The organism is Metapseudomonas otitidis (assembly GCF_900111835.1).
Lineage (GTDB): Bacteria > Pseudomonadota > Gammaproteobacteria > Pseudomonadales > Pseudomonadaceae > Metapseudomonas > Metapseudomonas otitidis.
In genome coordinates, this window is the sequence record NZ_FOJP01000010.1 from 166951 (window position 1) to 223899 (window position 56949).

Consider the following 56949-nt stretch of genomic DNA (forward strand, 5'->3'; position numbering starts at 1 on the left):
CGAGGACTTCGACGCCATGAGCAATATCGGCAAGGCCTTGCGCGAAAAGCTCAAGGCCTCTGCCGAGATCCGTGGCCCGGAAGTGGTCAGCCAGGACATTTCCAGCGATGGCACCCGCAAGTGGGTGGTCCGGGTGGCGTCGGGCAGCTGCGTCGAGACCGTCTACATCCCCCAGGGAGGGCGCGGCACGCTGTGCGTCTCGTCCCAGGCTGGTTGCGCACTGGACTGCAGCTTCTGCTCCACGGGCAAGCAAGGCTTCAACAGTGACCTCACCGCCGCGGAGATCATCGGCCAGGTCTGGATCGCCAACAAATCCTTCGGCACCGTGCCGGCCAAGATCGACCGCGCCATCACCAACGTGGTGATGATGGGCATGGGCGAGCCGCTGCTGAACTTCGACAACGTCGTCGCCGCCATGACCATCATGATGGACGACCTCGGCTACGGTATTTCCAAGCGCAAGGTGACCCTGTCCACCTCGGGCGTGGCGCCGATGATCGACAAGCTCGCTGAAGTCACCGACGTGTCCCTGGCGCTGTCCCTGCACGCACCCAATGACGAACTGCGTAACGAGCTGGTACCGATCAACAAGAAGTACCCCCTCGCGGTGGTGCTGGATGCCTGCAATCGCTACATCTCCCGCCTTGGCGAGAAGCGCTTCCTGACCATCGAGTACACGCTGCTCAAGGATGTGAACGATCAGCCTGTCCATGCTGAGCAGATGATCGCACTCCTCAAGGATTTTCCTTGCAAGATCAACCTCATTCCGTTTAATCCCTTCCCCTTCTCCGGGTACGAGCGGCCGAGCAACAACGCCATTCGCCGTTTCCAGGACCTGTTGCACAAGGCCGGCCACAACGTCACCGTTCGCACCACCCGTGGCGACGACATCGACGCCGCGTGTGGGCAACTGGTCGGGCAGGTCATGGACCGTACCCGCCGCAGTGAGCGTTACATCGCCCTGCGTCAGCTCGATACCGATGCGGACGCCGGCCTGAACGCCGCCAATCGAAACTGAAGGGAGGAACCCCATGACCCTGCGCATCGCGCTGACTGCTTTACTCGCAAGCCTATGCATGGGATGTGTTTCGAGCGGGAGCGTAGATCCCCTCTCAACGTCAAAAGGGCGAGATGAGGCGCGTGATGCCTATATTCGTCTTGGCCTCGGGTATTTGCAGGAAGGGCAGTCCGAGCAAGCCAAGGTTCCGTTGAAGCAGGCGCTGGATCTGGACTCCTCCAACCCCGACGCCCATGCGGCGTTAGCGCTTGTCTTTCAAAATGAGTTAGAACCTGCGCTGGCTGACGAGCATTATCGAAGGGCGCTTTCTGCGCGTGCTGATGCTCGCATCAGAAACAACTATGGAAGCTTCTTGTTCGAGCAAAAGCGCTACAAGGAAGCTTACGAGCAGTTCCAGGCTGCAGCCGAAGATAATCTTTACCCAGAGCGTTCCCGCGTATTCGAGAATATGGGGCTGGTAGCTCTCCAACTGAAGCAGCCTGCACTGGCCAAGCAGCATTTTGAGAAGTCCCTTCGTCTTAACAGCCAGCAACCCAGAGCGCTTCTCGAGATGTCGCAGTTGCTGTACGACGAGAAGCAATACGTCCCCGCCCGCGACTATTACCTGAGCTTTTCGTCCATGGCGCCCCAGACAGCCCGCAGCCTCCTGCTCGGCGTGCGCATCGCCACGGTCTTCGACGACCGTGACCAGGCCGCCAGCCTGGGCCTGCAGCTCAAACGCCTCTATCCCGGTACGCCCGAGTACCAGCAATACCTGTCGGAGCAAAGATGAAATCGTCGCAACCCGAACCTGTTGCAGCGACCCGGGGCAATCCGGGCGAAGTGCTGCGCCAGGCGCGAGAGAACCAGGGCCTGGACCTGGCCGACATCGCCCGCCAGCTGAACCTGACCGAATACGCGTTGCGCCAACTGGAGGCCGGCTCTTTCGAGCAGCTTCCCGGGCACACCTTCGCGCGCGGTTACATCCGCGCCTACGCCAAGCTCATCGGGCTCGACCAGGCTGAACTGGTTGCGGAGTTCGATCGTTACACCGGCACCGATGCCACCGGCAGCAACGTGCACAGCCTCGGTCGTATCGAGGAACCGGTTCGCCTGTCCCAGAGCGTGCTGCGTTTCGTCAGCTTCGCGATCCTCGTCGCCCTCGGCGTCATCGGTTTCCTCTGGTGGCAGGACCAGGCCGAGCGTCGCGCCAGCGACAACAGCGAGCTGAGCCTTGAGCACGTAGAAGTCGAGAGTGCCGACGGTACCACCCAGATCCACCCGCTGGACGAGCCGGAAGACCAGGCCGTTGTCGAAGCCGAGCAGGAAGCCCAGGCCGCCGGTAGCGAGACCGCCGCTGTTCCCCCGGTTTCGTCGCAACAGCCCGCTACGCCGTCCCAGGTGCCGGCTGCTACCGCAACCAACCCTACCGTCAATTCCCCTGCCGCTCAGCCCGCGCAACCGAGCACCGCAGCACCGGCCACTGCGCCGGCCCAGCCCGCTGTCCCGGCCCAGGCACCCGCACCTGCTGCGTCGCCCAGTGCCCCGGTCGTGGCTGCTGCCGGTGAAGGCGTGGTGCGAGTGCAGTTCACCGCCAACTGCTGGTTCCAGCTCACCGACGCTGGCGGCGCCGTGCTGCAGAGCGGGATCAAGCGCTCCGGCGAGAGCTTCGAGGTCGCCGGCAAGGCCCCCCTCGAACTGCGACTGGGCTATGCCCGAGGCGCCCAGGTCAGCTACAACGGCCAGCCCGTGGATATCGCGCCGTTCATCCATGGCGAGACCGCTCGCCTGAAACTGGGTCAATAAACGATGCATTGCGAATCCCCGATCAAACGCCGTCCCTCCCGCAAGATCTGGGTCGGCTCCGTGCCGGTGGGGGGCGATGCCCCCATCGCCGTGCAGAGCATGACCAACACCGACACCTGCGACGTCGCCGCCACCGTCGGCCAGATCCGTCGCCTGGAGGAAGCCGGTGCCGATATCGTCCGTGTATCCGTGCCGGACATGGAGGCAGCCGAAGCCTTCGGCCTGATCAAGCAGCAGGTCCGTGTCCCGCTGGTGGCCGATATCCACTTCGACTACAAGATCGCCCTGCGCGTGGCGGAGCTGGGCGTCGACTGCCTGCGGATCAACCCCGGCAACATCGGCCGCGAGGACCGCGTCAAGGCCGTGGTCGACGCCGCCCGTGACCGCAATATCCCGATCCGCATCGGCGTCAACGCCGGTTCCCTGGAGAAGGACCTGCAGAAGAAATACGGCGAGCCCACCCCGGAAGCCCTGCTCGAGTCGGCCATGCGCCATGTGGACTACCTCGACAAGCTGGACTTCCAGAACTTCAAGGTCAGCGTGAAGGCATCCGACGTGTTCATGGCCGTCGCCGCCTATCGCCTGCTGGCCAAGCAGATCGAGCAGCCCCTTCACCTCGGCATCACCGAGGCCGGTGGCCTGCGCTCGGGTACTGTCAAGTCGGCGGTCGGACTGGGCATGCTGCTCGCCGAAGGCATCGGCGACACCATCCGCATTTCCCTGGCCGCCGACCCGGTGGAGGAGATCAAGGTCGGTTTCGATATCCTCAAGTCCCTGCGCCTGCGCTCCCGTGGCATCAACTTCATCGCCTGCCCGAGTTGCTCGCGGCAGAACTTCGATGTGGTCAAGACCATGAACGAGCTGGAAGGGCGCCTGGAGGACCTGCTGGTCCCGCTGGACGTCGCCGTCATCGGTTGCGTGGTCAACGGCCCCGGCGAAGCCAAGGAGGCCCATGTCGGCCTCACCGGCGGTACGCCGAACAACCTGGTCTACATCGACGGCAAGCCGGCGCAGAAACTGCAGAACGAGAACCTGGTGGATGAGCTGGAGAGGCTGATCCGTCGCAAGGCGGCCGAGAAGGCCGAGGCTGACGCGGCCGTCATCGCCCGCAGCTGAATTAAGGACACCCCGTGAGCAAGACCCTCCAAGCCATCCGTGGCATGAACGACATCCTGCCGGAGCAGACCCCTGCCTGGCGCTACCTGGAAAACACCTTCGCCACGCTGCTCGACGGCTATGGCTACAAGGAAATCCGCCTGCCCATCCTCGAGTTCACCGAGCTGTTCGCCCGGGGCATCGGCGAGGGCACCGACGTGGTCGACAAGGAGATGTACACCTTCCTCGACCGCAACGAAGAGTCGCTGACCCTGCGCCCCGAAGGCACAGCCGGTTGCGTGCGTGCCGTCCTCGAGCACGGCCTCACTGGTGGCGGCCAGGTGCAGAAGCTGTGGTACGCCGGCCCGATGTTCCGCTACGAGAAGCCGCAGAAAGGCCGCTACCGCCAGTTCCACCAGATCGGCGTGGAAGTGTTCAACCTCCCGGGGCCGGACATCGACGCCGAGCTGATCGTCCTCACCTGGCGCCTGTGGCAGAAGCTCGGCATCGCCGACGCCGTGACCCTGCAGCTGAACAGCCTGGGTTCCAGCGAGGCCCGTGCGCGCTACCGTGACGCCCTGGTGGCCTACCTGCAGGAGCGTTTCGACCGCCTGGACGAAGACAGCCAGCGTCGCCTCACCACCAACCCGCTGCGCATCCTCGACAGCAAGAATGCCGATACCCAGGCACTGCTGGTGGATGCGCCGACCCTGCACGACTACCTGGACGAAGAGTCCGTCGCGCACTTCGAGGGCCTCAAGGCGCGCCTGGATGCCGTCGGTATCCGCTACGAGATCAACCAGAAGCTGGTGCGCGGCCTCGACTACTACAGCCGTACCGTCTTCGAATGGGTGACCGACAAGCTCGGTGCCCAGGGCACCGTCTGTGCCGGTGGCCGCTACGACGGGCTGGTCAGCCAGTTCGGTGGCAAGCCGACCCCGGGCGTGGGCTTCGCCATGGGCGTCGAGCGCCTGGTGCTGCTGCTGGAGACCCTGCAGCAGATCCCCGACACCCTTAACGCCCCGGCCGACGTCTACATCTGCGCCTTCGGTGAGCCGGCCGAGCTGGCTGCCCTGGCCCTGGCCGAACGCCTGCGTGATGGCCTGCCGGGCCTGCGCCTGCTGGTCAATGCCGCCGCCGGCAGCTTCAAGAGCCAGTTCAAGAAAGCCGACAAGAGCGGCGCACGGTATGCGCTGATCCTGGGTGAGGACGAACTGGCCAAGCGCGTGGTAGGTTTCAAACCCCTGCGCGAAGACCAGGAACAACAGAACATTGCCTGGGATGCTCTGACCGAGCACCTGGCCGCCTGCCTGCAACAGGCTTGAGCTTTGGAACATAGGAGTTGATTGGGGTGAGCACGCGTAGCGAAGACGAAGAACTGGCGGCGATCAAGGATTGGTGGCAGCGCAACGGCAAGCCCCTCGTCACTGGCGGCGCACTGGCGCTGGCCGTGGTGTTCGGCTGGCAGGCCTGGCAGAAGTACCAGACCAACCAGTCCCAGGGCGCCTCCATCGTCTACCAGCAACTGCTGGAGACGGCCCTGAACCCCAGCGGCAAGCCCGACGCCGGCAAGGTCGCGGAGCTGGCGAACAAGCTGAAGAGCGATTTCGGCGGCACTCACTATGCCCAGTACGGCAGCCTGTTCGTCGCCAAGGTGGCGGTGGAGTCCGGCAAGCTGGACGACGCGGCCGCCGAGCTCAAGGCCATCGTCGACAAGCCGGCCGACCCGACCCTGGGCGAGCTGGCACGCCAGCGCCTGGCCCGTGTCCTGGCGGCCCAGGGCAAGGTCGATGACGCCCTGAAGCTGTTGGAAGGCGACGCCACCAAGGCGTTCCTCGCCAGCCGTGAAGAACTCAAGGGTGATCTGCTGGTCCAGCTGGGCCGTGCCGATGATGCCCATGCCGCTTACGAGAAGGCCAAGGCCGCGCTGTCGGATGACGCCGCAGTCGGTGGCCTGCAGATGAAGCTCGACGACCTCGCCAAAGGGGACGCATGACGATGCGCTGGAAATTCGCCGCACTGCTGGCCCTGGCCGTCCTGGCCGCCGGTTGCAGCAGCAACAGCAAGAAGGAACTGCCGCCGGCCGAGCTGCCGAAGATCACCGAAGAGGTCCAGCTCAAGGAAGTCTGGAGCCGCTCCATCGGCGAAGGCCAGGGCGAGACCTACAACATGCTGGTGCCCGCCGTCGACGGCGAGGTCATCTATGCCGGTGACGTCGAAGGCCTGGTGGTCGCCATGGACCGCATGACCGGCGACAAGCTGTGGACCAAGGAACTCGACCTGCCGGTGTCCGGCGCGGTCGGTGCCGGCTATGGCCTGGTGCTGGTGGGAACCCTGAAGGGCGAGGTCATCGCCCTCGACTCCAGCAATGGTGAAGAGCGCTGGCGTGCCCGCGTCAACGGCGAGGTGCTGGCTCCGCCGGCCACCAACGGTGACGTGGTGGTCGTGCAGACCCAGAACGACACCCTGTTCGGCTTCGACGCCTCTACTGGCAACCAGCGCTGGATCTACGAGAACACCCCGGCGGTGCTGACCCTGCGTGGCACCGGTGCACCGGTCGTGACTAACCGTCTGGCGGTGGCCGGCCTGTCGTCCGGCAAGGTGATCGCCCTCGACGTGCAGCGCGGCCTGCCGGTTTGGGAGCAGCGTGTTGCCGTGCCCCAGGGCCGTTCCGAGCTGGATCGCGTGGTGGACATCGACGGTGGCCTGCTGCTGTCCGGTGGCACCCTGTACGTCTCCACCTACCAGGGCCGCGTCGCCGGCCTGGACCTGGAAAGCGGTCGCGTGCTGTGGCAGCGCGAAGCGTCCAGCTACGTGGGCGTCGCCCAGGGCTTCGGCAGCGTCTACGTCAGCCAGGCCAGCGGCACCATCGAAGGCATCGACGAGCGTTCGACCTCGGCCCTGTGGAGCAACGACTCCCTGGCCCGTCGCCAGCTCTCGGCACCCGAGGTGTTCTCCAGCTACGTGGCGGTCGGTGACTTCGAAGGCTACCTGCACCTGCTGAGCCAGGTGGACGGCCACTTCGTCGGTCGCGAGAAGATCGACGGCGACGGCCTGCGCGCCCGTCCGCTGGTGGTGGGCGACATGCTCTACGCCTTCGGCAACGGTGGGAAGCTGGTTGCCCTGACCATCCGCTAAGCTGGTGTTCAATGTCCGGCCGCTGCCGTTCGACGGCAGCGGCCGTTGTGTTTTCTGAAAAATGCAGTGGAGAGCCTCATGGTTCCCGTAATCGCCCTGGTGGGCCGCCCGAACGTCGGCAAGTCCACCCTGTTCAACCGCCTGACCAAGACCCGCAACGCCATCGTCGCGGAGTACGCCGGTCTGACCCGTGATCGCCAGTACGGCGAGGCGAAGTGGCAGGGACGCACCTACATCGTCATCGACACCGGTGGTATCTCGGGTGACGAGCAAGGCATCGACGCGAAGATGGCCGAGCAGTCCCTCCAGGCGATCGAGGAAGCCGATGCCGTGCTGTTCATGGTGGATTCCCGTGCCGGCATGAGCGCTGCCGACCAGTCCATCGCCGAGCACCTGCGCCGCCGCAACAAGCGCACCTTCCTGGTGGCCAACAAGGTCGACACCGTCGACCCGGACCTGGCCCGTGCCGAGTTCAGCCCCCTGGGCCTGGGGGACGCACTGCCCATCGCCGCCGCCCACGGCCGGGGCATCAGCCAGATGCTGCAGGCCGCCCTCGGCGAGTTCCCCCGTGACGACGATGCCGACGAGCAGGAAGCCGCCGAGACCGAAGAGGTCGCCGAAGGCGAGGAGGCCACGCGCATCCCCGGCCCGAGCGAGAAGGACGGCATCAAGATCGCCATCATCGGCCGCCCCAACGTCGGCAAGTCCACCCTGGTGAACCGCATGCTCGGCGAGGAGCGGGTCATCGTCTACGACCAGGCCGGCACCACCCGCGACAGCATCTACATCCCCTTCGAGCGCAACGAAGAGAAGTACACCCTGATCGACACCGCCGGCGTGCGCCGTCGCGGCAAGATCTTCGAGGCGGTGGAAAAGTTCTCGGTGGTGAAGACCCTCCAGGCGATCCAGGACGCCAACGTGGTGATTTTCGTCATGGACGCCCGCGAAGGCGTGGTCGAGCACGACCTCAACCTACTGGGCTTCGTGCTGGAGACGGGTCGTGCCCTGGTCATCGCCCTGAACAAATGGGACGGCATGGAGGCGGGCGAGCGCGACTACGTGAAGACCGAGCTGGAGCGCCGGCTGTTCTTCGTCGACTTCGCCGACATCCACTTCATCTCCGCCCTGCACGGCACGGGCGTGGGCCACCTGTACAAATCCGTCCAGGCTGCCTTCCACTCCGCCATCACCCGCTGGCCCACCAGCCGCCTGACCCAGATCCTCGAGGACGCGGTGCAGGAGCACCAGCCACCGCTGGTCAACGGTCGCCGCATCAAGCTGCGCTACGCCCACCTGGGCGGCGCCAACCCGCCGCTGATCGTGATCCACGGCAACCAGGTGGAGTCGGTGCCCAAGTCCTACACCCGTTACCTGGAGAACACCTACCGCCGGGTCCTGCGCCTGGTCGGTACGCCGATCCGCATTGAGTACAAGGGTGGCGAAAACCCCTTCGAGGGCAAGAAGAACAAGCTCACCGAGCGCCAGGTGAACAAGAAGCGTCGCCTCATGTCGCACCACAAGAAGGCCGAGAAGAAGCGCCGCGACAAGAAGCGCTGATCCTGCTGCCGGTTGGAAGAGGGCGCCTGGGGGCGCCCTTTTTCATGGCGTGCGGCGGCTGTGGTCGGCGGCCCGCACAGCGCTTAAGCTATGGCGCATTTCCCAGTCGCCAACAGCCGGATTGCAATGATCACCAGCAAGCTGCCCAACGTCGGCACCACCATCTTCACCCGCATGTCGCAACTGGCCGCCGAAGTCGGCGCCATCAACCTGTCCCAGGGCTTTCCTGACTTTGCCGCACCCGCCGCGCTGTGCGATGCCGTCGGCCAGCACATCGCCCAGGGGCACAACCAGTACGCGCCCATGACCGGGTTGCCGGCGCTGCGCGAGCAGGTCGCCACCAAAGTGGCGACCTTCTACGGCCGCACGGTCAGCGCCGACAGCGAAGTGACCATCACCCCCGGCGCCACCGAGGCCATTTTCTGCGCCATCCAGGCGGTGGTCCGCGCCGGTGACGAAGTCATCGTCCTCGACCCCTGCTACGACAGCTACGAGCCTTCGGTGGAACTGGCAGGCGGGCGCTGCGTGCACGTACCACTGGCCCTGCCGGGTTTCGCCATCGATTGGCAGCGGATGCAGGATGCGCTCAGCCCGCGCACCCGCATGATCATCCTCAACAGCCCGCACAACCCCAGCGGCGCGCTGATCTCCCGTGCCGAGCTGGACCAGTTGGCGGCGCTGATCCGCGGTCGCGACATCTACCTGGTGTCCGACGAGGTCTACGAACACCTGGTGTTCGATGGCGTCCAGCACGTCAGCGTGCTGGCCCATGACGAGCTCTATGCCCGCGCCTTCGTGGTCAGCTCCTTCGGCAAGACCTACCACGTCACCGGCTGGAAGACCGGCTACGTGGTGGCGCCCCCGGCGCTCTCCGCCGAGCTGCGCAAGGTCCACCAGTACGTCAACTTCTGCGGCGTCACCCCGCTGCAGTGGGCGCTGGCCGACTTCATGGCCACTCACCCCGAGCACCTGGCCGAGCTGCCCGGCTTCTACCAGGCCAAGCGCGACCTCTTCTGCGACCTGCTGGCCGACTCGCGCTTCTGCTTCACCCGCGCCGCCGGCACTTATTTCCAGCTGGTCGACTACAGCGGCATCCGCCCTGACCTGGACGATGTCGCCATGTCCGAGTGGCTCACCCGTGAGCACGGCGTGGCCGCCATTCCCGTCTCGGTGTTCTACCAGCACGCCCCAGCCGACCTGCGGCTGGTGCGCTTCTGCTTCGCCAAACGTGAGGAGACGCTGCGCCAGGCAGCGGAAGAACTATGCGCGATCTGAGCCTTCTGCCCGACCTGAAGCTGGCTCTGGTTCAGACCACCCTGGCCTGGCACGACCGCGACGCCAACTTGGACCGGTTCGAAATCCTGCTGGATTCCGCGCAGGGCGCTGACCTGGTGATCCTGCCGGAGATGTTCACCACCGGCTTCTCCATGGACTCCGAAGCTCTCGCCGAACCCGAACAGGGCCCCACCCATGCCTGGCTCAAGGTCCAGGCTGCCCGGCTGGGTGCCGTGATCACCGGTAGCGTCATCATCCGTGCCGCCGACGGCAGTCACCGCAACCGCTTGCTCTGGGCCCGCCCGGACGGTGAGGTGCTGCATTACGACAAGCGCCACCTGTTCCGCATGGCCGGCGAGCACAAGCACTACAGCCCGGGGGAGACCCAGGCGTTGTTCGAACTCAAGGGTTGGCGGGTACGCCCGCTGATCTGCTACGACCTGCGCTTCCCGGTCTGGAGCCGTGACCCGCACGACACCGACCTGCTGCTGTACACCGCCAACTGGCCTGCTGCCCGCCGTCATCACTGGAACCGTCTGATCCCCGCCCGTGCCATCGAGAACCTCTGCTACGTCGCCGCCGTCAACCGTGTAGGCAGCGACGGAAAAGGCCACCCCTACAGCGGCGATAGTCAGGTGCTCGATTTCCAGGGGGAGCCCTTGCTGAATGCCGATGACGGCGATGGCGTTTTCCGCACGACCCTGTCGGCCACCGCACTGGCCACCTACCGCGAGCGTTTCCCGGCCTACCTCGACGCCGACGGCTTCCAGCTTGCGCCCTGAGCGCCAGGCGACGACGGAAGAGGATCAAGCATGAGCGAACAGAAGCCGCTCCCTGCCTCCGGGCCCCGGTTGGTGCTGGGAGACCGGGTGTTCAACACACCGGTGGAGGTCACCCTCGCGGTGGTCGGGGGCAAGTGGAAAGCGCTGCTGGTCTACCACCTGATGGGGCAGACCCGGCGCTTTTCCGAACTCAAGCGCCTGGTACCGGACATCACTGAGAAGATGCTCGCCCAGCAACTGCGGGAGCTGGAGCGCGACGGCGTGGTCACCCGCACCGTATACGCCGAGGTGCCGCCGCGGGTGGAGTACAGCCTCACCGAGCACGGCCTCAGCCTGCGCCCGGTGCTCGATGCAATGTGTGCCTGGGGCAAGTGCCACTGGCAGCAACAGGGCTGAATCGTCTGATGGCAATGTCCTGGTCATTTCCGAAAGCCACCACCGTAGCCCTTACCATGGCCAGCGTAGGGATGCGTGGATGACAGGCCAGAGGGTGTGCCTGGCGTGGTGTTGCCGCTCCCTGCCCAACATGAACGCAAGGAGCGAACTCAATGCACAAGACACTCATGGCGCTGGGCACCTGCCTGGCGATGGGCCCGGTGATGGCAGCCACCTACTGCGACAGCCGGGGCAACAGCATCAGCGAGTGGATGGCCGGGGTCAGCGTCAATGGCGTGGACCAGGCCTCCGGCAATGACGGTGGCTACCTGGATGCCACCGGCAAGCCACCCTTCCAGCTCACTGGCAAAGGCGACCGCCTGGAACTGCGTCACGGCTTCCGGAGCTACCAGTACACGGAGAACTGGGGCGCCTGGATCGACTTCAACCAGAACGGCACCTTCGAGGCCAGCGAAACGGTGTTGACCGCCCGGGGCAACACGGTTGTATCCGCCCCCATCACCATCCCCTCCGGCGTCACCGGCACCACGCGCATGCGCGTGCAGGTGCGCTGGAGTGCTGCGGCCCAGCCCTGCGGCAACATCGGCTACGGCGAGACCGAGGACTACACCGTCAAGCTGCCGGATGCCCCGGCACCGTCCACCTTCCCCTATACCCTCACCCTGGAGCCCGGTTTCTGGGTGTCCCGCAGTGGTGACCTGGGAGACAACCTGACCCTGGTGGTGGAAGTGGACGGCAAGCGCGTCTTCGGGTGGAGCGCCGCCAGCAGGCTGCGTGACCGGTATTGGCGCAATGCCGCCGGCAGCCGCTACCGCATCTGGCTGGAGGCCGGCAACGGTAATGGCTACAAGACCGTGTCCAACACCGTCAGCTACCAGCCCGGTGTAACCGATCGCGTGGTGCTGACCCGTGATGCCAGCCAGGGCAGTATCAGCCCCTCGGCCGCGTTCCAGGGCAACTGGGTGATTGCCCGCCAGGGGGCCGAGGTGGTGCGCCAGCCGGCCCAGGCGGGCGTGCCGCTGCAGTTCGCCTTCACTTATGGCGAGCGCTATCAGGTCTGGGCCGAGTCCAGCGTGAATGGCAAGGACGAGGCGATCTCCGTCCCGCTGGCCTTCCGCGAGGGGTTCCCGTCGCCCTACATCGACCTGGAGGTGGAGGCGGACTTCCTGCTCCGCCATAACGGTCCGAGTGGCAAGCCACTGAGCTGGGTCATCCGCGAGAACGGCGTCGAAGCCCTGCGCCAGCCCACCGGCGGTGCGTCCGAACTGCGTTATCCCTTCCAGAAGGGAAGCCAGTACAAGGTCTGGATCGAACAGGCCGTGGGGGGCGAATCGGTGCAGGTCTCCGATGCCGAGTATTTCTCACCGGGGCTCACCGATCTCTTCCAGTTGACCATTGGCGCGAACAACAAGGTGACCCGCAGCGGCAGCCCCAGCGATCCCCTGACCTGGGTGATCGAAGAGGACGGCAAAATTGTCCTGGAGCGCGATGCAGCCCACGAGCTGACCCTCGCTTACTCGCCCTACTACCCCACCAGGATCTGGCTGACCCGCTTCGAGAACGGTTACTTCCAGCGCGTATCCAACGTGGTGCGCCTAGGCGGTGCCAGGGCGCTGGCCGAAGGCTACCTGCCGCTCTACCAGTTGCCGGGAGACGGTAGCCAGAACCTGACCCGTCGGTGATCGAAGAGGATGGCCAGATCGTGCTGGAGCGCGGTGCAGAGAGCGAGGAGAGCTATCACTACTTCGCCTACACCCCGGGCAAGCGCTACCGCACCTGGCTGAAGGCGTTCATCGATGGCCGCTACCAGCGGGTGTCGCCGGTGGTCAGCTACTGAGTTCGCTGTTCTGAAACGAAGAACCCCGCCTACTGGCGGGGTTCTTTTTCAGCGCGGTTGCACTCAGGCCGCTTCGGCCTCGGCCTGGCTCAGGGCGCGGTTGAGGGCGCTGAACAGGGCGCGGAAGCTGGCGGTGGTCAGGTTCTCGTCGATGCCGATGCCGTGCAGGGCGCGGCCGCCGTTCACCCGCAGCTCGATGTAGGCAGCGGCCTTGGCGTTGCTGCCGGCCCCGATGGCGTGCTCGGAGTAGTCCATCACTTCCACCTTCACCGGCAGGCTGGCCACCAGCGCTTCCAGCGGGCCCTTGCCCATGCCGCGCAGGTGCTGGGTCTCGCCCTTGACCTGGACCTCGATGTCCACCGCGCTGGTGCCGTTCTCTTCCTGCAGGCGATGGCCTTTCAGGGTGTAGGGCGTGGTGGCCTGCAGGTACTCGGCGTCGAGCAGCTTGTGGATCTGCTCGGCGGTCATTTCCAGGCCGAGGCGGTCGGTTTCCTTCTGCACCACCTGGCTGAACTCGATCTGCATGCGGCGCGGCAGGCTGATGCCGTATTCCTGCTCCAGCAGGAAGGTGATGCCGCCCTTGCCCGACTGGCTGTTGACGCGGATGACTGCCTCGTAGCTGCGGCCGATGTCGGCCGGGTCGATCGGCAGGTAGGGCACCTCCCAGAGCGCGCCGTCCTGCTGCTGGGCGAAGCCCTTGCGGATGGCGTCCTGGTGGGAGCCGGAGAAGGCGGTGTGCACCAGGTCACCCACGTACGGGTGACGCGGGTGGACCGGCAACTGGTTGCACTCTTCCACCACCTTGCGCACGGCGTCGATGTCGGAGAAGTCCAGCTTCGGATGCAGGCCCTGGGTGTACATGTTCAGCGCCAGGGTCACCAGGTCGACGTTGCCGGTGCGTTCGCCGTTGCCGAACAGGCAGCCTTCAACGCGGTCGGCGCCGGCCAGCAGGCCCAGCTCGGTGGCGGCCACGCCGGTGCCGCGGTCGTTGTGGGTGTGCAGGCTGATGATCACGCTGTCGCGCTTGTTGATGTGGCGGCCGAACCACTCGATCTGGTCGGCGTAGACGTTCGGCGTGGCGCACTCAACGGTGGCGGGCAGGTTGAGGATGATCTTGTTGGTCGGGGTCGGTTCCCAGACGTCGATCACCGCGTTGCACACCGCCAGGGAGAAGTCCTGCTCGGTGGAGCTGAAGATTTCCGGTGAGTACTGGAAGGTCCACTGGGTTTCGGGTTGTTCGGCGGCGAGTTGCTTGATCAGGCGCGCGGCGTTGGTGGCGATGTCGATCACGCCCTGGCGGTCCTGGTTGAAGACGATGCGGCGGAAGGACGGCGCGGTGGCGTTGTAGACGTGAACGATGGCCTTCTTCGCGCCCTTGAGGGACTCGAAGGTGCGGGTGATCAGGTCTTCGCGGGCCTGGGTCAGCACCTGGATGGTCACGTCATCGGGGATGTGGCCGCCTTCGATCAGCTCGCGGACGAAGTTGAAGTCGGTGTCGGAGGCGGAGGGGAAGGCCACCTCGATCTCCTTGAGACCGACCTGCACCAGGGTCTTGAAGAAGCGCATCTTCTTCTGCGCATCCATCGGCTCGATCAGCGACTGGTTGCCGTCGCGCAGGTCGGAGCTGCACCAGATCGGCACTTCGGTGATGGTCTTCGACGGCCAGGTGCGGTCCGGGAGGTTGATGGCGGGGAACGGACGGTACTTGCTGGACGGGTCTTTGAGCATGCTCATGGCGAAATCCTTGTGTTGGGCCTGGTCGTGGCGGGGCCCTGGGCGAATGAAAAAGCCGGGATGAGGCGACGCTGTTCAGCTACGCAGTCGCGGGCTGACCAGGCGGAGGCAGACATGCTGCCGGAGGAGGATGAGGGTGTGAGCGTTTTGCATGCGGACAACCCTATTGATTCGGGTTGTGGATGGCAAGTCTTGCGGAAAAATTGGTGGAAAGCAGCTTAAGGAGGATTTCTAAAAGGTTTTTCTGCTTTCTGGGTGGGCGTTGCTTGAGGGGAATTGCGCGTCAGCGTAGCAGGGTCAGGACCGACTGCGGTATCTGGTTGGCCTGCACCAGCACGCTCTGGGCGGCCTGGCGCAGGATCTGCTGGGAGGCGAGGGTGGCGGTTTCGCTGGCGTAGTCGGCGTCGAGGATGCGCGAGCGGCTGGCGCTGACGTTCTCGCCGATGTTCTGCAGGTTGGAGATGGTGGCGTCCAGGCGGTTCTGGATGGCGCCCATGTAGGCACGCTGGCTGTCGACGTAGGCCAGCGCATCGTCGATGTCCATCACCGCCAGGCCGGGTGTCTTGGTCAGGTCGATGTTGTTCAGCGCCATGGCACCGACGTTGAACGAATCCAGCCCTACGTCGATGGTTTCAAAGGCCTTGGCGCCCACCTGCAGGGAAACCTGGGTCCCGCCGCCGGTGGCGTTGGGGTCGAACAGCTTGGGTGGGATGAGCTTGAAGCCGATGGAGCCCGGCACGCCGATGCCCCGGTTGGGTAGTACGTTTTCGGCGGTCAGCACGTCGCCGCTGTCGGCATCGAAGCCGCCGATGGCACCGGTGTCGGCGTTGGTCAGGTTCATGGCGGCGATGAAGGCCGCGCCATCGGTGTTGAATTTCGTGGTGAAGTCCGCCGTGCTGGCGAAGGCCCCGTGGCTGGCATTGGCGAGGGCGTCGTCCAGGGTGGAGTTGGCGTGGCCGGCGAGGTATTGCATCACGTCGCGAATGCCCAGTCCGCCGGCTGCCTTGATCTCGGCGTGCATGTAGCGCACGGCCGCGTAGGAGGCCGAATAGCCGGCGCTGCTGGCGATGCTGCCGAAGGCGCCCATCACCCCGCCGATGCCGCTGGCGGCAATGTCGGCAGCCAGGCGCTCGTCGGCGCCCTGGGCGGCCTCTGCCGTGCCCTCCTTGAACCAGCCGGGCAGGGCGTTGAAATTCATCGTCCGTCCCATCACCGCGTGCACCATCTCGTGGGCCAGCACGCGGTCGGTGTACTGGCCGGGGTTGGTGCCGCCGTTGGGCAGGGTAGAGCCATCGAAATAGGCCAGGTTCACGTTCAGCACCTGGTCGTAGTACTTGCCGCCAGCCCCCGGGGTGCCGGAGACGGAGGCCAGTGCGTTGCTCGACGGATCGTTGGTCAGGGTGATGGTCAGCGGAGCACCGTCCGCCTTCAGCCCGTAGGCATCCAGCACGCGCTTTTCGCCTTCGCCGATCCAGAACCCCTGCAGCGAGTTGAGCACGGCGCGTTCATCGAGCTTGCCCAGGCGTGAGCTGTTGTCCTGGTTGAACACCTGGCGACCACCGAAGGTGGTGGTTTCGTTGACCCGGTTGATCTCCTGGAGGAGCTGCTGTGCCTCCTGGTTGAGCGCGGCGCGCTCGGTGGCGGTGTTGGAGCCGTTCATGGCCTGCAGCCCGAGCGTGCGGATGCGCTGCAGCGCACCGGTCACGCTTTGCAGCGCGCCTTCGCCCACCTGCAGCATGGACAGGCCGTCATTGGCGTTCCGCACGGCAATACCGAGGCCGCGCACCTGAGACGTGAGGGCATTGGAGATTTGCAGGCCGGCCGCATCGTCCTTGGCGCTGTTGATGCGCTGGCCGGTGGAGAGGCGCTGCATGGCCCTGTCGAGCGTCCTGTTGGTGTCGCCCAGTTGCCGCTGCGTGAACGATGAGGCGGTGTTGGTATTGACCGTCAGCATCAGTCGATCGCTCGGACCCTGAGGCCGGGAAATTCCGGCTCGTCAGGGGCATCGGCGGTCGTGCTGGCTTCTTGATGGCCGTTCGTCTCAGGCCGACGAATGGCGGGGGCGCGGGCGTTGCAGTTCGCGTAGGTCCGCACCGCTGGGGTGCTGGAAGACTCGCAGGCCGAACTCCGGGAGGATCGCCAGGAGGTGGTCGAAGATGTCCGACTGGATGGCCTCGTAGCGGGCCCAGGCCGTGGTGCTGGTGAAGCAGTACAGCTCCAGCGGCAGGCCGTCGGCGGTCGGCGCCATCTGCCGCACCAGCAGGGTCATGTCCTGGCGGATCTCCGGGTGGTGGCGCAGGTACTGCTCCACGTAGGCGCGGAAGGTGCCGATGTTGGTCAGCTGACGGCTGTTGACCGGCAGGCGGGCCGACTCGTCCAGCTGGGCATTCCAGCTCAGCAGCTCGCTTTCCTTGGCCTTGAGGTAGCTGTCCAGCAGGCGGAAGCGGCGCAGGCCGGCCTGCTCGTCGGCGCTGAGGAAGTGCACGCTGTTCTGGTCCAGGTAGAGGCTGCGCTTGATCCGCCGTCCGCCCGACTCCTGCATGCCCCGCCAGTTCTTGAACGAGTCGGTGATGAAGCGCTTGGTGGGGATGGTGGTGATGGTCTTGTCCCAGTTCTGCACCTTCACCGTGTGCAGGGCGATGTCGATCACGTCGCCGTCGGCGTTCAGCTGGGGCATCTCCACCCAGTCGCCGACACGGATGATGTCGTTGGAGGTGATCTGCACGCTGGCCACCAGGGACAGCAGCGTGTCCTGGAAGATCAGCATCAGCACCGCGGCCATGGCACCGAGGCCGGACAGCAGGATCAGCGGCGAGCGGTCGATCAGGCTGGCCACCATGAGAATCGCGGCGATGGCGAACACGGCGATCTTCAGCACCTGCAGGTAGCCCTTGATGGGCCGCAGGTGCGCGTCTGGGCGGCGGTTGTAGAGGCTGTTGACGATGTCCAGCAGGGCGCTGATCGCCAGGGCCAGGGTGAGGATGATGAACGCCGCGCAGACATTGGTGACCACCGTCACCAGCGCAGCGGGCAGGCCGGGCACCACCTTCACCCCGGCGGTCAGCACCAGCGCGGGGACGACGTTGGCCAGGCGCTTGATCAGCCCCTGGTCCTGGATCTGCCCGCCGACGAGGCGCAGCAGGCCCTTGAGGAGGATGCGCCGGACGATCCAGTTGGACAGCCAGGCCAGCAGGAGGAGGACGGAGGAGGCGACGAGCGTGTGCAGTTCTGGGTGCTGTCGCAGCCACTCCAGGGAATGGTTGAACGTGTCTTGCATGGGCTGCTCCCTTCAGGGTTCCGATGGGTGGGGGTCTGCCCCAAAACCGCCGGACCTTAGCAAAACGCAGCCCGGCGGCCCAAGCCCGGGGGTGTAAGCGCAGGTGTCGCTGCGCCCTGGGCCGTCACGTTCAGGGGGTGTAGGCACCGATGAAGATGGCCGGGTCGACCCGCACGTCATTCAGGCTGACGTTCCAGTGCATGTGCGGCCCGGTGGCCCGGCCGGTGGCGCCGACGCGCCCCACCACGCCGCCGCGTGGCAGTGCCTGGCCGAGCTTAACGTCCACCTTGGACAGGTGGCAGAACATGCTGATCAGCCCCTGGCCGTGATCGACGAAAACCGTCTTGCCGTTGAAGAAGTAGTCGCCGATGAGGATGACCTTGCCGGCCGCCGGTGCCTTGATCGGGGTGCCGGCTCCCACTGCGAAGTCCAGGCCGGAGTGCGGGTTGCGCTCCTCGCCGTTGAAGAAGCGGCGCAGGCCGAAGGGGCTGGAGAGCGGGCCGTTCACCGGCTTGTCGAACAGCAGGTTGCTCGGCGTGCCGGGGCTGAAGCTGCGGTAGGCGCGGGTCTGTTCCGCCAGTTCGCGGTCGATGCGCTTCAGGTCCTCGGGCAGCGGGTTCACCTGGCGGGTGTTCTTCAGGGTGATGCGCTGTTCCTTGTAGTGGCGGGTGCCGACCGTGAAGGCCAGGCGGCGACCGTCGCTCACCTCGATGCGCTGTTCGCCAGCGGCGGTGCCCAGTGGGATGCCGACGATGGCGATCCAGTCGCGCCCCTCTTCCTTGACCACCAGCACCGGCTTGCCCTGGTAGCGTGCCGTGGGCGCCTGGGCACCCTGGCCGAGCTGGACCACGGCGACACCGCCGGGCACCGGCTTGTCCAGCAGGCGGGTGATGAAGCCCTCGGCCTGGACGGGGAGGGCAACGAGGAGAAGCAGGGCGAGCAACAGGCGCATCGATCAGTCCAGCAGTGAGAGGGTGACGGGGGCCAGGTGGTTGTCCTCGACCCGTACCTCCAGCTCGCCTTCGCCGAGGCGTGCCTTGAGGCGTTGGCCGGGCTGGGTCTGGCTGGCGCTGCGGATGGCCTGGCCGCGCTCGTCGAGGAGGATGCTGTAGCCGCGGCCGAGGGTGGCCAGGGGGCTGAAGGCGTGCAGCGTCTGCACCTGGCTCTGCAGTTCCAGGCGACGGGTACCGAGGGTTTCGCGCATGGCCCGGGGCAGTCGCGCGGTCAGGGCGTCGAGGCGCTGGCGCAGCAGGCCGAGGGCGCGCCCCGGGTGCTGGGCCGCCAGGCGCGTCTCCAGGCGGGCCAGACGCTCGCGGCGCTGGCTCACTTGGCGGTCGAGGGCGCGTTGCAGGCGCATCTCCAGGTCATCCAGGCGCTGGGCCTGCTGGCGCAGCCGTTCGCCCGGGTGGCGCAGGCGTCGGGTCAGCCCGTCCAGGCGCAGGTGCTGGTGGGCGATCAGCTGGCGCATGCGCAGCAGCAGGCGGCGCTCCAGGCCCTCCAGGCGCTGGCGCAGGCCGCTGGAGTCCGGTGCCAGCAGCTCGGCGGCCGCAGAGGGCGTCGGCGCGCGAACGTCGGCGACGAAGTCGCTGATGGACACATCCGTCTCGTGGCCCACGGCGCTGACGATGGGGGTCTTGCAGGCGGCGACGGCGCGGGCCACGGCCTCTTCGTTGAAGCACCAGAGGTCTTCGAGGGAGCCGCCGCCCCGGGCCAGGATGAGCGCGTCGAAGCCCTGGGCATCGGCCAGGGCCAGGGCGCGGACGATCTGCGCGGTGGCTTCACGGCCCTGCACGGCGGTGGGCACCAGGGTCAGGCTGACCTGGAGCGCACGGCGGCGGAACACGCTGATGATGTCGCGGATCACCGCGCCGGTGGGGGAGGTGACGATGCCCACGCGCTGGGGGTGTGCCGGCAGCGGGCGCTTGCGCTCGGTGGCGAACAGGCCCTCGCCGGCGAGCTTCTCCTTGAGCGCTTCGAAGGCCAGGCGCAGGGCGCCGTCACCGGCTGGCTCAACGGCGTCGGCGATCATCTGGTAGTCGCCACGGCCTTCGAAAAGCGAGACCTTGCCCCGCACCTTCACCGCCAGCCCGTCACGCAGGGCCTGGCGCACCTTGAGGGCGTTCTGCCGGAACAGCGCACAGCGCACCTGGGCCTGGCTGTCCTTGAGGGTGAAATAGAGGTGGCCGGATGCGGGCCGGGCGAGGTTGGAGATCTCGCCTTCCACCCAGACCTGGGGGAACACGTCCTCCAGCAGGTGGCGGGCACGCTGGTTCAGTTGGCTGACGGTCAGCACCTCGCGATCGAGGCCCAGCCGTTGGAAGGGGTCCTTGTACATGGCGCGGGATGATACGGGCGCACGGGGATGGCGCCAATGCGCACGCGTCAGTCTTCGACGCGCACCACGCGCACGGGGAAACCCAGGCGGTCGGCGAAGCCGTCGAGGAAGGCGCGGGTGAAGCCGGCCTCTACCCAGTGGTTGAAGATGAAGGCCAGGTTGGAGAAGCCGCAGGGCTGCAGGTAGAGGAAGCCGTTGATGTCGTCCTCGAAGCCGCATTTGGGGCAGGTGAAGTTGTCGGTCTCGCCCGGCCACCAGGCTTCCAGGCTGTCGAACAGCGGCTCGCCGATCTCCCGGCGGCATTCCGGGCAGCCAGCCTCGCTGAGGAAACCGCGCACCGGGGTATAGATGCAGCGCTTGTCGACGATCTCCAGGCCGCAGCCCGGCTGGCCGATAGGCAGGCGCTCGGGATGTTCCACCACGCGGCGGGCACCGGCAGCGGGGGCGTGCAGCGCGCGGTTGCCGCCCCGGCCGAAGGCGCTCGGGACCGCCTCGACCACGCCGCTCTGCACCAGCCAGCGCAGCAGGCGCCCGGCGAGGACCTGGTGGCCGGGCACGCTGGAGACCTGGGGAACGATGATCAGCTGACGGGTTTCCATGGCCGGCTCCGGTGGACGAGGGCGCGCAGCTTACCCGCCCCGCCGGCCTCGTCAATCGGCGGTGGTCGGGTCGCTGGCAAGGTGCTGGCAGAGGTGCTCCACCAGGCCCCGGTCCAGGGCGCGGGTCTCGCTGCGCCATGCCAGGGCGACCTCGCTGTCGGCCTGGGGATCGGCCAGCGGCAGGAAGCGCACGTCGGCAGGGGCGATGCGGCTCATGGAGGCCGCCACCAGGGCCACGCCAAGGCCGGCTTCGATCAGGTGCAGCTGGCTGGTCTTGCGCGACACCACCCGCGCGGCACGGGGAAAGAAGCCTTCCCGCAGGCACAGTTCGGCGGCGCGGTAGCTCAGCCCGCCCCGTTGCAGGTGGGGGATGGAGACGAAGGCTTCTTCACGCAGATCAGTCAGGGGCACCGGCCCGTCGCGTCGCGCCAGCGGGTGGTCGACGGCGACCGCCAGCAGCAGGGGCTCGCGGTACAGCGGGCGGAGACTCAACCCGGGGTGCTGGCGCAGGACCGGCAGGCGCAGCAGGCAGGCGTCCAGGCGCCCTTCGCGCAGGTCCGCCAGTTGCTGTTCGGAGGATTGCTGGATGAGTTCGAGGCTGACGCCGGGGTGCGCTTCCAGGTAGCTGCACAGTGCCGCCTGCAGCGGGGCGACCAGCGGCACGGAGCTGGAGTGGCCCAGGCGCAGGCTGCCGTGCTGCCCCTGGCCGACCTGGCGGGCCAGGTCGCTGGCGGCTTCCAGGTCCAGCAGCAGGCGCCGGGCCCGGGGCAGGAAGGCCTGGCCGGCTTCGGTCAGCGTCACCTGGCGCGGGCCGCGCAGCAGCAGTTCGGTGCCCAGGTCGTCCTCCAGCTCACGCAGTTGGCGGCTCAGGGCGGATTGGGCGATGAACAGGCGCTCCGCCGCACGGCTGAGGCTGCCGGCGTCGACGATTTCCACGAAGTAGCGCAGTTGGCGAAGGGAGACCATCGATCCATGCCTTTTCGAGATAGAGAGAAGGCTTGGATTGTATTGGTGAGATGGCAGGCGTGCTCGTTAGAGTCCACCTGTTTTTCGTAAGGAGCCGTTCATGCACCTGTTTGAGCTGTTGGGGGCGCTGCCGTTCACGCCGCTGGAGTGGCTGCTGCTGGAAGGTGTCATCGCGCTGGCCTATGTGGTCTTCGGCATCGCCGGGTTCGGTACGGCGCTGGTGGCCGCGCCCTTGCTGGTGGGTTGGCTGCCGTTGTCCCAGGTGATCCCGTTGCTGGTGCTGCTGGATTTCACCGCCTCGTTCGGCAACTGGCTGCCGGCGCGTCGGTCGGTGTCGGGTAGCGAGTTGCGCCGGCTGCTGCCCTTGATGGCGTTGGGTTGCGGGGTAGGGGTCTATGGCCTGGCGACCTTGCGCTCGGAGCTGTTGATGCTGCTGCTGGGGGTGTTCGTCTGCCTCTATGCCGTGTATTCGCTGTTCCTCCAGCCGGTGCGCCGTGCGCCGATGGCGGTGGGCTGGGTGGTGCCGTTCGGGCTGTTCGGCGGTTTGTTCGGGGCCTTGTTCGGCAGTGGCGGCTTCCTCTATTCCCTCTACCTGAGCGGGCGGCTGGAGGCGAAGGAGCAGATCCGCGCCACCCAGAGCGCGCTGATCGGGTGCAGCACCTTCGTCCGCCTGGGGTTGTTCCTGCTGGCGGGCTTCTATGCCGATGCCTCGTTGCTGCTGATCGCCCTGTGCCTGCTGCCGGGGATGGCCGCCGGGTTGTGGGTGGGGCGGCGGGTGACGTTGCGCCTGTCGCGGGAGGCGTTCGTCCGGCTGGTGACCTGGCTGGTGCTGTGCAGTGGGGTGGCGCTGGTGGCGCGTTATCTGACGCAGGCATGAGACCTGTCGTCGGTATGTGATGGCCAATTGAGCGCCCGTGCGCAGCTGGGATATAATGCCGCGCTTCCAATTTTCCCGCCTGGGAGCCCCCGCCATGCTGCGCATCAGCCAAGAAGCCCTTACCTTCGACGACGTACTCCTGATCCCGGGGTATTCCGAGGTCCTGCCGAAGGACGTCAGTCTCAAGACCCGACTGACCCGTGGCATCGAACTGAACATTCCCCTGGTATCCGCCGCGATGGATACCGTGACCGAAGCCCGGCTGGCCATCGCCATGGCTCAGGAAGGCGGCATCGGCATCGTTCACAAGAACATGACCATCGAGCAGCAGGCTTCCGAGGTCCGCAAGGTCAAGCGTCACGAGACCGCCATCGTCCGTGACCCGGTCACCGTCACCCCTTCCACCAAGATCCTCGAACTGCTGCAGATCGCCCGCGAGTGCGGCTTCTCCGGCTTCCCGGTGGTGGAAGAGGGCGAGCTGGTCGGCATCGTCACCGGTCGCGACCTGCGCGTGAAGCCGAACGTCGGCGACACCGTGGCAGCGATCATGACCCCCAAGGACAAACTGGTCACCGTCCACGAGGGCACCCCGCTGGACGACATCAAGGCCAAGCTCTACGAGAACCGCATCGAGAAGATGCTGGTGGTGGACGAGAACTTCTACCTGCGTGGTCTGGTCACCTTCCGTGACATCGAGAAGGCCAAGACCTACCCGCTGGCCTCCAAGGACGAGCAGGGCCGCCTGCGCGTCGGCGCAGCGGTCGGCACCGGCGCCGACACCGGCGAGCGCGTCGCAGCCCTGGTTGCCGCAGGCGTCGACGTGGTGGTGGTGGACACTGCCCACGGCCACTCCAAGGGCGTGATCGACCGCGTTCGCTGGGTCAAGGAAACCTACCCGCAAGTCCAGGTGATCGGCGGCAACATCGCCACCGGCGAAGCCGCCAAGGCCCTGGCTGAGGCCGGCGCCGATGCGGTCAAGGTCGGCATCGGCCCGGGCTCCATCTGCACCACCCGTATCGTCGCCGGCGTCGGCGTACCGCAGATCTCCGCCATCGCCAACGTTGCCGCCGCTCTGGCCGGCACCGGCGTTCCGCTGATCGCCGACGGCGGCATCCGCTTCTCCGGCGACCTGTCCAAGGCCATCGTGGCCGGCGCGTCCTGCGTGATGATGGGCTCCATGTTCGCCGGTACCGAAGAGGCGCCGGGCGAGGTCGAGCTGTTCCAGGGCCGTTCCTACAAGGCCTACCGCGGCATGGGCTCGCTGGGTGCCATGGCGCAGTCCCAGGGCTCGTCCGACCGCTACTTCCAGGATTCCGCCGCCGGTGCCGAGAAGCTGGTACCGGAAGGCATCGAAGGCCGCGTGCCGTACAAGGGCAGCCTGACCGCCATCGTCCACCAGCTGATGGGCGGCCTGCGCGCCTCCATGGGCTACACCGGCTGCGCCACCGTCGAAGAGATGCGCACCAAGCCGCAGTTCGTGCGCATCACCGGTGCCGGCATGGCCGAGTCCCACGTGCATGACGTGCAGATCACCAAGGAAGCGCCGAACTACCGGGTCGGCTAACTGACACTTCACTGGAGCTGGAGGCTGGGGGCTGGACGGACAAGTTTTCGTCCAGCCTTCAGCCTTCAGCGTTTCAGCCACTTTCCCAGGGGAAGCACATGGCTCATCAAGACATCCACGCTCACCGCATCCTGATCCTCGACTTCGGTTCCCAGTACACCCAGCTGATCGCCCGCCGCGTTCGCGAGATCGGCGTGTACTGCGAGATCCACCCGTTCGACATGGAAAACGATGCCATCCGCGCCTTCGCACCCAAGGGCATCATCCTTGCCGGCGGCCCGGAGTCGGTGCATGAGGCCAACAGCCCGCGCGCCCCGCAGGCGGTGTTCGACCTCAACGTCCCGCTGTTCGGCATCTGCTACGGCATGCAGACCATGGCCGAGCAGCTCGGCGGCAAGGTCCAGGGTTCCGACCTGCGCGAATTCGGCTACGCCCGTGTCGACGTGGTCGGCAAGGCGCGCCTGCTGGACGGCATCGAAGATCACGTCGACGCTGACGGCCTGCTGGGCCTGGACGTGTGGATGAGCCACGGCGACAAGGTCACCGCCATGCCCGAGGGCTTCCACATCCTCGCCAGCACCCCGAGCTGCCCCATCGCCGCCATGGCCGATGACGCCCGCGCCTACTACGGCGTGCAGTTCCACCCGGAAGTGACCCACACCAAGCAGGGCGGTCGCATCCTCTCCCGCTTCGTGCTGGACATCTGCGGCTGCGCCGCGCTGTGGACCCCGTCGAACATCGTCGAAGACGCCATCGCCACCGTGCGCGCCCAGGTGGGCAGCAACAAGGTGCTGCTGGGCCTGTCCGGCGGCGTCGACTCCTCCGTGGTCGCGGCCCTGCTGCACAAGGCCATCGGCGACCAACTGACCTGCGTCTTCGTCGACAACGGCCTGCTGCGTCTGCACGAAGGTGACCAGGTGATGGCCATGTTCGCCGAGAACATGGGCGTGAAGGTCATCCGCGCCAACGCCGAGGACAAGTTCCTGGGCCGCCTGGCCGGCGTTGCCGACCCGGAAGAGAAGCGCAAGATCATCGGCCGCACCTTCATCGAGGTCTTCGATGAGGAAGCCACCAAGCTGCAGGACGTGAAGTTCCTCGCCCAGGGCACCATCTACCCGGACGTGATCGAGTCGGCTGGCGCCAAGACCGGCAAGGCCCACGTGATCAAGTCCCACCACAACGTCGGCGGCCTGCCGGAAGACATGCAGTTCGAACTGGTCGAGCCGCTGCGCGAACTGTTCAAGGACGAGGTGCGCAAGATCGGCCTCGAACTGGGCCTGCCCTACGACATGGTCTACCGCCACCCGTTCCCGGGCCCGGGCCTGGGCGTGCGCATCCTCGGCGAGGTGAAGAAGGAGTACGCCGACCTGCTGCGTCGCGCGGACCACATCTTCATCGAGGAGCTGCGTGCCTTCGACTGGTACCACAAGACCAGCCAGGCCTTCGTGGTGTTCCAGCCGGTGAAATCCGTGGGCGTGGTCGGTGACGGCCGTCGCTACGCTTGGGTCGTCGCCCTGCGCGCCGTGGAAACCATCGACTTCATGACCGCGCGCTGGGCGCACCTGCCCTACGAGCTGCTGGAGAAGGTTTCCAACCGCATCATCAACGAGATCGAAGGCATCTCCCGCGTCACCTACGACGTGTCGAGCAAGCCGCCGGCGACCATCGAGTGGGAGTGATCCAGCTCCCCTGATCGCTGGATGAACGAAGGCGCGGACCGCTCAGGCGATCCGCGCCTTTTTCGTGTGGTGGCCCTGCGACCGTCCCTCGCCTGATGCCTTGTGTCGCAGACATTTCTTGAGAATGAGCAGCAGTTGATCCGTATAATCATTACAGATCATTGCTGAGTTCAGAGGAGTGGTTACATGTCGGTACGTCTCGCAACTGCGTTGGCCCGCGCCTGTGGCGCCGGCCTGCTGTCCTTCGGCCTGCTGCTGCCGCTGGCGGCCCGCGCCGATGACGCAGTGACCCTGACCCTCTACAACGGGCAGCACGAAGCCACCGGCAAGGCCGTGGCCGACGCCTTCACTAAGGCCACTGGCATCCAGGTACGCATCCGCAAGGGCGGTGGTGGCCAGTTGGCCAACCAGATCGCCGAGGAAGGCGAGCGCTCGCCCGCCGACATCATCTACACCGAGGAAGCGCCGCCGCTGATCAAGCTGGCCAACCAGGGCCTGCTGGCCAAGGTGGACGACGCGCTGCTCAAGCAGGTCGAGCCGCAGTACGCCGACCCTGCCGGCCACTGGATCGGCGTCACCTCCCGGGTCCGCGTGCTGGCCTACAACCCCAAGGAGCTGGGCGACCAGCCCCTGCCGCAGAGCGTGCTCGATGTCGCCGATCCGGAGTGGAGCGGCAAGATCGCCTTCGTGCCCAGCAGTGGTGAGTTCCTCGGCCAGGTGGCCGCGATCATCAAGCTGCAGGGCCGCGAGAAGGCCGAGGAGTGGCTGACCGGCCTGAAGGCCTTCGGCTCCACCTACACCAACAACGTCATCGCCATGAAGGCGGTGGAGAACGGCGAAGTCGCCGCCGCCCTGATCAACAGCTACTACTGGATGGCGCTGAAGAAGGAGAAGGGCGAGCTGAACAGCAAGCTGCACTACTTCGCCGATGGCGATGCCGGCGGCCTGGCCAGCGTGTCCGGCGTGGCTGTGGTGAAGGCCAGCAAGCACCCGAAGGAGGCCCAGCAGTTCGTGGCCTTCATGCTCAGCGAAGAAGGCCAGAAGGCCATCCTCAGCCAGTCGGCCGAATACCCGGTGAACCCGAAGGTGCCGGCTGATCCGCTGCTCAAGCCCTACGACCAGCTGCGCCCGCCGAAACTCAGCGCCTCCGACATCGGCCTGGCCGAGGACGCCCTGGAACTCGAACGCGAGGTCGGGCTGAACTGATGCACGCCGAAGCCGTCGACCCGGCGCTGCCGGACACACCCTCGCTGGTGCCCAGCCGCCGGCGACGCACGCCGCCGATCTGGCTGCAGGTGCCGGTCATGGCGCTGCTGCTGGTGGCGGCCCTGCCGCTGTTCTACGTGGCGGTGCGCAGCTGGGAGTCCGGCTGGCACACCGCCTGGCAGCTGCTGTGGCGGCCCTTCGTGTTCCACCTGCTGGGCAACACCCTGAAGCTGATGGTGGCAGTCACCGCCGGCTGCGCGCTGCTCGGCCTGGCGCTGGCCTGGTGCGTGGAGCGCAGCGACCTGCGCGGTCGCCGGCAGTGGAACGTGCTGCTCTGCCTGCCGTTCGCCATCCCGGCCTTCGTCGCCGGCTTCAGCTGGATTTCCCTCAGCCCGCTGTTCGAGGGGCTGTGGGGCACGGTGCTGGTGATGGTGCTGTCCAAGTACCCGCTGGTGTACCTGCCGGTGATGGCCACCCTGCGCAACCTCGACCCGGCCCTGGAAGAGTCCGCGCGCATGCTCGGCTACACCCGGCGCCAGGTGTTCTGGCGGGTGACCCTGCCGCTGCTGCGCCCGGTGCTGATGGGCACCAGCCTGCTGGTGGCGCTGCACATGCTGGTGGAGTTCGGCGCGCCGTCGATCATGCGCTACCAGACCTTCACCACCGCCATCTATCAACAGTTCGAACTGGAGTTCAGCAACGCCAACGCGGCGATGCTCTCCGCCCTGCTGCTGGCCCTGTGCATGCTGCTGATGGGCCTGGAGCTGCGCCTGCGTGGCCGTGGCCATGCACGCACCGGACAGGGCGTGGCGCGGCGCATCGCGCCGGTGCGCCTGGGGCACTGGGACTGGCTGGTGCAGGGGGTACTGGTGGCCCTGGTGGTAGTGGGTTCGCTGGTGCCGCTGGTGACCCTGGGCTTCTGGATTCATGAAGGCAGCTCCGCCGCCTTCCCGCTCGGCGACATCCTCCGCACCCTCGGCTCGTCCCTCTATCTTTCCTTCGGCGGGGCGCTGATCAGCTGCCTGCTGGCCCTGCCGGTGTGCCTGGTGGTGGTGCGCTACCACGGGCGCCTGGCGCGCCTGGCGGATCGCCTGCCGTACCTGCTGCATGCGCTGCCGGGGCTGGTCATCGCGTTGTCCCTGGTGTTCTTCGCACTGGGCTATGCGCCGTCGTTGTACCAGACCACCCTGCTGTTGCTGGTGGCCTACGCCCTGCTGTTCATGCCCATGGCCCAGTCGCCGTTGCGGGTGGCCCTGGAGAAGGCCTCGCCACAACTGGAGGAAGCCGCCCGGACCCTGGGTCAGACGCCGTTCCTGGCCTTCCTGCGGGTGACCTTGCCGATCATCTTCCCGGCCATCGGTGCTGGCTTCGTGCTGGTGTTCCTCGATTGCATGAAGGAGCTGACCGCCACCCTGATCCTCGGCCCCACCGGGCTGGACACCCTGGCGACCGCCGTGTGGTCGCACACGGCCAACCTGGAATACGCCGCGGCGGCGCCCTATGCGGCGCTGATCGTGCTGGTGTCCGGCCTGCCGGTGTACCTGCTCACCACGCGCGCCTACCTCGGGCGCCGTGGCTGATCCCGCTGTGGCATCGCGCCACGGCGGGCGGCCGCCCCGCAAGGGGAGGGCTGTGCGAAAATGCGCGACCTGCGAGCGGCCCCCGGGCCGCGATGATGAGGCCGCCAACAGAGTGGCCGCGTAACGCCTGATGGGCCCGATGCCTTACTGACAGGAGCCTGCACCCGTGTCATTCACCCGCAGACAGATTCTCGGTGGCCTCGTCGGCCTCGGCGTGGTCGGTCTTGGTGCCGGTGGCGCCGCCCGCTACTGGCTGGGCCGTTCCCTCGATGCCAAGACCCACGATTACGAACTGATCGCCGCCCCCTTCGACCTCGAACTGGTCCCCGGCCACACCACACCCGCCTGGGGCTATGGCGGCCAGGCGCCGGGCGTGGAACTGCGCTCGCGCCAGGGCGACTGGCTGCGGGTGCGCTTCATCAACAAGCTGGACGAGCCCACCACTGTCCACTGGCATGGCATCCGCCTGCCGCTGGAGATGGACGGCGTGCCCTATGTGTCGCAGCTGCCGGTGCTGCCGGGCGAGTACTTCGACTACCGCTTCCGCACCGACGATGCCGGCAGCTTCTGGTACCACCCCCACGAGTCCAGTGCGGTGCAGCTCGGGCGCGGGCTGGTCGGGCCGCTGATCGTCGAGGAGCGCGAGCCGTCCGGCTTCCGTCATGAGCAGGTGCTCTCGCTGAAGACCTGGCACGTGGATCAGGAAGGCGCTTTCACCGCCTTCAGCGTGCCCCGCGAGGCCGCGCGCGAAGGCACCCGGGGCCGGCTCACCACCATCAACGGCAAGCCCACGCCGACCCTCGACCTGCCGGCCGGGCAGGTGGTCCGCCTGCGCCTGCTGAACCTGGACAGCACCATCACCTACCGGCTCAACCTGCCGGGCGCCGAGGTGCGCATCTACGCCCTGGACGGCCACCCCATCGAGCCGCGCCCGCTGGGCAAGGAATACTGGCTGGGCCCGGGCATGCGCATCGAGCTGGGCATCAAGGTGCCGGAGGCGGGCCAGGAGCTGTCCATGCGCAACGGGCCGCTGCGCCTGGCCACACTGCGCAGCGTGCCGAGCAACGAGCCGGCCGGTGACTGGCCAGCTGCACTGCCGCCGAACCCGATTCCCGAGCCCGACCTGGCCAAGGCCGAGACGCTGAGCTTCCGCTTCGAGTGGGCGGCCACCCTGGTCAGCGCTGCCGGCAAGCCCAGCAACTACTGGCAGATCAACGGCAAGGCCTGGGACATCAACGACAAGACCTGCGCCGACCGGCCCATCGCGACCCTGAAGAAGGGCGGCCACTACATCTTCGAGCTGCGCAACATGGCCCAGTACCTGCACCCCATCCACCTGCACGGCATGTCCTTCAAGGTGCTGGATTCGGACCGCAAGTCGATCATCCCGTACTTCACCGACACCTACCTGCTGGGCAAGAACGAGACCGCGCGCATCGCGCTGGTGGCGGATAACCCCGGTGTGTGGATGTTCCACTGCCACGTGATCGACCACATGGAAACCGGCCTGATGGCCGCCATCGAGGTGGCCTGACCGTGCGCCAGCCGATGTTCATCGACCGCAGCCAGGACGAGCGCTTCATGCAGGAGGCGCTGGCCCTGGCCGCCGAGGGTGCGGCCCTGGGCGAGGTGCCCGTGGGCGCGGTGGTGGTGCACGACGGGCAGGTGGTGGGGCGCGGCTTCAACTGCCCCATTTCCCGCCACGACCCCAGCGCCCATGCCGAGATGGTGGCGATCCGCAACGCGGCTCAGGCGCTGGAGAACTACCGGCTGGTGGGGGCCATCCTCTACGTCACCCTGGAGCCCTGCAGCATGTGCGCCGGGCTCATCGTCCACTCGCGCATCGCCCGGGTGGTCTACGGTGCCACCGAGCCGAAGGCTGGGGTGGCGATCAGCCGTGGCCAGTTCTTCGAGCAGGCCTTCCTCAATCACCGGGTGCTGGTGGAGGGCGGGGTGCTGGGGGAGGCCTGCAGCGAACTGCTGTCCGGTTTCTTCCAGGCCCGTCGCGCCGCCCGTCGGGAGACCTGACAGCCTGCGACCAAGGTCGCAGGCTGTCAGTCTTGTCCTACAGAAATGCTGTGTTAAGGTGCGCGGCCGCCAGAAGTGGCGTCCTAGAGCGGTTCTTTGGTGAATCGAGCTGGGAGGTTGCATTGCCAGGAGGCGCCCGCAGTACCGTTGTCCCGCAGTGCCCGTTTTCGACGATGACGCAAGGCCGTGGCAGTTCGGTGTGGCCCTCCTGATCCGTTGAATGTTGTCGAGGGTGCTGTGATGAGTGAAACGCAAGTGCGGTCCCACCTCGGGGCGGCGGAAGAGGGCGCAGTCGATGCGTCCGGGCTGGAGGTCAAGCGACTGACCTTCCTCGAAGCGGTGGCCATGATCGTGGGCACCAACATCGGCGCCGGCGTGCTGTCCATGGCCTACGCCAGCCGCAAGGCCGGCTTCATGCCGCTGTTGCTGTGGCTGGCGGTGGCCGGCGTGTTCACCACCATCTCCATGCTCTACGTCTCCGAGACGGCCCTGCGCACCCGCACCCACTCCCAGTTGAGCGGCCTGGCCCAGCGCTACGTGGGCTCGTTCGGCTCCTGGGCGATCTTCCTGTCGGTGGCGGTCAACAGCATCGGTGCACTGATCGCCTACATGAGCGGCAGCGGCAAGATCCTCGCGGCCTTCCTCGGCATCAGCCCGGCGGTGGGCAGCCTGGTGTTCTTCATTCCGGCCGCGCTGGTGCTCTACCTAGGCCTGGGTGCCATCGGCAAGGGCGAGAAGTTCATCAGCATCGGCATGGTCAGCATGATCGTGCTGCTGGTGGTGGCGACCCTGCTCAACGAGCACACCGACGTGGCGCGCTTGCTGGAAGGTGACTGGATCTACATGGTGCCGGTGTTCAACATCGCCGTGTTCTGCTTCTCCGCGCAGTACATCGTCCCGGAGATGGCCCGTGGCTTCAGCCACGCGCCGGAGCAACTGCCCAAGGCGGTGATCACCGGTATGGTGCTGACCTTCTGCCTGCTGGCCATCGTGCCGATGTCGGTGATCGCCCTGACCGGCCTGGACGGCCAGACCGAAGTGGCCACCCTGGCCTGGGGCGAGGCGCTGGGCCAGTGGGCGTTCTACACCGCCAACACCTTCGCCCTGTGCGCCATGCTCACCTCCTACTGGGGCCTGGGCGGCAGCTTCCTGACCAACATCTTCGACAAGTTCCATGCCCTCGGCTCCGAGTCCCAGCCCAAGACCCGCCTGGTGGTGCTGGGCATCGTCTGCGTGCCGCCCTTCGTGCTCGCGTACAGCGGCATGGTCGGCTTCGTGAACGCCCTGTACTTCGCCGGCGCCTTCAGTGGCGTGATCCTCTCCATCATGCCGATCCTCATGCTGCGCTCGGCCCGCCGCCAGGGTGACCTGCAGCCGGCCTGGTCCTGTGGCTGGATCGCCCACCCGGCCATCCAGGTGGTGATCGTGATGATCTACCTGGCCAGCGCGGCCTATGCGATCTGCAGCGCGCTGAACCTGCTGCCTTCGGGTTGGTAAGACCCCCAGGTACGAGAAAGCCCGGCATCTGCCGGGCTTTTTTGTGGGGGCGGTTCGAGCTTCAGAGCTTCTCGTTGGCACCGTCCGCCGGCGGCGTCTTGTCGATGCCCGGCACGTGGAGGCTGCCCTCGGCCACTTCGGTGCCTTCCATCTGCGGCTGGGTCACCCAGGTGAGGATGTCGTAGTAGCGGCGGATGTTCTGCACGAACTGCACCGTCTCGCCGCCCCGTGCATAGCCGTAGCGGGTCTTGCGGTACCACTGCTTCTGCGAGAGACGCGGCAGCATCTGCTTCACGTCGAGCCACTTGTTGGGGTTCAGGCCTTCGGCTTCCGCCAGCTTGCGGGCGTCGCCCAGGTGGGCGATGCCGATGTTGTAGGCGGCCAGGGCGAACCAGGTGCGATCCGGCTCCTTGAGGTCGTCCGAGAGGCCTTCCTTGATCATGGCGAAGTACTTGCTGCCGCCGCCGATGCTCTGGCGGGCGTCCAGCCGGTTGGACACGCCCATGGCCTTGGCGGTGTCCTGGGTCAGCATCATCAGGCCGCGCACGCCGGTCTTGGAGGTGGCGGTGGGTTGCCAGAGCGACTCCTGGTAGCCGATGGCGGCCAGCAGGCGCCAGTCCACCTGGTTGCTCTGGGAGGCCTGGCGGAAGTGCTGTTCGTACTTGGGCAAGCGTTGCTGCAGGTGCTTGGCGAAGGTGTAGGCGCCGACGTAGCCGAGGACGTCGACATGGCCGTAGTAGCGATCCTTCAGGCGCTGCAGGGTGCCGTTCTGCTTGGCCTTGTCGAGGAAGCCGTTGACCTGGTCGAGCAGGCTGTTGTCCTCGCCGGGCGCGACGGCCCAGGCCAGGTTGCTGGCGTCGCCCAGGTCGAAGGCGACGCGCACGTTGGGGAAGTAGACCTGGTTCATGGCCAGCTCGTTGGAATCCACCAGGGTCAGGTCGATCTGGCCTTCATCCACCATGCGCAGCAGGTCGACGATCTCGACTTCGTCGGATTCCTCGTAGTTCAGCTCCGGGTACTGGGCCTTGAGGGCGGCGAGCTGTTCGGCATGGCTGCTGCCCTTGAGCACGAGGATGCGCTGGCCCACCAGGTCTTCCGGGCGGGTAGGGCGGCGTTCGCCGTTGCGGTAGATGACCTGGGGGGTGACCTCCAGGTACGGGTGGGAAAAGCGCACCTGGCGCTGGCGGGCATCGCTGGCCACCAGGCCGGCGGCGGCCAGCACCGGACCCTTGGCCTGGCCGAGGCGGCCGAAGAGGTCGTCGATGTTGTCGGCGGTCTCGATTTCCAGGCGCACGCCCAGGTCATCGGCGAAGCGCTTGACCAGTTCGTACTCGAAACCGGTTTCGCCGTTGCGGTCCTGGAAGTAGGTGGCGGGGCTGTTGCGGGTGACCACGCGTAGGACGCCCTCCTCCTGGATGCGCTCGAGGGTATTGGGCTGTTTGCAGCCGCCGAGCAGCAGGAGGATTCCGGTCGCCATCAGCCACAGGGCACGGCGCGTGCGGAACACGGGTGGGGTGAACATCGGCGCAGTATACGCAAACGCCGTTTCTTGCCATATCTCGACAGCGAGATTCTTCTCTGCTAACCGAAACGGCTTGAGGCGCCGTGGGACGGGGAATACAGCGTCCTCAGAGCCTGCTGTCGTCCCGCCTTGTCGAAGGTGCCGAAAAGAGGTCCTTTAGGCTAGAATGCACGGCCTCCAAGTACACCCCTTCCCAGAGGCTGTCCCGACGATGTTGATCCTGCGCGGTGCCCCCGCCCTTTCCGCCTTCCGTCACGGCAAACTGCTCGAGCAACTGACCCAGAAGGTACCCGCCGTCTCCGGTCTGTACGCCGAGTTCGCCCACTTTGCCGAAGTCACCGGCGTGCTCGACGCCGCTGAGGAGAAGGTGCTGGCACGGCTGCTCCAGTACGGGCCGAGCGTACCGGTGCAGGAGCCCGCAGGGCGCCTGTTCCTGGTGGTCCCGCGTTTCGGCACCATCTCGCCCTGGTCCAGCAAGGCCACCGACATCGCCCGCAACTGCGGCCTGGCGAAGATCCAGCGCATCGAGCGCGGCATCGCCTATTACGTTGCCGGCCAGTTGTCGGACGCCGATGCACAACTGATCGCCAGCGTCCTGCACGACCGCATGACCCAACTGGTGCTGGGCGAGCTGGAAGCCGCGTCCGCCCTGTTCAGCCATGCCGAGCCCAAGCCGCTCACCGTGGTGGACGTCCTGGGTGGCGGTCGCGCCGCCCTGGAGAAGGCCAACGTCGAGCTGGGCCTGGCCCTGGCCGATGACGAGATCGATTACCTGGTGAAGAGCTTCAACGAAATGGGGCGCAACCCCCATGACGTCGAGCTGATGATGTTCGCCCAGGCCAACTCCGAGCACTGCCGCCACAAGATCTTCAACGCCAGCTGGGACATCGACGGCCAGGCGCAGGAGAAGAGCCTGTTCGGCATGATCAAGAACACCTACGAGATGAACCGCGAAGGCGTGCTGTCCGCCTACAAGGACAACGCGTCGGTCATCGAGGGCTTCACCGCCGGTCGCTTCTTCCCCGACCCGGCCACCCGCCAGTACGGCGCGACCGAAGAGCCCGTGCATATCCTGATGAAGGTGGAGACCCACAACCACCCGACCGCCATCGCCCCGTTCCCCGGTGCCTCCACCGGCTCCGGTGGCGAGATCCGTGACGAAGGCGCTACCGGTCGCGGTGCCAAGCCGAAGGCCGGCCTGACCGGCTTCACCGTCTCCAACCTGCAGATCCCCGGCTTCGAACAGCCCTGGGAGAAGCCCTACGGCAAGCCCGAGCGCATCGTCACCGCGCTGGACATCATGATCGAGGGCCCGCTGGGCGGTGCCGCGTTCAACAACGAGTTCGGCCGCCCTGCGCTGAACGGCTACTTCCGCACCTTCGAGCAGGCGGTCCAGTCGCCCCGTGGCGAAGAAGTGCGTGGCTACCACAAGCCGATCATGCTGGCTGGCGGCATGGGCAACATCCGTGCGGACCACGTGCAGAAGGCCGAGATCTCCATCGGCGCCAAGCTGATCGTCCTCGGTGGCCCGGCCATGCTCATCGGCCTGGGTGGTGGCGCTGCGTCCTCCATGGCCACGGGCGCCAGCTCCGCCGACCTGGACTTCGCCTCCGTGCAGCGTGACAACCCCGAGATGGAGCGTCGCTGCCAGGAAGTGATCGACCGCTGCTGGCAACTGGGCGCCGAGAACCCCATCAAGTTCATCCACGACGTGGGTGCCGGCGGCATCTCCAACGCCCTGCCGGAGCTGATCAACGACGGCGGCCGCGGTGGTCGCTTTGAACTGCGCGCTGTGCCCAACGACGAGCCGGGCATGAGCCCGCTGGAGATCTGGTGCAACGAGTCCCAGGAGCGCTATGTGCTCTCGGTCGATGCCGCTGACTTCGAGCGCTTCAAGGCCATCTGCGAACGCGAGCGCTGCCCCTTCGCGGTGGTCGGCGAGGCCACCGAGGAGCCGCACCTCACCGTGGCCGACAGCCACTTCGGCAACAAGCCGGTGGACATGCCGCTCAACGTGCTGCTGGGCAAGCCGCCGCGCATGCACCGCAGCGTCACCCGTGAAGCCGAGCAGGGCGATGACTTCGACGCCAACACCGTTGCGCTGGAAGACGCCGTGTCCCGCGTGCTGCGCCACCCGGCCGTGGCCAGCAAGAGCTTCCTGATCACCATCGGCGACCGCACCATCACCGGCCTGGTGGCCCGCGACCAGATGGTCGGCCCCTGGCAGGTGCCGGTGGCCGACTGCGCCGTGACCGCCACCAGCTTCGACGTCTACACCGGCGAAGCCATGGCCATGGGCGAGCGCACCCCGCTGGCCCTGCTGGATGCCCCGGCGTCCGGCCGCATGGCCGTCGGCGAGGCCATCACCAACCTGGCGGCGGCACGCATCGAGAAGCTTTCCGACATCAAGCTGTCCGCCAACTGGATGGCCGCTGCCGGCCACCCCGGCGAAGACGCGCGCCTGTACGACACGGTCAAGGCCGTGGGCATGGAGCTGTGCCCTGCGCTGGGCATCACCATCCCGGTGGGCAAGGACTCCATGTCCATGAAGACCCGCTGGCAGGACGAGGGTGTGGACAAGTCCGTCACCTCGCCGCTGTCCCTGGTCATCTCCGGCTTCGCCCCGGTGCAGGACGTGCGCCGCACCCTGACCCCGCAGCTGCGCCTGGACAAGGGCGACACCGACCTGATCCTCATCGACCTGGGCCGTGGCCAGAACCGCATGGGCGGCTCGATCCTCGCCCAGACCTACACCAAGCTCGGCCAGGCCGCGCCGGACGTGGATGATGCCGAGGACCTGAAGGCCTTCTTCGCGGTGATCCAGGGCCTGAACCAGGACGGCCTGCTGCTGGCCTACCACGACCGTTCCGACGGTGGCCTGATGACCACCGTGCTGGAAATGGCCTTCGCCGGCCACTGTGGCCTGGACCTGCAACTGGACGCCCTGGCCGATGCCGCCGCCGAGCTGCCGGCCGTGCTGTTCAACGAGGAGCTGGGTGCCGTCATCCAGGTCCAGCAGGGCGCCACCGCCGAGGTGCTGGCCCAGTTCAGCGCCGCCGGCCTGGGCGATTGCGTGGCGGTGATCGGCCGTCCGCTCAACAGTGCCAGCGTCGCCATCGCCTTCAATGGCGAGGCGGTCTTCACCGGCGAGCGCCGCATGCTGCAGCGCCAGTGGGCCGAGACCAGCTACCAGATCCAGCGCCTGCGTGACAACGCCGTGTGTGCCGACCAGGAGTTCGACGTCCTCCTCGACGAAGAGAACCCCGGCCTGAGCGCCAAGCTGTCCTTCGACGTCAACCAGGACATCGCTGCGCCCTACATCAAGAAGGGTGTGCGTCCCCAGGTGGCGATCCTGCGCGAGCAGGGCGTCAACGGCCAGGTGGAGATGGCGGCGGCGTTCGACCGTGCCGGCTTCTCGGCCATCGACGTGCACATGAGCGATATCCTCGCCGGTCGCATCAGCCTGGAAGACTTCAAGGGCCTGGTGGCCTGCGGTGGCTTCTCCTACGGCGACGTGCTCGGTGCCGGCGAGGGCTGGGCCAAGTCCATCCTCTTCAACGCCCGTGCCCGCGATGGCTTCCAGGCCTTCTTCGAGCGCAAGGACAGCTTCGCCCTGGGCGTGTGCAACGGTTGCCAGATGATGTCCAACCTGCACGAGCTGATCCCCGGCACCGAGTTCTGGCCGCACTTCGTGCGCAACCGCTCGGAGCAGTTCGAGGCGCGCGTCGCCATGGTGCAGGTGCAGGAGTCGGCCTCGATCTTCCTGCGTGGCATGGCCGGTTCGCGCATGCCCATCGCCATCGCCCACGGTGAGGGCCATGCCGAGTTCGAGAGCGAGGAAGCCCTGCTGGAAGCGGACCTGTCCGGTTGCGTGTCCCTGCGCTTCGTCGACAACCACGGCAAGGTCACCGAGAGCTACCCGGCCAACCCCAACGGCTCGCCCCGTGGCATCACCGGCCTCACCAGCCGCGACGGCCGCGTGACCATCATGATGCCGCACCCGGAGCGCGTGTTCCGCGCCGTGCAGAACTCCTGGCGCCCCGACGAGTGGCAGGAAGACGCCGGCTGGATGCGCATGTTCCGCAACGCGCGTGTCTGGGTCGACTGACGACCCTGCCGGTCCTCCTCTCCCGGCCCCGGGGGAGGAGGGCAGGCTGCCCGAAGTGCGCCAGGTCGAGCCTGGCGTGCGCCTCCTGCTCTGCCGCTGTGGGCATTCGCCCCGGCTTCCCGACTGTCCCCTCGATTGTCGACAAGGGCTCGCCTTCCAGGTCGAGCGCCCGCGTATCCTCCTGCTCTGTCGTTGTGGTCGATCCCGTCGCCTGCCCTGGTGCGATGGCAGCCATGCGCCCGAAGCCGTCGGTTTCAAGGCGCGTTGGCGGCGCTTCTGGGCCGGACGGTGAACCGTCGTTTTTTCCGGACCCGGCTGAACGCGACACCTTCCCGTTAGTCGAATGGCGGGTCGATTCCACGGATTCATAAAATCTTGGCGGACGGCCTCGATTAAGTGGCATCATCGTGCCATCACTGTCCAGCCTGTAATTTCCTGACGGAGTTATTGATGTACAAGCTGTGCTTCTATGTGCCGGAGTCCCATGTCGAACCCGTCAAGCAGGCGGTCTTCGCAGCGGGTGGAGGGCGCATCGGCGCCTATGACAGCTGCTCCTGGCAGGCCCTGGGTCAGGGGCAGTTCAGGCCCCTCGATGGCGCCGATCCGTTCATCGGCCAGGTGGGGCAGGTCGAGCACCTGCCCGAGTGGAAGGTGGAGATGGTGGTAGCCGACGAGCTGATCCACGATGCGGTGCGGGCCCTGAAGAAGGCCCATCCCTACGAGACCCCGGCCTTCGAGGTGTGGCGGTTGTCGGACCTGGTGTTCTGAACTGATCGGCCAGGCATGAAAAAGGCGCCTTCAAGGCGCCTTTTCTATTGGGGCTGGGCTCAGGGGCGGATCTCGATCAGCGTCCCGTCCTTCACCAGGCTCCAGATCTCGCGCATGTCGGCGTTCTTCATGGCGATGCAGCCTTCGGTCCAGTCGAGGGTGTGGAAGTACCACTCGGGGTACTCCTCGTCCAACGGGGTGCCGTGGATCATGATCATGCCGCCCGGGGGCACGCCCTTCTCGCGGGCCAGTTTGGCGTCGCGGGCATTGGGGTAGGAGATGTGCATGGCCAGGTTGAACTTGTCGCTGGTCTTGCGCCAGTCGATCCAGTAGAAGCCCTCGGGGGTGCGCTGGTCGCCCTCGCGCAGCTTCGGCCCGTTGGGCTGCTTGCCCAGGGAGATGCGGTAGCTCTTGAGGATGTCGCCGCGATTCATGAGCAGCAGCTTGCGCTCGGACTTCACCACCAGCACCTTGTCGATGGGCTTGCCGCCCAGGGCGGGTGCAGCGCTGGCGTGGGAAAGGGTGGTGAACAGGAAAACAAAGGCTAGGAGCATCCAGCGCATCTACAGCATCCCCGGGAACACGTGTTGGCAGCGATCAGGCTTTCTTGTCATGGGCCACCAGAGGGGCCAGCGGTTCGTTGCGCACCGGGTAGACCTGCTGCACCCGGTCGGCGAAGAAGCATTCTAAGGTACGGCCCACAGTGGGAAAAGCCAGCTCGGACCAAGGGATCTCGTGCTCGTGGAACAGCCGCACCTCGAGGCTTTCCTCGCCAGCGGCGAAGTCCAGGTCGGTGAGGTCGGCGAGGAACAGGGTGTAGACCTGGCTGATGTGGGGCAGGTCGAACAGCGTATACAGGCGCAGGTTGTGGACCCGGGCGCAGGCCTCTTCGGCGGTTTCCCGGGCGGCGGCCTGTTCCATGGTCTCGCCGTTCTCCATGAAGCCGGCCGGCAGCGTCCAGTAGCCACGGCGGGGCTCGATGGCCCGGCGGCACAGCAGCACCTGCTGGCCCCAGACCGGCAGGCAGCCGGAGACGATGCGCGGGTTCTGGTAGTGCACCGTGTCGCAGGCATCGCAGACGTGACGCAGGCGGTTGTCGCCCTGGGGGATGCGTTGCACCACGGGGGTGCCGCACTGGCTGCAGAACTTCATCGGGGGCCCTCGGTTGGAGGTCGTCATCTTGGCGCGCCGGCCAGGGGCTCGGCAAGCGGGGCGGGTGGCTGGATCGAAGGGCGGAACGGGGCTTGGGGGCCCCTGGCGGTTCGTGCCATGATGCCCGGCACAACAAGAGACCGAGACCTTCCATGCTGGATGAGCTTCTCCGCCGGGTGCGGAGCCATTCCCCCACCGACCTGCCCATCGAGCGCAGCTTTCCCGAAGCGGCGGTGCTGGTGCCGGTGACCCGCAGCGACGACCCCGAACTGATCCTGACCCTGCGCGCCAGTGGCTTGTCCACCCATGGCGGCGAGGTGGCCTTTCCCGGTGGACGACGTGACCCCGAGGACCACGACCTGATCCACACCGCCCTGCGCGAGGCGGAAGAGGAGATCGGCCTGCCGCCAGGCCTGGTGGAAGTGGTCGGGCCCTTGAGCACCCTGGTGTCCCGCCACGGCATCAAGGTCACGCCCTATGTCGGGCTGGTGCCCGATTACGTCGAGTACCACGCCAACCGGGGCGAGATTGACTCGGTGTTCAGCGTGCCGCTGTCGTTCTTCCGTGATGACCCCCGCGAGGTCACCCACCGCATCGACTACCTCGGGCAGAGCTGGTACGTGCCCAGCTATCACTACGACGGGTACAAGATCTGGGGCCTCACCGCGATCATGGTGGTGGAGCTGGTCAACCTCATCTTCGATGCCGGCATCGAGCTGCGCGAGCCGCCGGAATCCTTCGTCAAACTCACCTGAGTCCCGCATACAGGAGCGCCTGATGAAATACCGCCTGGGCAACGCCCGTGTCGAAACCCATCCAGACAGCTGGATCGCCCCCGACGCCTCGGTGATCGGCAAGGTGCGCCTGGAGGCGGGCGCCAGCGTCTGGTTCGGTGCCGTGCTGCGCGGCGACAACGAGCTGATCCACATCGGCGAGCACTGCAACGTGCAGGACGGCGCGGTGATGCACACCGACATGGGCTACCCGCTGACCCTCGGCAAGGGCGTCACCGTCGGTCACAACGCCATGCTCCACGGCTGCACGGTCGGCGACTACAGCCTGGTCGGCATCAATGCGGTGATCCTCAACGGGGCGAAGATCGGCAAGTACTGCATCATCGGCGCCAACGCGCTGATCGCCGAGGGTAAGGAAATACCCGATGGCTCGCTGGTGATGGGCTCTCCCGGTAAAATCGTCCGCGAGCTGACCGAGCCACAGAAGAAAATGCTCGAAGCCAGTGCCGCCCACTACGTACACAACGCCCAGCGCTACGCCCGCGAGCTGGTCGAACAGGAAGACTGATGGAAATCGAACGCCCCGTACCGTCCCCTTGCGTACACGTCTGTGCGCTGGACGATGACGATACCTGCATCGGGTGCCAACGCAGCATTGATGAAATCAGCCGTTGGGGGCGTATGGACAACACCGAGCGCCGCGAGGTCCTGGCCCGTTGCCTGGAGCGCGCGCGCGACAAGGGCCAGTTGATGGCCTGACCCTTCCAGGCGCCGGTTGCGCCGGCGCCTCACCGACTCTTCATCCTTCGAGGAAACACCGATGCCCCGTATTGGAACCCCGCTGTCGCCGAGCGCGACCCGTGTACTGCTCTGCGGCTCTGGCGAGCTGGGCAAAGAAGTGGTGATCGAACTGCAACGCCTGGGCGTTGAAGTCATCGCCGTGGACCGCTACGAGAACGCACCGGCCATGCAGGTCGCCCACCGCAGCCATGTCATCAGCATGCTGGACGGCGAGGCCCTGCGCCGTGTCATCGAGCTGGAAAAGCCGCACTACATCGTGCCGGAGATCGAAGCCATCGCCACCGCCACCCTGGTTGAGCTGGAGGCCGAGGGCTACACCGTCATTCCCACTGCCCGCGCCGCGCAGCTGACCATGAACCGCGAGGGCATCCGGCGCCTGGCGGCCGAGGAACTGGGCCTGCCCACCTCGCCCTACCACTTCGCCGATACCTTCGAGGACTACCGCGCCGCCGTGGCCAGCGTCGGCTACCCCTGCGTGGTCAAGCCGATCATGAGCTCCTCCGGCAAGGGCCAGTCCGTGCTGAAGAGCGACGCCGACCTGCAGAGCGCCTGGGACTACGCCCAGGAAGGCGGCCGGGCTGGCAAGGGCCGGGTCATCGTCGAGGGCTTCATCGACTTCGACTACGAGATCACCCTGCTCACCGTGCGCCACATCGGCGGCACCACCTTCTGCGCACCCATCGGCCACCGCCAGGTGAAGGGCGACTACCACGAGTCCTGGCAGCCCCAGGCCATGAGCCCGAAGGCGCTGGCCGAGTCCGAGCGCGTGGCCAAGGCCGTGACCGAGGCACTGGGCGGCCGTGGCCTGTTCGGCGTGGAGCTGTTCGTCAAGGGCGACCAGGTGTGGTTCAGCGAGGTCTCGCCGCGCCCCCATGACACCGGCCTGGTGACCCTGATCTCCCAGGACCTCTCCGAGTTCGCCCTGCACGCGCGCGCCATCCTCGGCCTGCCGATCCCGGCCATCCGCCAGCAGGGGCCGTCGGCTTCCGCCGTCATCCTGGTGGAAGGCAAGTCCGGCGAAGTCAGCTTCGGCAACCTCGCCGCCGCACTGAGCGAGCCGGACACCGCGCTGCGCCTGTTCGGCAAGCCGGAAGTCGATGGCCAGCGCCGCATGGGCGTAGCCCTGGCGCGTGACGAGTCCACCGACCTGGCCCGCACCAAGGCGACCCGTTCCGCCCAGGCGGTCGACGTCAAGCTGTGAGCCGCTGGGCCGGGGCGCTCTGGTGGGCATCGGCGGTCACGCTGATGCCCCTCATGCTGCCCCTCGCCCTGCATACCCGGCGCACCGCCCTGCGCCTGCCGCCGGCATCAGGCCCCGAGCAGGGGGTGGCGGGCGCGGGGTTCGCCGGTGAGCCGATGCGGCTGCTGGTGATCGGCGAGTCCACCGTCGCGGGTGTCGGAGTCGACCTGCTCGAACGGGCACTTCCGGGGCAACTGGCCAATGCGCTGTCGCGCCGCCTGGAGCGCCCGGTAGCCTGGCGGGCCTGTGGGGAGAACGGCATCACCGCCGTGGAGGCCTGCGAGCGCCTGTTGCCGCAGGTGGCCGACGAGGCGCCCGACCTGGTGGTGATGGCCTTCGGCGTCAACGACACCACCCATTTCACTTCGCGATCCCGTTGGCGCCAGGCGCTGGAAGGGCTGGGCAGGCCCTTCCTCCAGCGTGGCGCCTGCGTGGCCTTTTCCGCCGTGCCGCCGCTCGGTCACTTCCGGGCCTTGCCCTGGCCGCTGCGCCTGCTGCTGGGCTGGCGTGCGCGCTTGATGGACCGGGTGCTGGCGGAGACGACCAGCCCCATGGGCGCCCTTCATTGCACCGCCACCCTGGCGATGCGCCCCGACTACCTGGCGATCGATGGCTACCATCCGTCCGAGCTGGGCTGCGAGGTCTGGGCCGGCCTGCTGGCCGACCGCTTGTGGCTCGAGATGGTGCCGCAACCGCCCTTGGCTGCGGCAGCCGGTTAACGCGGGCCGGACAGGTCCCGGTCGCGAGTTTCCTTCAGGCACAGCACGGCCAGCAGGCTGAGCAGCGCCGCTGCCGATACATAGCCCCCCACCCATGACAGGCCGCCGAGGCTGACCAGCTTCTGGGCGAAGAACGGCGCCACCGAAGCGCCCACGATGCCCCCCAGGTTGTAGGCCGCCGAGGCGCCTGTGTAGCGCACCGGGGTGGGAAACAGCTCGGGCAGCAGCGCGCCCATGGGGGCGAAGGTCATCCCCATCAGGAACAGCTCCAGGCTGAGGAACAGGGTCACCGAAAGGGTGGACCCTTGGGTCAGCAGCGGCTCCATGGTGAAACCGGAGAGGATCGCCAGCACACAGCCGCCGATCAGCACCGGCTTGCGCCCGAAGCGGTCGCTGAGCCAGGCCGAGAGCGGGGTGGCCGCCGCCATGAACAGCACCGCGAAGCACAGCATGCCGAGGAAGCTCTCGCGGCTGTAGCCGAGGCTCGCCACGCCGTGGCTGAGGGAAAACACCGTGGAGATGTAGAACAGCGCGTAGCACACCACCATCGCCAGAGCGCCCAGCAGGATCGGGCGCCAGTGGCTGGCAAAGGCTTCCACCACCGGCAGCTTCACCTGGCGATGCTGGGCCAGGGCCTGGGCGAAGACCGGGGTTTCCTCCAGCTTCAGGCGCACATAGAGACCGACCATCACCAGCACGGCACTGAGCAGGAAGGGAATGCGCCAGCCCCAGGCCCGGAACTGCTCGTCACTGAGCAGCAGCGCCAGGGAGAGGAACAGGCCGTTGGCGGCGAGGAAACCGATGGAGGGGCCGAGTTGCGGGAACATGCCGAACCAGGCGCGCTTGCCCGGTGGCGCGTTCTCGGTGGCCAGCAGCGCCGCACCGCCCCATTCGCCCCCCAGCCCCAGGCCCTGGCCGAAGCGCAGCAGGCACAGCAGGATCGGTGCCCAGGCGCCGATGCTGTCGTAGCCGGGCAGCACACCGATCAGGGTGGTGGAAACCCCCATCAGCAGCAGGGAGGCCACCAGGGTCGACTTGCGTCCGATACGGTCGCCGAAGTGCCCGAACAGGGCCGAGCCCAGCGGCCGCGCGAGGAAGGCGATGCCGAAGGTGAGGAAGGCCGAGAGCATCTGCGCGGTGCCGGATGTCTGCGGGAAGAACACCGTGCCGATCACCAGGGCGGCGGCGGTGGCGTAGATATAGAAGTCGTAGAACTCGATGGCCGTGCCGATGAAGCTGGCCGTGGCGACGCGGGCGGGCGAGTTCGCGGGAGGCGTGGTGGCCGGAGTCTCGGTGCAGGCAGTGGAAGTCATGCGGTTGTCCCCTGGCGGGCGTCGGCACGGGCGACACCCCTGGTATTGGCGTGTGGACTGAGGGGCTGGGGCGAGGTCGGCGGATAGCCGGCTTCAGGGCCTTGCGACTGCTCCGTTGCGGCGGGTGGCGACAGGGCAGGGTGGTCTCAGGTGGCCGGGTCTGGCCGTGGCGGGGGCGGGTAGCCGGTGCGCGAGAGGGGCTGGATGAGCCGAGGGCGATTATAGGAAGGCCGGGAAAAAGCCGGCAAGGCGGTCAGGTTCGCCAGGCGCGCACACGCTGGATCCGGTTCTCGCCGGATTCGAGGATTTCCAGGCGGTAGCGGCCGATCTTCAGGCAGGCGCTGGCATCGGGCAGTTGTTCCAGGGCTTCGGTGATCAGACCATTGAGGGTCTTGGGGCCGTCGCACGGCAGGTGCCAGCCGAGCAGGCGGTTGAGCTCGCGCAGGTGCAGGCTGCCATCGAGTTCGTAGCTGCCGTCCTCGGCCGGGGTGATGGTGCGGGTGGGGGCGAAGTCCTCCAGGCTGCCGAACTCGCCGATCAGCTCCTGGAAGATGTCCTCCAGGCTCACCAGCCCGATCACGTCGCCGTATTCGTCGACCACGATGGCGACGCGGCGCTGTTCCTTCTGGAAGTTCACCAGCTGGGTCAGCAAGGGCGTGCTCTCGGGGATGAAGTAGGTTTCGCGGCACACGCCGAGCAACTCGTCGGCGGTGATCCCCGTCTTGGGCAGCAGCCGCGCCACCTGGCGCATGTGCAGCATGCCTTCCACCTGGTTGATGTCCTCGCGGTACACCGGCAGGCGGGTGTGGGTGGTGGCCCGCAGTTGTTCCAGGATGCGCTCCGGCGACTGAGCGATGTCGATGCCCTGGATCTCGCTGCGCGGAACCATGATCTCGCTGATGGTGACCCGCTGCAGGGCGCGGGTCAGCTCGTGGGGCAGGCGTTGCTGGGGGCTCTCGTCTTCCTGGATGCGCTCGGGAGCCGGCTTGCGGCGCGCCAGCACCCAGGCGCCTGCCGAGGCGATCAGCAGGCCGAGGATCAGGCCAAGGAGGAGGCCGGGGGCGGGCATCTCAGATGTGCAGGATGAATTCGCGGACCAGCTTGCTGCCGAAGTAGGCCAGCATCAGCAGGCAGAAGCCCGCCAGGGTCCAGCGGATCGCCTTGTGGCCACGCCAACCCAGCTGGTGGCGGCCCCAGAGCAGCACGGCGAACACCACCCAGGCGAAGCAGGAAAGGATGGTCTTGTGCGCCAGGTGCTGGGCGAAGAGGTTCTCGACGAACAGCCAGCCCGAGATCAGCGACAGCGACAGCAGGCCCCAGCCGGCCCAGAGGAAGCCGAACAGCAGGCTTTCCATGGTTTGCAGGGCGGGGAAGTTGCGGATCAGTCCGGACGGGTGCTTGTGCTTGAGCTGGTGGTCTTGGAGCAGCAGCAGCAGCGACTGGAACACGGCGATGGTCAACATGCCGTAGGCCAGGATCGACAGCAGGATGTGGGCGAGGATGCCCGGCTCCTCGTCGATCGGCTGCACCGTGCCGGAGGGCACGAAGATCGCCAGCAGCACCGTGAGCGCGCCGAGCGGATACAACAGCAGGAGCAGATTCTCCACCGGCATGCGGCTGCAGGCCAGGAGTGTGAGGCCGATCACGGCGGCGGCGATGAGGCTCGCGGCGTTGAAGAAGTCGAGGGTCAGGCCGGCCGGGGCGATGAGCTGGAAGAACAGCGCGGTGGCGTGGCTGATCAGGGCCAGCAGGCCGAGCACGGCGAGCATGCGCTTGTCCGGCGTCTTGCGCTCGCGCAGGCGAAGGCCCTGGTGGATGGCGCCGCCTACATAGAGGAAGGCAGCCAGGAGGCTGGGCAGCAGAGGGTGCATAAGTCCTTGTAAGGCAAGCCCGAAAGGCGCTGAGTGTGGCACAGAACGGCGTGCTCACGAAAGACCGCTGGCGGTGTCGGCGCCGCCCGCTCTTCGCTATACTCCGCCGCCTGCCGCAAGCTCACCCGGGGCCTCCAGGGCCTGAAAGGATCGCGCATGTTCGAAAATCTCACAGACCGCCTCTCGCAGACGCTGCGCCACGTCACCGGCAAGGCCAAGCTGACCGAGGACAACATCAAGGACACCCTGCGCGAAGTGCGCATGGCGCTGCTCGAAGCCGACGTGGCGCTGCCCGTCGTCAAGGACTTCGTCAACAAGGTCAAGGAACGCGCGGTCGGGACCGAGGTCTCCAAGAGCCTGACCCCGGGCCAGGCCTTCGTGAAGATCGTCCAGGCCGAACTGGTCGACCTGATGGGCGCCGCCAACGAAGACCTGGCGCTGAATGCCGCACCGCCGGCGGTCATCCTCATGGCCGGCCTGCAGGGCGCGGGCAAGACCACCACCGTCGGCAAGCTCGCGCGCTTCCTCAAGGAGCGCAAGAAGAAGTCGGTCCTGGTGGTGTCCGCCGACGTCTACCGCCCGGCGGCGATCAAGCAGCTGGAAACCCTGGCCAATGACCTGGAGGTGACCTTCTTCCCCTCCGACACCAGCCAGAAGCCGGTGGACATCGCCCAGGCAGCGATCCGCGAAGCCAAGCTGAAGTTCATCGACGTGGTCATCGTCGACACCGCCGGTCGCCTGCACGTCGACGGCGAGATGATGGAGGAGATCAAGCAGGTCCACGCGGCGATCAAGCCGGTGGAGACCCTGTTTGTGGTCGACGCCATGACCGGCCAGGACGCGGCCAACACCGCCAAGGCCTTCAACGATGCGCTGCCGCTGACCGGCGTGGTGCTGACCAAGGTCGACGGTGACGCCCGTGGCGGTGCTGCTCTTTCGGTCCGGGCCATCACCGGCAAGCCGATCAAGTTCCTCGGCATGGGCGAGAAGAGCGAAGCGCTCGATCCGTTCCACCCCGATCGCGTGGCGTCGCGCATCCTCGGCATGGGCGACGTGCTCAGCCTGATCGAACAGGCCGAGCAGGGCCTCGACCGCGAGAAGGCCGAGAAGCTCGCCAAGAAGATCAAGAAGGGCAAGGGCTTCGACCTCGAAGACTTCCGTGACCAACTGCAACAGATGAAGAACATGGGCGGCCTCGGCAGCCTCATGGACAAGCTGCCCATGCTTGGTGGCGTCAACCTCTCCCAGGTGGGGGGGGCGCAGAATGCCGCCGAGAAGCAGTTCAAGCAGATGGAAGCCATCATCAACTCCATGACGCCCGCCGAGCGCCGTGATCCCGAGATGATCAGCGGCTCGCGCAAGCGCCGCATCGCCCTCGGCTCCGGTACCCAGGTGCAGGACGTCGGCCGACTCATCAAGCAGCACAAGCAGATGCAGAAGATGATGAAGAAGGTCACCGCCAAGGGCGGCCTGTCGCGCATGATGCGTGGCATGGGCGGCATGTTCCCCGGCGGCATGCCGAAGATGTAAGACCGCGCCAGCGGTCCTCTCCGTCAGCCGTGGTGAGGCGCTAGCGCCTCCAAGCCCCGCCCGGGGCGCGGCTTTCGGGGCCACCGACAGGTGGCGCGTACAAACAGATTTGCATTCGGCCGGATAATCCTTAGAATATGCGGCCTTTCGGGCCCATGGCCCATGTGTGCACACACGCTTGAAAAGCACCGACCTACAGGAACGAAGTTCAATGGTAACCATCCGTCTTGCCCGTGGCGGCTCCAAGAAGCGCCCCTTCTACCACCTGACCGTGACCAACAGCCGCAACGCGCGCGATGGCCGCTTTGTTGAGCGCATCGGTTTCTTCAACCCGGTTGCCCAGGGTTCCGAAGTCAAGCTGTCCGTCAACCAGGAGCGCGTCAGCTACTGGCTGAGCCAAGGCGCCCAGCCGTCTGAGCGCGTTGCTCAGCTGCTGAAGGAAGCTGCCAAGGCTGCTGCCTAAGCAACTCCCATGAGCGCGACGCCGGCCGCCGCCGATGAACTGGTCGTTCTCGGCAAGATTTTCTCGGTGCACGGCGTACGTGGCGAGGTGAAGGTGTATTCCTTCACGGACCCACTGGATAACGTGCTCGATTACCCCCGCTGGACGCTCACGCGTGACGGCGAGGTCAAGCAAGTCGAAGTTGCCAGCGGACGTGTCCAAGGCAAGTTCCTGGTAGTGAAGCTGAAAGGGCTGGACGACCGCGATGTCGCCAGGACCTACGCGGGTTTTGAAATCCGTGTTCCCGAAAGCGAGCTGCCTGAACTTGAGGAAGACGAGTTCTACTGGCACCAGTTGGAAGGTCTCTCCGTGATCAACCAGGACGGGCAGCTGCTCGGCAAGGTCGATCATCTGCTGGAGACCGGCGCCAACGATGTGATGGTGGTCAAGCCCTGCACCGGCAGCCTGGATGACCGCGAACGCCTGTTGCCCTACACGGAGCAATGCGTGCAAGCGATCGATCTGGATGCGGGTGAAATGAGGGTGGACTGGGACGCCGACTTCTGAGCCGCATGACATGAAAAGCATGCAGGTCGAAGTCATCAGCATCTTCCCGGAGATGTTCGCCGCCATCAGCGAGTACGGCATCACCAGCCGCGCGGTCAAGCAGGGGCTCCTGAAGCTCAATTGCTGGAACCCACGGAGCTTCACCGAGGATCGCCACCAGACGGTGGATGATCGGCCTTTCGGTGGTGGTCCCGGGATGGTGATGAAGATCGAACCGCTGGAACGGGCACTGGCAGCCGCCAAGGCCGCAGCGGGAGATCGGGCGAAGGTGATCTACCTTTCGCCGCAGGGGCGCCAGCTGAAGCAGGCGGCCGTGCGCGAACTGGCGCAGGAGGAAGCCCTCATCCTCATCGCCGGTCGCTACGAAGGCATTGACGAGCGTTTCATCGAGACGCATGTCGACGAGGAATGGTCGATTGGCGATTACGTCCTGTCCGGCGGTGAGCTGCCGGCCATGGTGCTGATCGACGCGGTAACGCGATTGCTGCCCGGCGCGCTGGGCCACGCGGACTCCGCCGAGGAGGACTCGTTCACGGACGGCCTGCTCGATTGTCCTCACTACACCCGACCTGAGGTGTACGCGGATAAGCGTGTTCCTGAAGTGCTGCTCAGCGGCAACCACGAACACATCCGGCGATGGCGTTTGCAGCAGGCGCTTGGGCGCACCTGGGAACGTCGGGCCGATCTTCTGGATTGCCGCTCGCTTTCTGGAGAAGAGAAAAAGCTGCTGGAGGAGTACATCCGCCAGCGGGACGATAGTTAACGTATCGATGGCACGCCCGAAAGGCCTGTCTTAGGAGCACAGCGATGACCAACAAGATCATTCAGCAGATCGAAGCTGAACAAATGAACAAAGAGATCCCGGCGTTCGCCCCTGGCGACACCGTGATCGTGCAAGTGAAGGTGAAGGAAGGCGAGCGTTCCCGTCTGCAGGCCTTCGAAGGTGTGGTCATCGGCAAGCGTAACCGCGGCCTGAACAGCGCCTTCACCGTACGCAAGATCTCCAACGGCGTTGGCGTCGAGCGTACCTTCCAGACCTACTCCCCCCTGGTGGACAGCCTGACCGTCAAGCGCCGCGGCGACGTGCGCAAGGCCAAGCTGTACTACCTCCGCGACCTGTCCGGCAAGGCTGCTCGCATCAAGGAGAAGCTGGTCTAAGACCCGCTTCCACAACAAAAAGCCCGCCCCGGGAAACCGCGGCGGGCTTTTTGTTGCCTTGCAGAAAGCGATATGCAGGCACTTGGGTGGGCAGGGTGTTCGAGCTTTTGAGGAAGCGGCAGTGGGAGTCGGGGGTTGGCTCTTGTCGTAGCGAATGAGCCTTATCGTCATCTGGCGTTGTTTGCATGGTTGTAGGCGGTTGACCGCCGGCGCTCGTCACGCCGGCGGGCCGGGTTGGTAGGGAGCCATCCCCGAGGCGGCCATCGGCACGCCGTTGGGGCGGGGCTCATATCGGCTCGGCGCAGAATTCCAGCAGTGCCTGTTCCAGGCGTTCGACTTCCCGGGTGACGTCGTGGGCGAGCTGCTCCATCACGTCCTCGGGCTGCCGAGCTTCCCAGGCTTCTTCCAGGGCCTCGCAACAGCTGACCAGGGGCTGTGCATGGACGATCCGCGCGGCGCCCTTGATCTTGTGGGCAGCTGCGGCGACTTCCTCCCAGACTTTCTCATCCAGGCTGCGATGCAGCTGATCGAGGTCCTCGCGATTGGCAGTCAGCAGGGTGTCCAGCAGGCGCTGGCGCAGTGCCGGGTCGCTGCCGGCCAGTTGCAGGAATTCCTTCATGCCGAAGAGGCCCTCTGGGTGCGTCGCCGGCAGTGCCGGTAGTTCTGGCATCTCAAGGGGCTCCAGCGCCTGTGAAGGCTGCAGGGTGGCCAGCTGCCGGGCCAGTTGACGCAGGCTGATGGGTTTGAACAGGCAGGCGTCCATGCCCGCCTTGCGGCAGCGCTCGTGTTCCTCGCTCTGGGCGTTGGCGGTGTAGCCGATGAAGTGCACGCGTCCGCTTTCCCGGCGGGCTTCTTCCTCCCGCACGGCACGGGCCAGGGCGTAGCCGTTCATCACCGGCATGTTGCAGTCGCTGATCACCAGGTCGAAGTGGCCCTTGCTCCAGTGGTCCAGCCCGTCGCGCCCGTCCACCGCCTCGGTGACGCGGTGGCCGAGGAAGGTCAGCTGCTGCTTGAGCAGTTCGCGGTTCGCGGGGTTGTCGTCCACCACCAGCACGTCCAGCGGCACCTGCCGTGCCACGGGGGCGTCTTCTTCCTCCTGGCGAGCGTGGCGGGGGAGCGGGTCCAGCTCCAGCAGGTCCAGCTCCACCCAGATGCAGGTGCCCCGGCCCAGTTCGCTTTCGAGGCGAATGGTGCCGCCCATCATTTCGCAAAGCACGCGACAGATCACCAGGCCCAGGCCGGTGCCCCGGCGTGCCTCGTCGGCGCCTACGCTGCCCTGGCTGAAGGCTTGGAACAGCTGTGCCTGGTCCTCGTCGGAGATGCCGCGGCCACTGTCCTCGACCTTGAGCAGGATGCCCAGGCGCTTGTCCGGGCGCGGTTGTGCCTGGATGTCGATGGAGACCCCGCCGGCGTCGGTGAACTTGATGGCGTTGCCCACCAGGTTGGTGAGGATCTGGCGGAAGCGCACCGGGTCGACCAGTACGTCGCCACCTGCGCGGTGGTCGAACTCCAGGGTCAGGCGCAGGTTCTTCTGCCGGGCCAGGCCGTCGAACACCCGGATCACCGCTTCCGCCTGCTCCCGCAGGTTGCTGCGCACCGGAGACAGGCTGAGACGCCCCGACTCGATGCGGGCGATGTCGAGGATGTTGCCGATGAGCTCCAGGAGGTCCCGCGCGGAGCCGTGGGCGATCTCGATGGCGGCGCGGTCCCACTGGCCCTGGTCGGCCCGTTCGAGGGCCAGTTCCAGCATGCCGATCACGGCGTTCATCGGCGTGCGGATCTCGTGGCTCATGGTGGCCAGGAAGGTGCTCTTGGCCCGGTTGGCGTCATCGGCCCGCTCCTTGGCGGCCTGCAGGTCATCCACCAGTTGCAGGCGCTCGCTGATGTCGATCCATCCGCTGACCACGCCCTTGATCTCGCCACGGAAATCCCGGTACGGCTCGATCCAGTGATAGATGCTGAGGGGGCCGGCCTGGCTGTACAGCTCCCGGTCGCAGCGCAGCGGTACGCCGGACTCGGTCACCTTGCGGTAGTCGTCCAGCAGCGTCTGGCGCTGCCCCTCGCTGCCCAGCTTGGCGGCGGGCGGCGGTTGCCCGATCACGTCCTCGCGCCGGAGGGCCAGGGCCTGCAGGTAGTTGTCATTGCACATCAGCAGGTGACCGTCGCGATCGCGAACGTAGATCGGGTGCGGCGTACCGTTGACCAGTGCCTCCATAAGGTGGAACTGGTCGTTGAGGGCTTGCTCGGCTTTCTTCCGCCGGCCGATCTGGCGCCTGAGGTAGAGGATCCAGCCCAGCGACACCAGCAGCAGGAGCCCCGAAATGGAGAGGATCTGCATGATCAGCTCACGGTTCACGGTGCTGCGCGTGCCGCTGATCTCGACGTTCGAACGCCATCGTTGCTTGACCAGCACCGCCAGCTCATCCGGCGGGATGGCAGCGGTTGCCTTGTCGAGGATCGACTGCAGCAGGGTGTCCTCCTTGCGCATGGCGAAGGCGATGCTTTCCTGGGGCACGTCGATGAGTTCGGAGATGCGCAGCTGCTCCGGGAACATCCGGCGGATGTAGTACTCGGCGACGATGGTGGACATCACGGCGCCCTCCGCCTCGCCGTTGGCGACTGCCACCAGGCAGTCCAGCAGCGAGCTGGTCTCCACCAGGCGAACACCGGGGTAGCGGCTGCGGATGTAGTCGTTGAGGAAGTAGCCGCGGATCACCGCCAGGCGCTGGCCGTGCAACTCGCTGAGTCGGGACGGGGACTTCGCGTCGTTGAGGGTGATGGTGGCGAACGGCACGTGCATGTAGGGGCGCGAATAGGCCATGTCGCGCTGGCGGATACGGGCTATGCCGTCAGCGCCGACGATGTCGGCTTCGCCGTTCAGCACGGCATTCATCATGTCTTCGGGCTGGGGAGTGCGGACGATCTCGAAGCGCAGGCCGGTGCGGATGCGGATCTGGTCGAGGATGTCCGCCGTGATGCCGTGGTAGTTGCCCTCATTGTCGAAGAACGACACCGGCGCGTAGTTGCCGTAGGTGGCGACACGTATGACCGGATGCGCCGCCAGCCAGGCGCGCTCCTCTTCGGTGAACGGCAGTTCCGGGTCCAGCAGGCTCGGGCTGGCGCCGCCGCTCCAGCGCTTGATCAGCGGCGTGCGGTTGCCCGTGGGCAAGCGCTGCAGGACCTTGTTCACCAGCGCCAGCAGGCGGGTGTTGCCGCGAGCGCTGGCGAAGCTGATGCCGCTGGCCTTCAGGTCTGCCAGGCGGACGATGTGCAGGTGGTCGTCATAGACCTGGTTGATCTGGTAGTTCGCACTGACCAGATCCCCCAGGTACAGGTCGTTGTCGCCGTCGACCACCGAGTTGAGGGCCGCGCTGGTGGAGGGGTAGAGCGTCAGGATGGCGTCCGGGTAGCGGTTCTGCACCATGTCCAGGGGCAGGTAGTTGCCGACGATGGCGATGCGCAGGCTGTCCAGGTCCCGGGGCCAGTCGCGCTTGTCCTGTTGCCGGGCGACCAGGCTGGGCTGGTCGGGGGCATAGGGAAGGCTCAAGGCCAGTGCCTGTTCGCGGCCTTCGAAGTCGTTGGACGCACTGAGCAGGTCGGCCTCGCCACTGCTCACTGCACGCAAGGCTGCGCTCCGACTGGGGTAGCGCTCGACGCGGACGGGTACTTGCAACTGGCGCGACAGCAGGCCGGCGACGTCGGCGGTGATGCCCTCGAAGTCGCGGCCGCTGGACGTGATGTCGAAGGGGGGCAGGTCGTCCGCAATGGCCAGCCGCAGCTCACCGCGCTGGGCGAGCCAGGCCCGTTCCTCGGGCTCCAGGGTGATGTCCTCTTCCAGTGCGAGGGGACGGGCACCGAGGGGAATCGACTGGGAAGCGGCTTGCGCCAGCAGGGGCACGGTGAGTGCGAGAAGCACGAGGGGCTTGAGCAGACGGAGGCACATGGTCGTTTCCTAATGGTGGCGGGCGGTCTGGATTGCAGACCCTGGGCGCCGCGCAGAGAAAATATCCCAGTGCCCCGGTCGGGCCTATGCAGGGGGAGGGGGAATGAGCGTGTTTCAGGTTTTTCCCGCTTTTTGATCGGACGTTACTTACCTGAAGTCGGAAATTCTGGTTATTCCGAGCATGTCCGGCGCAAGTGCCTGCAAGGGGCGAGAGACCCGGCTGATACAGGGCCGGATTTCGAGAAGGACCGTTGTCAGTTGCCGGAACCGGACGTTCTTCAGGGAGGGGTATCCCGCCGTTGGCTCCTCACCCCATCGTGGCGGCAGTGGCTGTGGAATAATTCGCGCCCCGCGGCCTGGCCGTGGGGAGAGCGCTCCTGCCGAGGATCGACAGGCGCGTGGAGGCCCGGCGTATACCGCAGGGTGCACTTGCAAGCCCAGCCGTCACCAAGATGTGGCCGCCACAGTGGGATTCACCGAGGTAGTCGTGGCATGACCCCGAGAGAACGAGAGATAGAACGGCGCATCGCCTTGTCCGAGAGCCGTGTGACCAAGGCGGTGTTCCCGCCGACCACCAACCACCACAACACCCTGTTCGGCGGCACCGCGCTGGCCTGGATGGACGAGGTGTCCTTCATCTGCGCCACCCGCTTCTGCCGGCTGCCGCTGGTGACGGTTTCCACCGACCGCATCGACTTCAAGCACCCGATACCGGCCGGCTCCATCGTCGAGCTGATCGGGCGTGTGGTGAAGGTGGGCAACACCAGCCTCAAGGTGGAGGTCGAGGTGTTCGTCGAAGGGATGTACGAGGCCGGGCGCGAGCGCGCCATCAGCGGCGCGTTCAGCTTCGTCGCCATCGACGACGACAAGCGCCCGGTGCCGGTGCTGCCGGAAGCGGCAATCCCCGCCGACTGAGTCGGCGGGCTGCCTTCAGGGGCGCATGGCGATCTTCAGGGACGCCTGGGAGAGGTCGATGTCGTGCAGCGTCAGGCTGCCGAAGCTCCCGGCGTTCGGGCCGCTGCCGGCCACGCGGATATTGTCGAAGCGCAGCTCGCCGATGGAGCTGGGCAGGCGCACGTTGATGGAACCGTCGGCGTTCATCGTCGAGGTCAGCCGTGAGGTGTCGTAGACCACGCCCTTCATCGAGGTTTCCGCCTCCAGGCTGTTCAGCACTGGCATCACCAGGCGCGCCAGGCTCTGCACCGTGGCGATGCCGTCGCCTGCCTCCGCCTGCACGAACAGCCCCTGCAGCACATCGTCCAGGCCCTGGGCACTCACGCTGCTCATCTCCGCTTCGCTCAGCGGCTGCATGCCGGGCGGCACGTAGTCCTGGCTCATTGCGCTGGGCAGTTGCTGGGCCTGGGCGCTGATCATCTGGAACGGGCTCAGCAGCGCCGCCACCAGCGTCGCCGCCAGTCGCAGGTTGCTCTGGCGCTTGAGCGCCTTCTCCAGTTGCCGCTTGCTGAGCAGGCCCTGCTCGATGAGCACCTCACCCAGGCGTTTGTCGCTGGTGAGCTGAACCTTGATGGCAGCATCCAGCTGCTGGGTGGTGATCAGTCCCTTGTTGACCAGGATCTGGCCAAGACGCGAGTTCTGATGGTTGGACATGGGGGCGGGACCAGGGCAGGGATAGTGGCAAGGTAGAATCATCCTCTTGTGGGAAGAGGCTGTCACCCAACGAAGGATAGGCTTACATCGCCATCGGTCTATGACTCCGCGTCGCTGACAGTGTCGGCATCCACCAGGGCCACCAGGCTCCAGCCCGGCTGGGGTTCCAGCGCCTGCGAAGGCCCGGCGATGTGCACCCAGCCCCGGGTGTCACGGGCCAGCAGCAAGGTCGCATGGTTCCCGTGGAACGCCTGGTAGGCCGCCCAGTCGAAGGCCTCCGTCAGCGTGGTGATGCGGATCTCCGCCCCACGGCCGAGGCGGCTGGCGAACTGTGGATAGGTGAGTGCCGGCAGGCCCAGCTCACGGCCGCGAACCTGCTCGCTGCTGCGGTGCTTGTCGCTGCGCCGGCTGTCCGCCCCGCTGGGCAGGGTGAAGCGGCGAGGCTCGGCGAAATCATGGCGAAAGCGCATGCAGGCCAGGGCGTTCATCTCGCTGGAGGGTGACAGCGCCAGCAGGTGCCCGAGCCCCACCAGGTCCAGGTGGGCGTCCGCATGCTGGGAGGTGGGGTTGCCGAAGTAGGTGGGCAAGCCGTCCATGCGCGCCGCGCGGATGTTCTCCCAGCTGGAGTCGGTGAGCAGCACCCGGCTGCCGAGCTGGTTCAGCGCCTTGCCCAGCGCTCGTGCCACCGGGTTGGCACCGATGATCAGGAAGCCTGCCGGTGCGGGCTCGGCCACCCCCAGCAGGCGCGCGAGGGGGCGGGCGGTGGCGCTCTGCAGCACCACCGTGCCAATGATCACCAGGAAGGTCAGCGGCACCAGCAACTGGGCATTCGGGTCGCCGTGTTCCTGAAGGCGCAGGGCGAAGATGGCGGACACCGCCGCTGCCACGATGCCTCGGGGAGCGATCCACGCCAGCAGCGCCCGCTCGCGCCAGCTCAGCGTCGAGCCCAGGGTGCTCAGGCCGATGTTCAGCGGCCGCGCGATGAACTGGATCACCGCCAGCAACGCCAGGGTGGCCGGCCCCAGGGCCAGCAGCGCCTTCAGGTCGAGCCGCGCCGCCAGCAGGATGAACAGCCCCGAGATCAGCAGCACGCTGAGGTTTTCCTTGAAGTGCAGGATCGGCTTCACATCGACCCCACGCATGTTCGCCAGCCACATCCCCATCAGCGTCACTGCCAAAAGGCCCGACTCGTGCACCAGCAGGTTGGAGGCGATGAACACACCCAGCACCGCCGCCAACGCCGCCAGG

Annotated in this window: 51 protein-coding genes (2 of these 51 cut by a window edge); 35 read left to right on the top strand and 16 right to left on the bottom strand. The window is 66.5% G+C overall.

The window, feature by feature from the left end:
• The 13 genes from rlmN to BM198_RS30170 all read left to right on the top strand — a co-directional run.
• On the top strand, positions 1-1018 hold the 3' portion of the coding sequence (gene rlmN, locus BM198_RS14655) for a dual-specificity RNA methyltransferase RlmN (RefSeq protein ID WP_074970870.1). The gene continues 131 nt to the left of window position 1, outside the view; 1018 of the gene's 1149 nt are visible here — the last part of the coding sequence; the start codon falls outside the window, past its left edge; its stop codon occupies positions 1016-1018.
• A 13-nt stretch (positions 1019-1031) separates the two neighbouring features.
• Positions 1032-1790 carry a type IV pilus biogenesis/stability protein PilW gene (gene pilW, locus BM198_RS14660; protein WP_044405990.1) on the top strand — a complete coding sequence of 253 codons (759 nt, stop codon included), beginning with the start codon at positions 1032-1034 and terminating at the stop codon, positions 1788-1790.
• Positions 1787-2803: a RodZ domain-containing protein gene (locus BM198_RS14665; RefSeq protein ID WP_074970871.1), complete on the top strand. Its 1017-nt coding sequence runs from the start codon at positions 1787-1789 to the stop codon at positions 2801-2803. The genes pilW and BM198_RS14665 overlap by 4 nt, the downstream gene beginning before the upstream one ends.
• Positions 2804-2806: 3 nt before the next feature.
• On the top strand, positions 2807-3919 hold the full coding sequence (gene ispG / locus BM198_RS14670) for a flavodoxin-dependent (E)-4-hydroxy-3-methylbut-2-enyl-diphosphate synthase (protein ID WP_044405987.1): 1113 nt from the start codon (positions 2807-2809) through the stop codon (positions 3917-3919).
• Between the two features lie 14 nt (positions 3920-3933).
• Entirely contained in the window at positions 3934-5223 is a 1290-nt protein-coding gene (gene hisS, locus BM198_RS14675) for a histidine--tRNA ligase (RefSeq protein WP_044405985.1), read from the top strand.
• A 26-nt stretch (positions 5224-5249) separates the two neighbouring features.
• Positions 5250-5894 (top strand): YfgM family protein, encoded by a 645-nt coding sequence (locus BM198_RS14680; protein ID WP_044405983.1) that lies wholly within the window; start codon positions 5250-5252, stop codon positions 5892-5894.
• 2 nt (positions 5895-5896) lie between these two features.
• Positions 5897-7036, top strand: coding sequence for an outer membrane protein assembly factor BamB (gene bamB, locus BM198_RS14685; protein WP_074970873.1), 1140 nt, complete (start codon positions 5897-5899; stop codon positions 7034-7036).
• A 78-nt stretch (positions 7037-7114) separates the two neighbouring features.
• A complete protein-coding gene (gene der, locus BM198_RS14690) occupies positions 7115-8593 on the top strand; it encodes a ribosome biogenesis GTPase Der (RefSeq protein ID WP_074970875.1) in 1479 nt (492 codons plus the stop codon).
• Positions 8594-8719: 126 nt separating this feature from the next.
• Positions 8720-9868 carry a pyridoxal phosphate-dependent aminotransferase gene (locus BM198_RS14695; protein ID WP_074970877.1) on the top strand — a complete coding sequence of 383 codons (1149 nt, stop codon included), beginning with the start codon at positions 8720-8722 and terminating at the stop codon, positions 9866-9868.
• Positions 9856-10650, top strand: a complete 795-nt coding sequence (locus BM198_RS14700) for an amidohydrolase (protein ID WP_074970879.1) — start codon at positions 9856-9858, stop codon at positions 10648-10650. The genes BM198_RS14695 and BM198_RS14700 overlap by 13 nt, the downstream gene beginning before the upstream one ends.
• Positions 10651-10680: 30 nt before the next feature.
• Positions 10681-11046 (top strand): winged helix-turn-helix transcriptional regulator, encoded by a 366-nt coding sequence (locus tag BM198_RS14705; RefSeq protein ID WP_044405973.1) that lies wholly within the window; start codon positions 10681-10683, stop codon positions 11044-11046.
• A 152-nt stretch (positions 11047-11198) separates the two neighbouring features.
• Positions 11199-12728, top strand: coding sequence for a GEVED domain-containing protein (locus BM198_RS14710; protein WP_074970881.1), 1530 nt, complete (start codon positions 11199-11201; stop codon positions 12726-12728).
• Positions 12725-12883: a hypothetical protein gene (locus tag BM198_RS30170; protein WP_167368468.1), complete on the top strand. Its 159-nt coding sequence runs from the start codon at positions 12725-12727 to the stop codon at positions 12881-12883. The genes BM198_RS14710 and BM198_RS30170 overlap by 4 nt, the downstream gene beginning before the upstream one ends.
• 63 nt (positions 12884-12946) lie before the next feature.
• Here the strand turns inward: BM198_RS30170 and leuA are convergent, their stop codons facing one another.
• The 7 genes from leuA to BM198_RS14745 form a co-directional block, all read right to left on the bottom strand.
• Entirely contained in the window at positions 12947-14617 is a 1671-nt protein-coding gene (leuA, locus tag BM198_RS14715) for a 2-isopropylmalate synthase (protein WP_074970883.1), read from the bottom strand.
• A gap of 283 nt (positions 14618-14900) precedes the next feature.
• The gene (locus BM198_RS14720) at positions 14901-16574 is read right to left on the bottom strand and encodes a flagellinolysin (RefSeq protein ID WP_074970885.1); all 1674 of its coding nucleotides are present in this window, start codon (positions 16572-16574) and stop codon (positions 14901-14903) included.
• Positions 16575-16658: 84 nt separating this feature from the next.
• Positions 16659-17894 (bottom strand): mechanosensitive ion channel family protein, encoded by a 1236-nt coding sequence (locus tag BM198_RS14725; protein WP_074970887.1) that lies wholly within the window; start codon positions 17892-17894, stop codon positions 16659-16661.
• Between the two features lie 130 nt (positions 17895-18024).
• On the bottom strand, positions 18025-18846 hold the full coding sequence (locus tag BM198_RS14730; protein ID WP_074970889.1) for a peptidoglycan DD-metalloendopeptidase family protein: 822 nt from the start codon (positions 18844-18846) through the stop codon (positions 18025-18027).
• Between the two features lie 3 nt (positions 18847-18849).
• Entirely contained in the window at positions 18850-20229 is a 1380-nt protein-coding gene (gene xseA / locus BM198_RS14735) for an exodeoxyribonuclease VII large subunit (RefSeq protein WP_074970891.1), read from the bottom strand.
• A 47-nt stretch (positions 20230-20276) separates the two neighbouring features.
• Positions 20277-20828 (bottom strand): sugar ABC transporter ATPase, encoded by a 552-nt coding sequence (locus BM198_RS14740; RefSeq protein ID WP_074970893.1) that lies wholly within the window; start codon positions 20826-20828, stop codon positions 20277-20279.
• Positions 20829-20879: 51 nt separating this feature from the next.
• Positions 20880-21794, bottom strand: a complete 915-nt coding sequence (locus BM198_RS14745; RefSeq protein WP_074970895.1) for a LysR family transcriptional regulator — start codon at positions 21792-21794, stop codon at positions 20880-20882.
• Positions 21795-21894: 100 nt separating this feature from the next.
• Here BM198_RS14745 and BM198_RS14750 point away from each other — a divergent pair, with 100 nt between their 5' ends.
• From BM198_RS14750 to BM198_RS14785, 8 genes are all read left to right on the top strand, one after another.
• Positions 21895-22671, top strand: coding sequence for a sulfite exporter TauE/SafE family protein (locus tag BM198_RS14750; protein ID WP_074970897.1), 777 nt, complete (start codon positions 21895-21897; stop codon positions 22669-22671).
• A 94-nt stretch (positions 22672-22765) separates the two neighbouring features.
• Complete coding sequence (gene guaB / locus BM198_RS14755; RefSeq protein WP_044405951.1) at positions 22766-24235, top strand: IMP dehydrogenase; 1470 nt, start codon at positions 22766-22768, stop codon at positions 24233-24235.
• Positions 24236-24333: 98 nt separating this feature from the next.
• Positions 24334-25914 carry a glutamine-hydrolyzing GMP synthase gene (gene guaA / locus BM198_RS14760; protein WP_044405949.1) on the top strand — a complete coding sequence of 527 codons (1581 nt, stop codon included), beginning with the start codon at positions 24334-24336 and terminating at the stop codon, positions 25912-25914.
• A 186-nt stretch (positions 25915-26100) separates the two neighbouring features.
• Entirely contained in the window at positions 26101-27120 is a 1020-nt protein-coding gene (locus BM198_RS14765) for an extracellular solute-binding protein (protein ID WP_074970899.1), read from the top strand.
• A 98-nt stretch (positions 27121-27218) separates the two neighbouring features.
• Positions 27219-28700, top strand: coding sequence for an ABC transporter permease (locus BM198_RS14770; RefSeq protein WP_232060875.1), 1482 nt, complete (start codon positions 27219-27221; stop codon positions 28698-28700).
• Positions 28701-28866: 166 nt separating this feature from the next.
• A complete protein-coding gene (locus tag BM198_RS14775; RefSeq protein ID WP_074970901.1) occupies positions 28867-30234 on the top strand; it encodes a multicopper oxidase family protein in 1368 nt (455 codons plus the stop codon).
• Between the two features lie 2 nt (positions 30235-30236).
• On the top strand, positions 30237-30728 hold the full coding sequence (gene tadA / locus BM198_RS14780) for a tRNA adenosine(34) deaminase TadA (protein ID WP_074970903.1): 492 nt from the start codon (positions 30237-30239) through the stop codon (positions 30726-30728).
• 240 nt (positions 30729-30968) lie between these two features.
• Entirely contained in the window at positions 30969-32225 is a 1257-nt protein-coding gene (locus tag BM198_RS14785; RefSeq protein ID WP_044405941.1) for an aromatic amino acid transport family protein, read from the top strand.
• Between the two features lie 61 nt (positions 32226-32286).
• Here the strand turns inward: BM198_RS14785 and mltF are convergent, their stop codons facing one another.
• A complete protein-coding gene (gene mltF, locus BM198_RS14790; RefSeq protein WP_044405939.1) occupies positions 32287-33747 on the bottom strand; it encodes a membrane-bound lytic murein transglycosylase MltF in 1461 nt (486 codons plus the stop codon).
• Between the two features lie 211 nt (positions 33748-33958).
• On the opposite strand from mltF, the gene purL reads away from it, so the two are divergent.
• The 3 genes from purL to BM198_RS14805 all read left to right on the top strand — a co-directional run bounded on the left by purL (position 33959) and on the right by BM198_RS14805 (position 38623).
• On the top strand, positions 33959-37855 hold the full coding sequence (gene purL, locus BM198_RS14795) for a phosphoribosylformylglycinamidine synthase (protein WP_074970905.1): 3897 nt from the start codon (positions 33959-33961) through the stop codon (positions 37853-37855).
• A 76-nt stretch (positions 37856-37931) separates the two neighbouring features.
• The gene (locus BM198_RS14800) at positions 37932-38147 is read left to right on the top strand and encodes a CDGSH iron-sulfur domain-containing protein (protein ID WP_244165697.1); all 216 of its coding nucleotides are present in this window, start codon (positions 37932-37934) and stop codon (positions 38145-38147) included.
• Positions 38148-38305: 158 nt separating this feature from the next.
• Positions 38306-38623: a YqfO family protein gene (locus tag BM198_RS14805; RefSeq protein WP_044405934.1), complete on the top strand. Its 318-nt coding sequence runs from the start codon at positions 38306-38308 to the stop codon at positions 38621-38623.
• 59 nt (positions 38624-38682) lie between these two features.
• Here BM198_RS14805 and BM198_RS14810 read toward each other — a convergent pair whose 3' ends face one another.
• Entirely contained in the window at positions 38683-39186 is a 504-nt protein-coding gene (locus BM198_RS14810) for a L,D-transpeptidase family protein (RefSeq protein ID WP_069559298.1), read from the bottom strand.
• 34 nt (positions 39187-39220) lie between these two features.
• On the bottom strand, positions 39221-39775 hold the full coding sequence (locus BM198_RS14815; protein WP_044405930.1) for an NUDIX hydrolase: 555 nt from the start codon (positions 39773-39775) through the stop codon (positions 39221-39223).
• 152 nt (positions 39776-39927) lie between these two features.
• Here BM198_RS14815 and BM198_RS14820 point away from each other — a divergent pair, with 152 nt between their 5' ends.
• The 5 genes from BM198_RS14820 to BM198_RS14840 all read left to right on the top strand — a co-directional run bounded on the left by BM198_RS14820 (position 39928) and on the right by BM198_RS14840 (position 43269).
• A complete protein-coding gene (locus tag BM198_RS14820; RefSeq protein ID WP_074970907.1) occupies positions 39928-40530 on the top strand; it encodes a CoA pyrophosphatase in 603 nt (200 codons plus the stop codon).
• A 22-nt stretch (positions 40531-40552) separates the two neighbouring features.
• Positions 40553-41077 carry a gamma carbonic anhydrase family protein gene (locus BM198_RS14825; protein ID WP_074970909.1) on the top strand — a complete coding sequence of 175 codons (525 nt, stop codon included), beginning with the start codon at positions 40553-40555 and terminating at the stop codon, positions 41075-41077.
• Positions 41077-41268, top strand: a complete 192-nt coding sequence (locus BM198_RS14830; RefSeq protein WP_377744843.1) for a DUF1289 domain-containing protein — start codon at positions 41077-41079, stop codon at positions 41266-41268. Before BM198_RS14825 ends, BM198_RS14830 begins: the two co-directional genes overlap by 1 nt.
• 61 nt (positions 41269-41329) lie before the next feature.
• A complete protein-coding gene (gene purT, locus BM198_RS14835) occupies positions 41330-42511 on the top strand; it encodes a formate-dependent phosphoribosylglycinamide formyltransferase (protein WP_074970913.1) in 1182 nt (393 codons plus the stop codon).
• 44 nt (positions 42512-42555) lie between these two features.
• Complete coding sequence (locus BM198_RS14840) at positions 42556-43269, top strand: SGNH/GDSL hydrolase family protein (RefSeq protein WP_394328345.1); 714 nt, start codon at positions 42556-42558, stop codon at positions 43267-43269.
• Here the strand turns inward: BM198_RS14840 and BM198_RS14845 are convergent.
• The 3 genes from BM198_RS14845 to BM198_RS14855 all read right to left on the bottom strand — a co-directional run bounded on the left by BM198_RS14845 (position 43266) and on the right by BM198_RS14855 (position 46453).
• Positions 43266-44582, bottom strand: a complete 1317-nt coding sequence (locus tag BM198_RS14845; RefSeq protein ID WP_074970917.1) for an MFS transporter — start codon at positions 44580-44582, stop codon at positions 43266-43268. The two genes, BM198_RS14840 and BM198_RS14845, sit on opposite strands and share 4 nt — an antisense overlap.
• Before the next feature lie 253 nt (positions 44583-44835).
• Positions 44836-45651, bottom strand: coding sequence for a transporter associated domain-containing protein (locus BM198_RS14850; RefSeq protein ID WP_074970919.1), 816 nt, complete (start codon positions 45649-45651; stop codon positions 44836-44838).
• A gap of 1 nt (position 45652) precedes the next feature.
• The gene (locus BM198_RS14855) at positions 45653-46453 is read right to left on the bottom strand and encodes a cytochrome C assembly family protein (RefSeq protein WP_074970922.1); all 801 of its coding nucleotides are present in this window, start codon (positions 46451-46453) and stop codon (positions 45653-45655) included.
• Positions 46454-46609: 156 nt separating this feature from the next.
• Between BM198_RS14855 and ffh the strand changes: the two genes are divergently transcribed.
• The 5 genes from ffh to rplS all read left to right on the top strand — a co-directional run bounded on the left by ffh (position 46610) and on the right by rplS (position 50150).
• Positions 46610-47983, top strand: coding sequence for a signal recognition particle protein (gene ffh / locus BM198_RS14860; RefSeq protein WP_074970924.1), 1374 nt, complete (start codon positions 46610-46612; stop codon positions 47981-47983).
• A gap of 211 nt (positions 47984-48194) precedes the next feature.
• The gene (rpsP, locus tag BM198_RS14865; RefSeq protein ID WP_044405910.1) at positions 48195-48446 is read left to right on the top strand and encodes a 30S ribosomal protein S16; all 252 of its coding nucleotides are present in this window, start codon (positions 48195-48197) and stop codon (positions 48444-48446) included.
• A 9-nt stretch (positions 48447-48455) separates the two neighbouring features.
• Positions 48456-48992, top strand: coding sequence for a ribosome maturation factor RimM (rimM, locus tag BM198_RS14870; protein ID WP_074970925.1), 537 nt, complete (start codon positions 48456-48458; stop codon positions 48990-48992).
• Positions 48993-49002: 10 nt separating this feature from the next.
• Complete coding sequence (trmD, locus tag BM198_RS14875) at positions 49003-49755, top strand: tRNA (guanosine(37)-N1)-methyltransferase TrmD (RefSeq protein ID WP_044405907.1); 753 nt, start codon at positions 49003-49005, stop codon at positions 49753-49755.
• A 44-nt stretch (positions 49756-49799) separates the two neighbouring features.
• Complete coding sequence (gene rplS, locus BM198_RS14880; protein WP_044405904.1) at positions 49800-50150, top strand: 50S ribosomal protein L19; 351 nt, start codon at positions 49800-49802, stop codon at positions 50148-50150.
• Between the two features lie 286 nt (positions 50151-50436).
• On the opposite strand, the gene BM198_RS14885 is transcribed toward rplS, so the two are convergent.
• Positions 50437-54093, bottom strand: coding sequence for a transporter substrate-binding domain-containing protein (locus BM198_RS14885; RefSeq protein ID WP_074970927.1), 3657 nt, complete (start codon positions 54091-54093; stop codon positions 50437-50439).
• A 492-nt stretch (positions 54094-54585) separates the two neighbouring features.
• On the opposite strand from BM198_RS14885, the gene BM198_RS14890 reads away from it, so the two are divergent.
• Positions 54586-55008: an acyl-CoA thioesterase gene (locus BM198_RS14890; protein ID WP_074970929.1), complete on the top strand. Its 423-nt coding sequence runs from the start codon at positions 54586-54588 to the stop codon at positions 55006-55008.
• Positions 55009-55023: 15 nt separating this feature from the next.
• Here the strand turns inward: BM198_RS14890 and BM198_RS14895 are convergent, their stop codons facing one another.
• Together BM198_RS14895 and BM198_RS14900 are read right to left on the bottom strand one after the other, a co-directional pair.
• Positions 55024-55701, bottom strand: coding sequence for a cyclic di-GMP-binding domain-containing protein, MshE-related (locus BM198_RS14895; protein ID WP_044405897.1), 678 nt, complete (start codon positions 55699-55701; stop codon positions 55024-55026).
• Between the two features lie 98 nt (positions 55702-55799).
• Positions 55800-56949, bottom strand: the 3' portion of a protein-coding gene (locus BM198_RS14900) for a cation:proton antiporter (protein ID WP_074970930.1). It continues 665 nt past the right edge of the window; only the last 1150 of its 1815 coding nucleotides appear in the window; its start codon lies beyond the right edge, outside the window; the stop codon is at positions 55800-55802.

What these genes read in the sequence shown, in the direction of transcription:
- trmD (WP_044405907.1), top strand. Translation starts at nt 49,003, where the DNA reads ATGAAAAGCATGCAGGTCGAAGTCATCAGCATCTTCCCGGAGATGTTC.
- leuA (WP_074970883.1), bottom strand. Translation starts at nt 14,617, where the DNA reads ATGAGCATGCTCAAAGACCCGTCCAGCAAGTACCGTCCGTTCCCCGCC.
- BM198_RS14815 (WP_044405930.1), bottom strand. Translation starts at nt 39,775, where the DNA reads ATGAAGTTCTGCAGCCAGTGCGGCACCCCCGTGGTGCAACGCATCCCC.
- BM198_RS14700 (WP_074970879.1), top strand. Translation starts at nt 9,856, where the DNA reads ATGCGCGATCTGAGCCTTCTGCCCGACCTGAAGCTGGCTCTGGTTCAG.
- BM198_RS14785 (WP_044405941.1), top strand. Translation starts at nt 30,969, where the DNA reads ATGAGTGAAACGCAAGTGCGGTCCCACCTCGGGGCGGCGGAAGAGGGC.
- BM198_RS14850 (WP_074970919.1), bottom strand. Translation starts at nt 45,651, where the DNA reads ATGCCCGCCCCCGGCCTCCTCCTTGGCCTGATCCTCGGCCTGCTGATC.
- BM198_RS14820 (WP_074970907.1), top strand. Translation starts at nt 39,928, where the DNA reads ATGCTGGATGAGCTTCTCCGCCGGGTGCGGAGCCATTCCCCCACCGAC.
- BM198_RS14825 (WP_074970909.1), top strand. Translation starts at nt 40,553, where the DNA reads ATGAAATACCGCCTGGGCAACGCCCGTGTCGAAACCCATCCAGACAGC.
- guaB (WP_044405951.1), top strand. Translation starts at nt 22,766, where the DNA reads ATGCTGCGCATCAGCCAAGAAGCCCTTACCTTCGACGACGTACTCCTG.
- BM198_RS14745 (WP_074970895.1), bottom strand. Translation starts at nt 21,794, where the DNA reads ATGGTCTCCCTTCGCCAACTGCGCTACTTCGTGGAAATCGTCGACGCC.
- BM198_RS14855 (WP_074970922.1), bottom strand. Translation starts at nt 46,453, where the DNA reads ATGCACCCTCTGCTGCCCAGCCTCCTGGCTGCCTTCCTCTATGTAGGC.
- BM198_RS14840 (WP_394328345.1), top strand. Translation starts at nt 42,556, where the DNA reads ATGCCCCTCATGCTGCCCCTCGCCCTGCATACCCGGCGCACCGCCCTG.
- purL (WP_074970905.1), top strand. Translation starts at nt 33,959, where the DNA reads ATGTTGATCCTGCGCGGTGCCCCCGCCCTTTCCGCCTTCCGTCACGGC.
- BM198_RS14710 (WP_074970881.1), top strand. Translation starts at nt 11,199, where the DNA reads ATGCACAAGACACTCATGGCGCTGGGCACCTGCCTGGCGATGGGCCCG.
- BM198_RS14885 (WP_074970927.1), bottom strand. Translation starts at nt 54,093, where the DNA reads ATGTGCCTCCGTCTGCTCAAGCCCCTCGTGCTTCTCGCACTCACCGTG.
- purT (WP_074970913.1), top strand. Translation starts at nt 41,330, where the DNA reads ATGCCCCGTATTGGAACCCCGCTGTCGCCGAGCGCGACCCGTGTACTG.
- BM198_RS14810 (WP_069559298.1), bottom strand. Translation starts at nt 39,186, where the DNA reads ATGCGCTGGATGCTCCTAGCCTTTGTTTTCCTGTTCACCACCCTTTCC.
- BM198_RS14890 (WP_074970929.1), top strand. Translation starts at nt 54,586, where the DNA reads ATGACCCCGAGAGAACGAGAGATAGAACGGCGCATCGCCTTGTCCGAG.
- guaA (WP_044405949.1), top strand. Translation starts at nt 24,334, where the DNA reads ATGGCTCATCAAGACATCCACGCTCACCGCATCCTGATCCTCGACTTC.
- BM198_RS14725 (WP_074970887.1), bottom strand. Translation starts at nt 17,894, where the DNA reads ATGCAAGACACGTTCAACCATTCCCTGGAGTGGCTGCGACAGCACCCA.
- BM198_RS14845 (WP_074970917.1), bottom strand. Translation starts at nt 44,582, where the DNA reads ATGACTTCCACTGCCTGCACCGAGACTCCGGCCACCACGCCTCCCGCG.
- ffh (WP_074970924.1), top strand. Translation starts at nt 46,610, where the DNA reads ATGTTCGAAAATCTCACAGACCGCCTCTCGCAGACGCTGCGCCACGTC.
- BM198_RS14895 (WP_044405897.1), bottom strand. Translation starts at nt 55,701, where the DNA reads ATGTCCAACCATCAGAACTCGCGTCTTGGCCAGATCCTGGTCAACAAG.
- BM198_RS14805 (WP_044405934.1), top strand. Translation starts at nt 38,306, where the DNA reads ATGTACAAGCTGTGCTTCTATGTGCCGGAGTCCCATGTCGAACCCGTC.
- pilW (WP_044405990.1), top strand. Translation starts at nt 1,032, where the DNA reads ATGACCCTGCGCATCGCGCTGACTGCTTTACTCGCAAGCCTATGCATG.
- xseA (WP_074970891.1), bottom strand. Translation starts at nt 20,229, where the DNA reads ATGTACAAGGACCCCTTCCAACGGCTGGGCCTCGATCGCGAGGTGCTG.
- BM198_RS14770 (WP_232060875.1), top strand. Translation starts at nt 27,219, where the DNA reads ATGGCGCTGCTGCTGGTGGCGGCCCTGCCGCTGTTCTACGTGGCGGTG.
- mltF (WP_044405939.1), bottom strand. Translation starts at nt 33,747, where the DNA reads ATGTTCACCCCACCCGTGTTCCGCACGCGCCGTGCCCTGTGGCTGATG.
- BM198_RS14665 (WP_074970871.1), top strand. Translation starts at nt 1,787, where the DNA reads ATGAAATCGTCGCAACCCGAACCTGTTGCAGCGACCCGGGGCAATCCG.
- BM198_RS14740 (WP_074970893.1), bottom strand. Translation starts at nt 20,828, where the DNA reads ATGGAAACCCGTCAGCTGATCATCGTTCCCCAGGTCTCCAGCGTGCCC.
- BM198_RS14830 (WP_377744843.1), top strand. Translation starts at nt 41,077, where the DNA reads ATGGAAATCGAACGCCCCGTACCGTCCCCTTGCGTACACGTCTGTGCG.
- bamB (WP_074970873.1), top strand. Translation starts at nt 5,897, where the DNA reads ATGCGCTGGAAATTCGCCGCACTGCTGGCCCTGGCCGTCCTGGCCGCC.
- rpsP (WP_044405910.1), top strand. Translation starts at nt 48,195, where the DNA reads ATGGTAACCATCCGTCTTGCCCGTGGCGGCTCCAAGAAGCGCCCCTTC.
- rplS (WP_044405904.1), top strand. Translation starts at nt 49,800, where the DNA reads ATGACCAACAAGATCATTCAGCAGATCGAAGCTGAACAAATGAACAAA.
- der (WP_074970875.1), top strand. Translation starts at nt 7,115, where the DNA reads ATGGTTCCCGTAATCGCCCTGGTGGGCCGCCCGAACGTCGGCAAGTCC.
- BM198_RS14730 (WP_074970889.1), bottom strand. Translation starts at nt 18,846, where the DNA reads ATGCGCCTGTTGCTCGCCCTGCTTCTCCTCGTTGCCCTCCCCGTCCAG.
- ispG (WP_044405987.1), top strand. Translation starts at nt 2,807, where the DNA reads ATGCATTGCGAATCCCCGATCAAACGCCGTCCCTCCCGCAAGATCTGG.
- BM198_RS14695 (WP_074970877.1), top strand. Translation starts at nt 8,720, where the DNA reads ATGATCACCAGCAAGCTGCCCAACGTCGGCACCACCATCTTCACCCGC.
- BM198_RS14705 (WP_044405973.1), top strand. Translation starts at nt 10,681, where the DNA reads ATGAGCGAACAGAAGCCGCTCCCTGCCTCCGGGCCCCGGTTGGTGCTG.
- BM198_RS14765 (WP_074970899.1), top strand. Translation starts at nt 26,101, where the DNA reads ATGTCGGTACGTCTCGCAACTGCGTTGGCCCGCGCCTGTGGCGCCGGC.
- BM198_RS14750 (WP_074970897.1), top strand. Translation starts at nt 21,895, where the DNA reads ATGCACCTGTTTGAGCTGTTGGGGGCGCTGCCGTTCACGCCGCTGGAG.
- rimM (WP_074970925.1), top strand. Translation starts at nt 48,456, where the DNA reads ATGAGCGCGACGCCGGCCGCCGCCGATGAACTGGTCGTTCTCGGCAAG.